At 43.8% G+C, this 55,362-nt stretch carries 69 protein-coding genes, 2 tRNA genes and 1 pseudogene (2 of these 72 running past the window's edge); 3 read left to right on the top strand and 69 right to left on the bottom strand.

The window, feature by feature from the left end; genetic code table 11:
* The 8 genes from pbp2b to A3GW_RS0106035 form a co-directional block, all read right to left on the bottom strand.
* On the bottom strand, nt 1–78 hold the 5' portion of the coding sequence (gene pbp2b, locus A3GW_RS0106070; RefSeq protein ID WP_018368411.1) for a penicillin-binding protein PBP2B. 1,983 nt of this gene lie to the left of the window's left edge; the window shows 78 of its 2,061 coding nt (coding positions 1–78); the start codon lies at nt 76–78; its stop codon lies beyond the left edge, outside the window.
* 254 nt (nt 79–332) lie between these two features.
* Nucleotides 333–1,214, bottom strand: coding sequence for a tRNA pseudouridine(55) synthase TruB (gene truB, locus A3GW_RS0106065; protein WP_026216624.1), 882 nt, complete (start codon nt 1,212–1,214; stop codon nt 333–335).
* Between the two features lie 157 nt (nt 1,215–1,371).
* Nucleotides 1,372–2,310: a sensor histidine kinase gene (locus A3GW_RS0106060; protein ID WP_018368409.1), complete on the bottom strand. Its 939-nt coding sequence runs from the start codon at nt 2,308–2,310 to the stop codon at nt 1,372–1,374.
* Nucleotides 2,304–2,966 (bottom strand): response regulator transcription factor, encoded by a 663-nt coding sequence (locus A3GW_RS0106055; RefSeq protein ID WP_026216623.1) that lies wholly within the window; start codon nt 2,964–2,966, stop codon nt 2,304–2,306. The genes A3GW_RS0106060 and A3GW_RS0106055 overlap by 7 nt, the downstream gene beginning before the upstream one ends.
* 48 nt (nt 2,967–3,014) lie before the next feature.
* On the bottom strand, nt 3,015–3,965 hold the full coding sequence (locus tag A3GW_RS0106050; RefSeq protein ID WP_026216622.1) for a S41 family peptidase: 951 nt from the start codon (nt 3,963–3,965) through the stop codon (nt 3,015–3,017).
* Between the two features lie 3 nt (nt 3,966–3,968).
* Nucleotides 3,969–5,918: an FtsX-like permease family protein gene (locus A3GW_RS0106045; RefSeq protein ID WP_018368406.1), complete on the bottom strand. Its 1,950-nt coding sequence runs from the start codon at nt 5,916–5,918 to the stop codon at nt 3,969–3,971.
* Nucleotides 5,919–5,991: 73 nt separating this feature from the next.
* Complete coding sequence (locus A3GW_RS0106040) at nt 5,992–7,950, bottom strand: ABC transporter permease (RefSeq protein ID WP_026216621.1); 1,959 nt, start codon at nt 7,948–7,950, stop codon at nt 5,992–5,994.
* A 1-nt stretch (nt 7,951) separates the two neighbouring features.
* On the bottom strand, nt 7,952–8,704 hold the full coding sequence (locus A3GW_RS0106035) for an ABC transporter ATP-binding protein (protein WP_018368404.1): 753 nt from the start codon (nt 8,702–8,704) through the stop codon (nt 7,952–7,954).
* A 200-nt stretch (nt 8,705–8,904) separates the two neighbouring features.
* Here A3GW_RS0106035 and A3GW_RS0106030 point away from each other — a divergent pair, with 200 nt between their 5' ends.
* Nucleotides 8,905–9,690 (top strand): PASTA domain-containing protein, encoded by a 786-nt coding sequence (locus A3GW_RS0106030; RefSeq protein ID WP_018368403.1) that lies wholly within the window; start codon nt 8,905–8,907, stop codon nt 9,688–9,690.
* Nucleotides 9,691–9,787: 97 nt separating this feature from the next.
* Here the strand turns inward: A3GW_RS0106030 and A3GW_RS0106025 are convergent, their stop codons facing one another.
* The 5 genes from A3GW_RS0106025 to A3GW_RS0106005 all read right to left on the bottom strand — a co-directional run bounded on the left by A3GW_RS0106025 (nt 9,788) and on the right by A3GW_RS0106005 (nt 13,362).
* Nucleotides 9,788–10,096, bottom strand: coding sequence for a hypothetical protein (locus A3GW_RS0106025; RefSeq protein WP_018368402.1), 309 nt, complete (start codon nt 10,094–10,096; stop codon nt 9,788–9,790).
* Between the two features lie 171 nt (nt 10,097–10,267).
* A complete protein-coding gene (locus A3GW_RS11480; protein WP_083907120.1) occupies nt 10,268–10,465 on the bottom strand; it encodes a hypothetical protein in 198 nt (65 codons plus the stop codon).
* 117 nt (nt 10,466–10,582) lie between these two features.
* The gene (locus A3GW_RS0106015; protein WP_018368400.1) at nt 10,583–11,101 is read right to left on the bottom strand and encodes an NUDIX domain-containing protein; all 519 of its coding nucleotides are present in this window, start codon (nt 11,099–11,101) and stop codon (nt 10,583–10,585) included.
* Between the two features lie 9 nt (nt 11,102–11,110).
* Entirely contained in the window at nt 11,111–12,445 is a 1,335-nt protein-coding gene (gene trmFO / locus A3GW_RS0106010; RefSeq protein WP_018368399.1) for a methylenetetrahydrofolate--tRNA-(uracil(54)-C(5))-methyltransferase (FADH(2)-oxidizing) TrmFO, read from the bottom strand.
* Between the two features lie 218 nt (nt 12,446–12,663).
* Nucleotides 12,664–13,362, bottom strand: coding sequence for a GntR family transcriptional regulator (locus A3GW_RS0106005; RefSeq protein WP_018368398.1), 699 nt, complete (start codon nt 13,360–13,362; stop codon nt 12,664–12,666).
* Nucleotides 13,363–13,524: 162 nt separating this feature from the next.
* On the opposite strand from A3GW_RS0106005, the gene guaA reads away from it, so the two are divergent.
* The gene (gene guaA / locus A3GW_RS0106000; RefSeq protein WP_018368397.1) at nt 13,525–15,084 is read left to right on the top strand and encodes a glutamine-hydrolyzing GMP synthase; all 1,560 of its coding nucleotides are present in this window, start codon (nt 13,525–13,527) and stop codon (nt 15,082–15,084) included.
* Between the two features lie 269 nt (nt 15,085–15,353).
* Nucleotides 15,354–16,284 (top strand): annotated as a pseudogene (locus tag A3GW_RS10890) (IS30 family transposase).
* A gap of 111 nt (nt 16,285–16,395) precedes the next feature.
* Here the strand turns inward: A3GW_RS10890 and rpsA are convergent.
* From rpsA to A3GW_RS10875, 56 genes are all read right to left on the bottom strand, one after another.
* On the bottom strand, nt 16,396–17,604 hold the full coding sequence (gene rpsA, locus A3GW_RS0105985) for a 30S ribosomal protein S1 (protein WP_018368395.1): 1,209 nt from the start codon (nt 17,602–17,604) through the stop codon (nt 16,396–16,398).
* 100 nt (nt 17,605–17,704) lie between these two features.
* A tRNA-Gln gene (locus A3GW_RS0105980) sits at nt 17,705–17,776 on the bottom strand.
* Between the two features lie 5 nt (nt 17,777–17,781).
* A tRNA-Tyr gene (locus tag A3GW_RS0105975) sits at nt 17,782–17,862 on the bottom strand.
* A gap of 60 nt (nt 17,863–17,922) precedes the next feature.
* Nucleotides 17,923–18,153, bottom strand: a complete 231-nt coding sequence (locus A3GW_RS0105970) for a DUF2969 domain-containing protein (protein WP_018368394.1) — start codon at nt 18,151–18,153, stop codon at nt 17,923–17,925.
* 95 nt (nt 18,154–18,248) lie between these two features.
* Entirely contained in the window at nt 18,249–18,698 is a 450-nt protein-coding gene (locus tag A3GW_RS0105965; RefSeq protein ID WP_018368393.1) for a rhodanese-like domain-containing protein, read from the bottom strand.
* A gap of 61 nt (nt 18,699–18,759) precedes the next feature.
* Nucleotides 18,760–19,197 carry a GNAT family N-acetyltransferase gene (locus A3GW_RS0105960; RefSeq protein WP_018368392.1) on the bottom strand — a complete coding sequence of 146 codons (438 nt, stop codon included), beginning with the start codon at nt 19,195–19,197 and terminating at the stop codon, nt 18,760–18,762.
* A gap of 8 nt (nt 19,198–19,205) precedes the next feature.
* Complete coding sequence (gene parC / locus A3GW_RS0105955) at nt 19,206–21,656, bottom strand: DNA topoisomerase IV subunit A (protein WP_018368391.1); 2,451 nt, start codon at nt 21,654–21,656, stop codon at nt 19,206–19,208.
* A gap of 54 nt (nt 21,657–21,710) precedes the next feature.
* Complete coding sequence (locus A3GW_RS0105950; protein WP_149036274.1) at nt 21,711–22,361, bottom strand: hypothetical protein; 651 nt, start codon at nt 22,359–22,361, stop codon at nt 21,711–21,713.
* A gap of 475 nt (nt 22,362–22,836) precedes the next feature.
* A complete protein-coding gene (locus A3GW_RS0105945; protein ID WP_018368389.1) occupies nt 22,837–23,586 on the bottom strand; it encodes a PlySs2 family phage lysin in 750 nt (249 codons plus the stop codon).
* Nucleotides 23,570–23,719 carry a hypothetical protein gene (locus A3GW_RS11865; protein WP_018368388.1) on the bottom strand — a complete coding sequence of 50 codons (150 nt, stop codon included), beginning with the start codon at nt 23,717–23,719 and terminating at the stop codon, nt 23,570–23,572. Before A3GW_RS11865 ends, A3GW_RS0105945 begins: the two co-directional genes overlap by 17 nt.
* Nucleotides 23,720–23,734: 15 nt before the next feature.
* Entirely contained in the window at nt 23,735–23,938 is a 204-nt protein-coding gene (locus A3GW_RS0105935; RefSeq protein WP_018368387.1) for a phage holin, read from the bottom strand.
* Nucleotides 23,935–24,354, bottom strand: a complete 420-nt coding sequence (locus A3GW_RS0105930; RefSeq protein WP_018368386.1) for a hypothetical protein — start codon at nt 24,352–24,354, stop codon at nt 23,935–23,937. The genes A3GW_RS0105935 and A3GW_RS0105930 overlap by 4 nt, the downstream gene beginning before the upstream one ends.
* Before the next feature lie 3 nt (nt 24,355–24,357).
* Nucleotides 24,358–24,624, bottom strand: a complete 267-nt coding sequence (locus A3GW_RS0105925; protein ID WP_018368385.1) for a hypothetical protein — start codon at nt 24,622–24,624, stop codon at nt 24,358–24,360.
* A gap of 56 nt (nt 24,625–24,680) precedes the next feature.
* Nucleotides 24,681–26,765: a DUF859 family phage minor structural protein gene (locus A3GW_RS0105920; RefSeq protein WP_018368384.1), complete on the bottom strand. Its 2,085-nt coding sequence runs from the start codon at nt 26,763–26,765 to the stop codon at nt 24,681–24,683.
* An 8-nt stretch (nt 26,766–26,773) separates the two neighbouring features.
* Nucleotides 26,774–30,058, bottom strand: coding sequence for a phage tail spike protein (locus A3GW_RS0105915; RefSeq protein WP_018368383.1), 3,285 nt, complete (start codon nt 30,056–30,058; stop codon nt 26,774–26,776).
* 1 nt (nt 30,059) lies between these two features.
* Nucleotides 30,060–31,562 carry a distal tail protein Dit gene (locus tag A3GW_RS0105910; protein ID WP_018368382.1) on the bottom strand — a complete coding sequence of 501 codons (1,503 nt, stop codon included), beginning with the start codon at nt 31,560–31,562 and terminating at the stop codon, nt 30,060–30,062.
* Entirely contained in the window at nt 31,559–34,693 is a 3,135-nt protein-coding gene (locus A3GW_RS10885) for a tape measure protein (RefSeq protein ID WP_018368381.1), read from the bottom strand. Before A3GW_RS10885 ends, A3GW_RS0105910 begins: the two co-directional genes overlap by 4 nt.
* Before the next feature lie 20 nt (nt 34,694–34,713).
* Nucleotides 34,714–35,301, bottom strand: a complete 588-nt coding sequence (locus A3GW_RS0105900) for a Gp15 family bacteriophage protein (protein ID WP_018368380.1) — start codon at nt 35,299–35,301, stop codon at nt 34,714–34,716.
* The gene (locus A3GW_RS0105895) at nt 35,301–35,669 is read right to left on the bottom strand and encodes a hypothetical protein (protein ID WP_018368379.1); all 369 of its coding nucleotides are present in this window, start codon (nt 35,667–35,669) and stop codon (nt 35,301–35,303) included. The genes A3GW_RS0105900 and A3GW_RS0105895 overlap by 1 nt, the downstream gene beginning before the upstream one ends.
* Before the next feature lie 2 nt (nt 35,670–35,671).
* On the bottom strand, nt 35,672–36,130 hold the full coding sequence (locus A3GW_RS0105890) for a phage tail tube protein (RefSeq protein ID WP_018368378.1): 459 nt from the start codon (nt 36,128–36,130) through the stop codon (nt 35,672–35,674).
* A 4-nt stretch (nt 36,131–36,134) separates the two neighbouring features.
* Nucleotides 36,135–36,542, bottom strand: coding sequence for a minor capsid protein (locus A3GW_RS0105885; RefSeq protein ID WP_018368377.1), 408 nt, complete (start codon nt 36,540–36,542; stop codon nt 36,135–36,137).
* Entirely contained in the window at nt 36,542–36,910 is a 369-nt protein-coding gene (locus A3GW_RS0105880; RefSeq protein WP_018368376.1) for a minor capsid protein, read from the bottom strand. Before A3GW_RS0105880 ends, A3GW_RS0105885 begins: the two co-directional genes overlap by 1 nt.
* Nucleotides 36,910–37,236, bottom strand: coding sequence for a putative minor capsid protein (locus A3GW_RS0105875; protein ID WP_018368375.1), 327 nt, complete (start codon nt 37,234–37,236; stop codon nt 36,910–36,912). Before A3GW_RS0105875 ends, A3GW_RS0105880 begins: the two co-directional genes overlap by 1 nt.
* Nucleotides 37,226–37,627 carry a hypothetical protein gene (locus A3GW_RS0105870; protein ID WP_018368374.1) on the bottom strand — a complete coding sequence of 134 codons (402 nt, stop codon included), beginning with the start codon at nt 37,625–37,627 and terminating at the stop codon, nt 37,226–37,228. Before A3GW_RS0105870 ends, A3GW_RS0105875 begins: the two co-directional genes overlap by 11 nt.
* A gap of 42 nt (nt 37,628–37,669) precedes the next feature.
* On the bottom strand, nt 37,670–37,933 hold the full coding sequence (locus A3GW_RS0105865) for a hypothetical protein (protein WP_018368373.1): 264 nt from the start codon (nt 37,931–37,933) through the stop codon (nt 37,670–37,672).
* Nucleotides 37,934–37,943: 10 nt separating this feature from the next.
* Nucleotides 37,944–38,825, bottom strand: a complete 882-nt coding sequence (locus A3GW_RS0105860) for a hypothetical protein (RefSeq protein ID WP_026216619.1) — start codon at nt 38,823–38,825, stop codon at nt 37,944–37,946.
* Between the two features lie 17 nt (nt 38,826–38,842).
* The gene (locus A3GW_RS0105855) at nt 38,843–39,406 is read right to left on the bottom strand and encodes a phage scaffolding protein (protein WP_018368372.1); all 564 of its coding nucleotides are present in this window, start codon (nt 39,404–39,406) and stop codon (nt 38,843–38,845) included.
* A 145-nt stretch (nt 39,407–39,551) separates the two neighbouring features.
* Complete coding sequence (locus tag A3GW_RS0105850) at nt 39,552–40,700, bottom strand: phage minor capsid protein (protein WP_026216618.1); 1,149 nt, start codon at nt 40,698–40,700, stop codon at nt 39,552–39,554.
* Between the two features lie 75 nt (nt 40,701–40,775).
* Complete coding sequence (locus A3GW_RS0105845) at nt 40,776–42,308, bottom strand: phage portal protein (RefSeq protein WP_018368370.1); 1,533 nt, start codon at nt 42,306–42,308, stop codon at nt 40,776–40,778.
* A 10-nt stretch (nt 42,309–42,318) separates the two neighbouring features.
* A complete protein-coding gene (locus A3GW_RS0105840; RefSeq protein WP_018368369.1) occupies nt 42,319–43,629 on the bottom strand; it encodes a PBSX family phage terminase large subunit in 1,311 nt (436 codons plus the stop codon).
* Entirely contained in the window at nt 43,619–44,077 is a 459-nt protein-coding gene (locus A3GW_RS0105835; RefSeq protein ID WP_018368368.1) for a KGG domain-containing protein, read from the bottom strand. The genes A3GW_RS0105840 and A3GW_RS0105835 overlap by 11 nt, the downstream gene beginning before the upstream one ends.
* A 331-nt stretch (nt 44,078–44,408) precedes the next feature.
* Entirely contained in the window at nt 44,409–44,807 is a 399-nt protein-coding gene (locus A3GW_RS0105830; protein WP_018368367.1) for a hypothetical protein, read from the bottom strand.
* An 11-nt stretch (nt 44,808–44,818) separates the two neighbouring features.
* Nucleotides 44,819–45,019 carry a hypothetical protein gene (locus A3GW_RS0105825; protein ID WP_018368366.1) on the bottom strand — a complete coding sequence of 67 codons (201 nt, stop codon included), beginning with the start codon at nt 45,017–45,019 and terminating at the stop codon, nt 44,819–44,821.
* Complete coding sequence (locus A3GW_RS0105820) at nt 45,019–46,116, bottom strand: DUF4417 domain-containing protein (protein ID WP_018368365.1); 1,098 nt, start codon at nt 46,114–46,116, stop codon at nt 45,019–45,021. The genes A3GW_RS0105825 and A3GW_RS0105820 overlap by 1 nt, the downstream gene beginning before the upstream one ends.
* A 60-nt stretch (nt 46,117–46,176) precedes the next feature.
* Nucleotides 46,177–46,557, bottom strand: a complete 381-nt coding sequence (locus A3GW_RS0105815) for a hypothetical protein (protein WP_018368364.1) — start codon at nt 46,555–46,557, stop codon at nt 46,177–46,179.
* Nucleotides 46,535–46,795: a hypothetical protein gene (locus A3GW_RS0105810; RefSeq protein WP_018368363.1), complete on the bottom strand. Its 261-nt coding sequence runs from the start codon at nt 46,793–46,795 to the stop codon at nt 46,535–46,537. Before A3GW_RS0105810 ends, A3GW_RS0105815 begins: the two co-directional genes overlap by 23 nt.
* Before the next feature lie 131 nt (nt 46,796–46,926).
* Complete coding sequence (locus A3GW_RS11855) at nt 46,927–47,091, bottom strand: hypothetical protein (RefSeq protein ID WP_018368362.1); 165 nt, start codon at nt 47,089–47,091, stop codon at nt 46,927–46,929.
* Nucleotides 47,084–47,437 (bottom strand): RusA family crossover junction endodeoxyribonuclease, encoded by a 354-nt coding sequence (locus A3GW_RS11935; RefSeq protein ID WP_051070799.1) that lies wholly within the window; start codon nt 47,435–47,437, stop codon nt 47,084–47,086. Before A3GW_RS11935 ends, A3GW_RS11855 begins: the two co-directional genes overlap by 8 nt.
* Before the next feature lie 139 nt (nt 47,438–47,576).
* Entirely contained in the window at nt 47,577–47,960 is a 384-nt protein-coding gene (locus A3GW_RS0105790) for a beta-sandwich lipoprotein (protein WP_018368360.1), read from the bottom strand.
* A 1-nt stretch (nt 47,961) separates the two neighbouring features.
* On the bottom strand, nt 47,962–48,264 hold the full coding sequence (locus tag A3GW_RS0105785; protein WP_018368359.1) for a DUF1372 family protein: 303 nt from the start codon (nt 48,262–48,264) through the stop codon (nt 47,962–47,964).
* 1 nt (nt 48,265) lies between these two features.
* Entirely contained in the window at nt 48,266–48,445 is a 180-nt protein-coding gene (locus A3GW_RS0105780) for a hypothetical protein (protein ID WP_018368358.1), read from the bottom strand.
* A 1-nt stretch (nt 48,446) separates the two neighbouring features.
* Complete coding sequence (locus A3GW_RS11850) at nt 48,447–48,599, bottom strand: hypothetical protein (protein ID WP_018368357.1); 153 nt, start codon at nt 48,597–48,599, stop codon at nt 48,447–48,449.
* 1 nt (nt 48,600) lies between these two features.
* On the bottom strand, nt 48,601–48,975 hold the full coding sequence (locus tag A3GW_RS0105770; RefSeq protein ID WP_018368356.1) for a hypothetical protein: 375 nt from the start codon (nt 48,973–48,975) through the stop codon (nt 48,601–48,603).
* Nucleotides 48,976–48,994: 19 nt separating this feature from the next.
* Nucleotides 48,995–49,729 (bottom strand): hypothetical protein, encoded by a 735-nt coding sequence (locus tag A3GW_RS0105765; protein WP_018368355.1) that lies wholly within the window; start codon nt 49,727–49,729, stop codon nt 48,995–48,997.
* Nucleotide 49,730: 1 nt separating this feature from the next.
* Nucleotides 49,731–50,171 (bottom strand): hypothetical protein, encoded by a 441-nt coding sequence (locus A3GW_RS0105760; protein WP_018368354.1) that lies wholly within the window; start codon nt 50,169–50,171, stop codon nt 49,731–49,733.
* Nucleotides 50,172–50,181: 10 nt separating this feature from the next.
* On the bottom strand, nt 50,182–50,610 hold the full coding sequence (locus tag A3GW_RS0105755; RefSeq protein WP_018368353.1) for a helix-turn-helix domain-containing protein: 429 nt from the start codon (nt 50,608–50,610) through the stop codon (nt 50,182–50,184).
* On the bottom strand, nt 50,607–50,807 hold the full coding sequence (locus A3GW_RS0105750; protein ID WP_018368352.1) for a hypothetical protein: 201 nt from the start codon (nt 50,805–50,807) through the stop codon (nt 50,607–50,609). The genes A3GW_RS0105755 and A3GW_RS0105750 overlap by 4 nt, the downstream gene beginning before the upstream one ends.
* Nucleotides 50,804–51,583 (bottom strand): DNA cytosine methyltransferase, encoded by a 780-nt coding sequence (locus tag A3GW_RS0105745; protein ID WP_018368351.1) that lies wholly within the window; start codon nt 51,581–51,583, stop codon nt 50,804–50,806. The genes A3GW_RS0105750 and A3GW_RS0105745 overlap by 4 nt, the downstream gene beginning before the upstream one ends.
* Nucleotides 51,580–51,840, bottom strand: coding sequence for a hypothetical protein (locus A3GW_RS10880; protein WP_018368350.1), 261 nt, complete (start codon nt 51,838–51,840; stop codon nt 51,580–51,582). Before A3GW_RS10880 ends, A3GW_RS0105745 begins: the two co-directional genes overlap by 4 nt.
* Nucleotides 51,841–52,167, bottom strand: a complete 327-nt coding sequence (locus A3GW_RS0105740) for a hypothetical protein (protein WP_018368349.1) — start codon at nt 52,165–52,167, stop codon at nt 51,841–51,843.
* A 13-nt stretch (nt 52,168–52,180) separates the two neighbouring features.
* Nucleotides 52,181–52,690 (bottom strand): single-stranded DNA-binding protein, encoded by a 510-nt coding sequence (ssb, locus tag A3GW_RS0105735; protein ID WP_018368348.1) that lies wholly within the window; start codon nt 52,688–52,690, stop codon nt 52,181–52,183.
* Nucleotides 52,680–52,910 carry a hypothetical protein gene (locus A3GW_RS0105730; RefSeq protein WP_018368347.1) on the bottom strand — a complete coding sequence of 77 codons (231 nt, stop codon included), beginning with the start codon at nt 52,908–52,910 and terminating at the stop codon, nt 52,680–52,682. Before A3GW_RS0105730 ends, ssb begins: the two co-directional genes overlap by 11 nt.
* Nucleotides 52,911–53,085: 175 nt before the next feature.
* Complete coding sequence (locus A3GW_RS0105720) at nt 53,086–53,913, bottom strand: PD-(D/E)XK nuclease-like domain-containing protein (protein WP_018368345.1); 828 nt, start codon at nt 53,911–53,913, stop codon at nt 53,086–53,088.
* Between the two features lie 6 nt (nt 53,914–53,919).
* Nucleotides 53,920–54,972, bottom strand: a complete 1,053-nt coding sequence (locus A3GW_RS0105715) for a recombinase RecT (protein WP_018368344.1) — start codon at nt 54,970–54,972, stop codon at nt 53,920–53,922.
* A gap of 112 nt (nt 54,973–55,084) precedes the next feature.
* Nucleotides 55,085–55,240 carry a hypothetical protein gene (locus tag A3GW_RS11845; protein WP_018368343.1) on the bottom strand — a complete coding sequence of 52 codons (156 nt, stop codon included), beginning with the start codon at nt 55,238–55,240 and terminating at the stop codon, nt 55,085–55,087.
* Nucleotides 55,241–55,243: 3 nt separating this feature from the next.
* A protein-coding gene (locus tag A3GW_RS10875) for a bactofilin family protein (protein ID WP_018368342.1) crosses the window boundary here: on the bottom strand, nt 55,244–55,362 show its 3' portion. It continues 658 nt past the right edge of the window; only the last 119 of its 777 coding nucleotides appear in the window; the start codon falls outside the window, past its right edge; the stop codon is at nt 55,244–55,246.

Below are 55,362 nucleotides of genomic sequence, written 5' to 3'. Positions count from 1 at the left end.
AAAAAAGAGGCTGTTCAAGCGGTTGGCAATAATCAGCCCAAGGGGTTTCGTTTTACGATGGTGTCGCTGTTTGTTCATATCATCCTCTTCTTTTTGCACTATGACTATTCTACCATAAATCAAGATGGTTTGGCATAGAAAACTGTGATTTTCTGAAAGTTATTTTCGCTTATCAACTGACAGAACAAGAGGTTGGAAAAACATACCAACCTCTTGTTCATTTATTAAATATTTCATCAAAACATGAGTGTTAATCAGGTTAAGAGAAGCCATTACTCAAAAGAATTCAGCAAGTCATCGACATGTTACACCTTAGCCCATCAGATCAGTTGTCAAAGTAGCACTTTTTTAGGTTTATAGATACCATGCCGCCGTTCAAGTATGGCCAGAACCTGGTTATCGTGAAAGGCCGCTAATAGGTCTTCTGTCCGATCTAACTGGACAAAACGACCGTGGGAGAGTTCTGTCGCTTCTTCGTCAGTGACATCATGACGTGGTAAATCTAAAACCCCGTACTCGATTGGTAACAAAAATGACCAATCTCCTCGCTCAACCAGCTCTGCTATTTCTCCAAGAGACTGCGCGGACGATAGGTCAAGACCTGCAGAAGCTTTGCGGCAAAGGGCGGACATGTGGCTCGCCAAACCTAGTTTTGCGCCTAAATCAACTGCTAGTGTGCGGACATAGGTTCCCTTGCTACAGGCGACACGAAAATTGAACCGTAGGCAGTCACCGTCACTGAGCAAGGGGCTAGTTCGCTTAAAGTCAGTAATGGTCACCTGGCGCTTGGGACGCTCAACGGCTTCACCTGCCCTAGCGTACTCATAAAGCTTGCGTCCATTGACCTTGACTGCCGAATACATAGGTGGTATCTGGGTGATTTGTCCGATGAAACTCGCCATGGCTTGGTCGATGACGACTTCAGTCACATCTATTGGAACAGGAGTTCGTTCAAGGACGCTACCACTCGCATCCTCTGTCGTGGTTGAGTAGCCCAGAGTAATCTCACCCTCGTAGACCTTGCCAGAATCCGTCATGTACTCGATAACACGGGTCGCCTTGCCAACTGCGATTGGAAGTACTCCGACCACATCTGGGTCAAGCGTTCCACCGTGACCGATTTTCTTTTCATGCAGAATCTTGCGGAGCTTAAAGACCGCGTCATGGCTGGTCATCCCAGCCTCTTTTTTTAAGTTAATAATTCCTGACAGCATAGGTTTAGTATAGCACAAGTTGACTGAAAAACCAAGATGAGGCACATCAGCCTATCAACTGAGCAACAAACTGCCTCTAACCATCACAGTTGCAGACAGTTTTTAATCACGAAAATTTACATAAATTAAATTATGTATAAAAATCATTTCTAAAATCTTAGGATTTACTAATTGTCACAACGGTTCCCTCGCCGACTTGGCTGGTAATCGTCAGCTCAAGCTCCAGCTGGGTCAGGATGGTCTTGGTCATGTAAAGTCCGAATCCTGTCGCCTTTTGGTGCTCGTGACCATTGTAGCCTGTGAAGCCCTCCTGCCCTAGGCGCGGTAGATCTTCTGGCAGAATTCCCAAGCCTGTATCGCTGATAACCAGCCCTTTTTCTGACAGGCTGATAGTAACAGCGCCGCCTGGTTTGTTGTACTTGAGGGCGTTGCTGAGGAGCTGTTCAATGGCAAAGCTGAACCATTTTTTATCCGTGTCGAGCTGCCAGTCTCCCTCGATGGCCACGCGAATACCCTGACTGAGGAACTGAACCCGATAGGCCTTAACCAAATCAACCATCACCTGTCGCACATCGACACGAGCAAAACGAAAATCTAGTTGTTGCTTGCTTAGCTTGAGGTAGTTAAGCAAGTTAGCCAGATAGGTGTCCAAGTGGTGGAGCTGAAGCTGAACATCTTGTGGGTTAAGCTGGTCAGTCTGGACCATGAGAGACAGGGCCGACAGGGGGATTTTCATCTGATGGGACCACATCTTGATGATGGCTTGTCGCTGGGTATCCCTTTGCGTCAGCTGACTCTGCTCCTCCTCATAGGTTTGAGCCTGCTCTGCTAAGAGGGTGAGAAAGGCGCGCTCACTAGGCTCTGACAAGTCCTGCAAGATTTCTCGGTCATGATGCACCAGCGCCAGCATTTTCCGCCGAAAAGACAGGAAAAGAAAGGTGCTAAGACCAGCCAAAATGAGCAGCACCAGCCACAAGCTAAAGAGAAAATAGCTCATGGGCAGGCCGTAAAGGGCGAACTGACCGAGAAAGAGAGCAATGGTGAGGCTGACGGTCAGGTAGAGCCAGCGGTACTCACGAAAAAAGTCTCTCAGCATAGGCGGTAGCCCTCCCCACGGATGGTGACGATTCGGTCAAAGTCCACGTCGCGCAACTTCTTGCGCAAGCGGGTCATATTGACACTAAGCGTATTCTGGTCGATAAAGTCGCCGCCCTCCCACAGTTTGTCTAGCAGGGCCTCTTTGGTCACGGTTTGGTGGGCTTTTTCAAATAGCAGAGCTAGGAGCTTGGTCTCGGTCGGACTGAGCTGGATCTGCCCTGTGGCACTGGTGAGGAGCCCGTCGAGGCTGAGCGTGAATCCCTCAAACTGCCGATGACCGCTGTCAAATTGCTGGACACGGCGCAGGACAGCCGCTAACTTGGCCTCCAAAACCGCTAGCGAAAAGGGCTTGCTGATAAAATCATCCGCCCCAGTCGTCATGGCGGTTACCGCACTGACCTCATCGTCCTTACTGGAGATAAAGATGATCGGTACAGTCATGGTCTGACGAATCCGCTCCGTCCAGTAGAACCCATTAAAATAAGGCAGACCGATATCCATTAAAATCAAATCAGGCGAAAAAGCTGTCAACTCCGTCAGAACATCTCGGAAATCTTGCACCTCCTGCACCTGATAAGATCGGCTAAAATGTTTTTTTAGCAGACCAACAATGGTCGCATCGTCTTCGATAATGTAAAGTTTAGGTTGTGTCATAAGTTTATTATAGCTGAAAAAGTGGCTAGAAGCCACTTTTTACTGTCCTTACTCCTTTTCTCCTTGCAGCCAAGCAATAGCTTTTTCTTGCGCCTGCTCGGTCAGGACATCGGGCTGGATAGGGGTGTTGTCATAGGTTTGCCCTTTGCGGTTGACCAATTTACTGGTCGTGATAACCAGACTAGCCCCGTCATAGAGATAGACGGGTAAATTGCCTGTGGTATAGCCAGCTGTGGCTTGACCGAAAAAGCGTGCCCTGTCCAGACCCTGAAAACTCATGGCTGTAATCTCACCAGAACTGCCTGTCTTTTCGTTTATCAGAACTGCAATGGGCACATCAAGCTTCTTGACCTGACCGAGGTCAAAGGCCTGTCCGTTGCTGAGACGATTGCCAGCTAAGTTGACCGATTGACGCTGCCCATCCCTATCTTCAAAGCTAAAGAGCTGACCGTCTGGCAAGACTGGCGACAGCCCCAACAACATAGGGCTCATGTCACCGCCACCATTGTCCTGCAAGTCAAGAATCAGTCCTTGATAGTCTTGTGCCGCTAAGGCATCTCGTACGGTTTGAGCGTACTCTTGAGAACTTTTGGGGTCAAGGCTGACCCATTCTGGTAATTTGAGGTAGAGAATGTCCCCTGACAAGACTTGACTGCTGGGCATAACAGAGCTCGACTGACTGACCTTTTCCTGTTTCAGGATAAAGCTGTGCTTGCCTCCCGCGACAGCAAGGGCAGGCTGGAGCAGAGCTAAACTCTCCTCGTAGGAGGTACTGGTTTTTAGCTGGTCCGCAGTCTCTGCTTTTATCGCCTGCCACTCCTTACCTCTAGCATAAAGCCCTAGGCGATCGATCTGCTCCAGACCTGCTAAACCATAGCTTGTTGGACTCGGTGGTAGTAGATAGATGTTGTAACGAGGTCCGAAGTAGGCTAACATGCTCAGCCCCACCGTCACAAGGATAACAAGTATTCCAAGGATTCCCAAAAAAACTTTTCTCACGGTTTACCTCTCAATCATGCCATAGTAGACCCTGCTGGTCAGCTTGTAGATGGCAAAGTAAATCACTAGAATCACAAGAATGGCTAGACCGCTAATCTGATAAACGAGCGCCGTATCAGTCACGCCAAAGAGCAAGAGCATCTGCTTAATCATGGTTAAGGCGACCAAGAAATGGATAATCGCCATCACAATCGGCATGAAAAAGACGGCTAAAACCTGCGAATTGATGGTCTTTTTGACGGCTGCTTTACTCATACCAACCTCTTGTAGGATTTTATAGGATTTCTTGTCCTCGACCCCCTCGCTGTACTGTTTGTAGTAGATAATCAAGGCTGCGCCTGCTAAGAAGGCCGTGCCAAGGAGGAAGCCTGTGAAGACAAAGCCTCCCATTTCAGCCAGCAGCACGGACAAATGCTCCTCTTTACTCTCTAAATTAAGCTCTGAGTTTGCAGCTAGGGTTGCTATTTCTTCCGCATTCAAATCCAGATGAACAGGGTAGGTCACTAGCCACTCGCCACTACCGACTTGGAAACCACCGCCGCTGTTAAAGGCATTTAGGGCATCCATCATCTCCTCATCACTGCTAAAGACCCAGACGGCAGCACTGTAGAGGTTGGCCGTCACAGGAACCGTCACGTCCTTGAAATTCTTAACATTGCGGTAGGAACGCCCGAAAAAGTCAATGGTTTCAATCTGGCTTTCTTCCCTCTGAAGCCAAAAGGCGGTTTCTCCGCTCTTGAGCTGAGGCAGCTCGTTGCCCAGAGCCCGAAAGTCATCCTGAGTCATCAGCACCACAAAGGACAACTGGGTAACGTTAACATTCTTGTTCTGAACGGTTTCGGTATCCACCTGCCAGTGTTTATCTGCCCCTACGTTGACACCGATAACGCTGATCATATAAGGGGTAGCGTTTTTGGGGGCATAGCCGAGCTGGTCGACAACCTGCGTCTGATAGGCAGCTTCAGCCTCTGCTCTGCTATTTCCCGATAGGAACACCGTCGCACTGCGTGGAAAGAGGCGGTTAGTCTGACCAGTCGCTGACCCATAGAGGGAACTGGTCGTTGCGATTGCCACAAAGGACATGACCGCTAAAAGGGTGATGTTAGCTAGCCCAACCGCATGTTGTTTAATCCGAAAGAGCATCTGGCTAGTGCTGACAAAATGCTCAGGCTGGTAGAAATAAGTCTTGTTAGCACGGCGGCGCTTGAGGAACCACGCTACAAAAGCGATGTAAAAGAGATAGGTTCCGATGATGACCAAGATTACCGCCACAAAGAAACGTAAGAGAACCGCTAGAGCCGCAACCTTGCTAGAGGTTAGGGACAGGGCGTAACCACCTCCCAGAGCGAGAAGACTCAGGAGAGCCAGCAGGATATTGCCACGAGGTTCACGCTCCCCAGCCTCGCTGGAGCGAAAGAGCACCAGAGGAGAGGTTTTGCCGACCTTGACCCAAGACAGGATGATCAAGAGCCCAAAAATCCCAAAGAATAAAAGAGCATTGATAGCCAGTCCTGCCCAGCCCGGTTGGAACTGCAACTGGTTATAGTGGGTGATGTTGGCAAATAAGAGGTAAAAAAGATTTGAAAACCCAAGGCTGACCAGAGAACCGAGACCAACCAAGGCAAAGGCGGTAAGAATCAGCTCCAAGCTAGCAATCAGGGCAACCTGCCCCTTTCGCATACCTAGCATATTGTAGAGCCCGAACTCCCGCGTCCGTTGCTTGATGAGAAAGTTGAAGCTGTAAACGGACATGATGATGGAGAACAGCATCAAGATCGTGATGGCAAGGCTCATTGCCGTTGTCCCATGCTTCATTTGCCTCACTACAGGACTAAACTGGACGAGGAGCGTTGACCCAGTCAGGGTATAGAGCACCAAACTCGCCAATAAAAAAGGGGCGTAGATGGTGAGAGAATTTTTGATATTGTTGATTGCTAATTTTAAGTAAAACACCTTAATCACCTCCTAAGAGCGAATGAGTATCGACAGTTCTGTAAACGGTCTTGAGAAGAAATGGTCATAACAGTTACCTTTCAATCATACGGTAATAGATTCTACTGGTCAGTTTATAGATGGCAAAGTAGAACACGATAACGCCTAGGATAACGAGCCCGCTGACGGTATAAATTAACACGGACGAATCAACAGCGAAAAGTGCCAACATCTGTTTCAGCATGGTCAGAGCTAGTAAGAAATGAAGCACAGCAATGACCAAGGGCATAAAGAAGACCGTCAGAACTTGAGAGTTAATGGTGCTTTTGACGGCTTGACGAGACATCCCAACTTCCTGTAAAATCCGATAAGAACGCTTATCCTCGTGCCCTTCACTATACTGTTTGTAGTAAATAATCAGGGCAGCTCCAAGCAGAAAGGCGATGCCTAAGAGAAAACCGACAAAGAGGAAACCACCTGTAAACCCGATTGACGCTTCCTCAAACTCTTTACTCGTCAAGACAATTGCGATGAGTTCGCCATCAGGGGAAAGCAGCTCAGCATTGCTCGTCTTCAGCTCTTGTAGCTCTTCTTCTGTCAGGGTCATAAAGACCTGATAACGCGAATTAATGGACATTTCCAAACTCGTATGGGCTTGATAAAGAGCATCACGCACCTGAGCATTTTCCACCACAAGCAGAACCGATGAGACGGTATTAAGCAGGTCAGGATAGCGAGCTGTTTTAAGATTATCCTTAATCGTTAGCTGATGCCCCAGAAACTCAAAACTATCCAGCTGATTGGCGCCGTTGGGCTGGTAAAAATAGGCTTGACCAGGTGCCAAGTCGGCGACCTCATTACCAAACTTGCGAAAATCTTCTAAGCTAACCACATATAGATAGGATAAACTCAAGCCATTACCGTTTGACATCGCATCCGCTGTCGCCACAAACTGCCGCTCCTGCCCTAGCTGAACAGGAAACATGATCACTTGATAGTCAATGTAGGGTTTGTGCTCAGGCAGTTTATCCAACACATACTCTTGAAAATCGGCTCGCCCTTGCTCCTCCTCTTCAGCGACGAAACGTATTTGAGTATTGGTGCCATCGATGTAGAGACGATCCAGATTGCTTATCATGCCTGTGTGGAGGGCTACTGTGGTGGCAATGGTCACAAAGGACATGATTGCCAGCATGGTGATATTGGCTAACCCTGTCGCATGTTGTTTCATGCGGAAAATCATCTGACTGGTGGTGATGAAGTGCTCGGGCTGGTAGAAATAAGCCTTATTAGCTCGGCGATGTTTCAAAAACCAAGCGATAAAAGACATGTAAAAGAGGTAGGTACCGATGATGACTAAGATCACAGCGATAAAAAAGCGACCAAGCAGCAAGAGCCCTTCCGTTTGATGAGAGGTCAAGGACAAGGCGTAACCACCACCTAGGGCTAGCAGACTGAGCAAGGCTAAAAAAGCATTGCCCTTGGGCTCACGTTCACCACTTTCTGCCGACTGGAAAAGCACTAAGGGTGAGGAGGACCTGACCCTGATCCACCCGATCAGCATCAACAAGGCAAAAATCCCTGAAAAAATCATGCCGTTGGCCAGAAAACCCAGCGGTGAAAGGCTGAAATCAAGGTGGCTTCCTCTGACTAGGCGAATAAAGATGAGGTAAAACACATGGGCAAAACCGCTGCTCAACAGGCTCCCAAGGCCTAGGACAATGAGCAGGATGACGACCAGCTCCAAACTAGCGACAAGACCAATCTGTCTCTTGTTCATGCCTAGCATGTTATAAAGGCCGAACTCACGACTACGTTGCTTGAGGAGAACATTAAAACTATAAATGGCAACAATGACGGAAAAAAAGCTAAGAACAATTGTTGCTAAAGCCAATGTGAAGGTGCCTTGATGCATGGTCTTCACGATCGGACTAAATAACACCAGTAACGTTGACCCATTAAGCAAGTAGAGGACTAGATTAGCTAGGATAAATGGACCAAAGGCTTCTTTAACATTTTTGATGTTATTGAGCGCTAATTTTAGGTAAAACACCTTAATCACCTCCTAAAAGGGCTGACATGGAGAGAGAGATGTCCTTGGCAAAGTCATCATTGCTGCGTTGCCCTCGGTAAATCTGATGGAAGATCCTGCCGTCCTTGATAAAGAGCACCCGCTTGGCGTGGCTGGCAGCCTTGGCGGAGTGGGTCACCATGAGGATGGTTTGCCCATCACGGTTGATGGCTTCAAAGAGGTTAAGCAGGTCTTCTGAATTGCGGTAGTCCAACGCCGCAGTCGGCTCGTCCGCTAAAATCAACTGCGGATGGGTAATCAAACTTCTTGCAATCGCCACCCGCTGCTTCTGCCCACCGGACAGTTCAAAGGGGCGCTTGTCCAGCAGATCTGCGATTCGGAGCTTGGGAGCAAGGGGGGCAAGTCGGCTCTCCATCTCCTTGACTGCTGTCCGACTAAGCACCAGCGGCAGATAAATGTTGTCCCGCACCGACAGGGTGTCCAAGAGGTTAAAATCTTGAAAGACAAAGCCCAGATTGTTCAAGCGAAACTCAGAGAGCTTGCTGTCCTTAATCTGCGTGATGTCCTGACCATTCAGCACCACCTGTCCCTTGGTTGGCTTGTCCAGCGTCGCTAGAATATTGAGCAAGGTCGTCTTCCCAGACCCACTCTCCCCCATGATGGCGATAAACTCACCCTCCTCAACCGCAAAATCCACATCCTGCAGGGCACGAACTTCCGTTTTTGAAAATCGGGTTTTAAAAACCTTCTCCAGATGATTAACTTGTAGTAGCATAATGACACTCCTTTGTTTCTTGATACTCTTATTATACCCCACTCCCTTAGTCCGTGCGCTTACAGGATTGTAAGGTTTATTTTTGGGAAAATGGCAGAGCTTTACACAGGATTTTCAACTCATTGAAACCGCTCTATTTTTTTTGCGAAAGCTACTAAAACATGCTATAATAAAGCGACAACTAATCAAAGGAGATGATTATGGCTATAAATCCCAAAGTAATTAAAGGAGCTATAAAGGTTGGACAATTTGCTCTAGGTGCTGCACAGGCTCTTGAATTTGCTCAACCCCATGTCGAAAAAGCCCTCGACCGCCATCATGAACATAATAAAAAACTCATCACCGTTCCTCAGTTTATCGGAACAGACCTCGACCAAGCTAAAAATGCCCTTGAGAAATTAGGCTTTAACGTGGTGATTACCCTAGCCAAACCAGACAAACGTTGGGTAGATAAACGCCCCAATGAAGTTGTTGATATGCAACCAAAAGCCGGTCGTCTTCATCCTAACACTATTATCAACCTCTATTACGTTGACGCTGATATTATTGATCAAAGCGATGGAGAGGTTGACCTCCCTGTCCTTGCTGGTATGATGTTAGACGATGCGCTCGAGTTACTGGAGAAAAAAGGCTTTACCGCTTCCAAAGTCATCGCGGAGCCTCGTAAAGACTGGGCTAATAAAACAGTTGGTCTCGTTGTTGATAACGACCCTAAGCCGAACCTTTTGACCAAGGTGGCACAACAAGGAACTGTGATCCGTGTCTTTTACCTGACCGAGGAGGTCATCGCCCAGAGCCAGGCCCTCGTCGACAAGGACAAAGCTCAGCAAGAACAGCTTCAAAAAGTCATCTCAGACGGTCTAGGACAGGCTGGTAAACTGGTCGGTGACAACATCAATCAGTTAGGCAAGGTCGCAGATGATGCTGGCAGAGTGATTGGTGATATCGGCAAAAACCTCCAAAACTTCTTTAATCAGAAAAAATAGAAATCATAAAATTCCCTCGATGTCTTGCCACTTCGAGGGAATTTCTTTCTTCTTTTAAGATGATGTATTGTGATATGCCGTCAAAATTGCCAGACAATCACCATTTGAACTCAGACAAGCGTGTTAGAGAAGACCAAAACCAGTAGTGGCCTTGTTTCTTGTTGACAAAATTTGCTAAATCAACTAATTCTTTAGGGGCAGTTTTTCCCAGCTGATAGTAACGGATTTCAGCAGTTACCAACCTAGCCAACCGCACCGCTGCTAGATCAAGATTACCATCGTTTTGAATGGTTTTAGCGGTCTCAAGCAGACCTTGCTTAAGGTCATCTGTTATCTGGTGATTCAAATGATTGTAAGCAGTAGTGACGAGCTGAAAAAAGCGATCTTTATCAAGTGTTTTCGGCATTATTTACCTCTTCTAATCTTCATAAACTTTGTAAGATCCAAAGGTTGTTCCGATTGCTTGTTCTAAACAGCGATGCAGTTTAAGGAAGAAGATTTTTTGGAACATGCTTTTTCAAAATGCCCTCGTCCCGACCTTCTTCACTATCTAGGTCAAAATCATAAGCGTAAAAAATCATGCTATCATAGTAATGTGGCTCCCCAAAGGGAATGCTTTCCATGACAGAAAACCAAGACTCTCCAAATCCCGACGGAGCTGGTCAATCTTGCGACGACGCAGGGGCAAAAAGTCAGTTTTATCTGTCACACGTTGATTTTTACCGATGAATTGCAGATGGTAGTAACGTTGTTCTAAATCAATCGCCAAATCCACGCTGCGACCGTCACTATAGTGAGTTAAGAGATAAAATAGAGTGAATCGTACGTTTTAGCCATAATTGACTTCTTATCAGTTATTTTATACTGGTGTTAGGATATTTTACATAAAAACTTAGTCTAAAAGACCTTCAGCGATGAGACAGTTCACCACTCGAGCTTCTCGTTCAAACATCGTCCTATCATAAGGTGTCTCTCCTACCGAAAAATTCTTGTCAAGAACATCCTGAGCGGTCACAAAGACCAGACTATAGCCTTCTTCAGCTTCGTAACGATCCAGTTCTTGTGCTAATGTTTGGTCTTCAGCCTCACAGAGGTAATAAAAATTGTCCTGCACAAAACAGACAGACGAATCTTGATGACTTTTCAAACGGCGGTGCACATAGCCATAGGGGGTGATGCTGTTTGGTTTGATGATAAGTCCTGCTTCTTCCCTAGTCTCTCTCACTAGGGCATCAAGTGCCGTTTCGCCAGGCTCAATACCGCCACCTGGAAATTTATAATAATCGTAGCGCAGGCTGTGTAGCATGGCTAGTTTTTTATCGCAGATAATAATGCTGCGAGCAGAGTTTCTGACAAAAGTGCTGGTACAGTCCGCCCAGTCTCCTTTGTCCATGGTAAATAGCAGTCGCATAGTCTTCTCCTAAACGGTCAAAAAATGGTCCAAATCATTCAGTGCTCGCTCCGCAATTTTCTCATAGCGGGCTTTTTTATCGCGAATACGCTCGCCCTCCAGCTCCTTGATAATGCCAAAGTTGACATTCATGGGTTGGAAATGCTTGCTGTCGGCATGGGTCACATAGTAAGGCAAACTACCGATGGCAGTCGTCTCTGGGAAGATGACGGCTTCTTCGCCCTTGAACAGGCGAGCGGCGTTGATCCCTGCGACCAAACCTGAAGCAGCTGACTCGACATAGCCCTCAACGCCTGTCATTTGCCCAGCGAAAAAGACATTTGGGCGAAGCTTAGAGCGGAAGGTCTGCTCCAAGAGGGTCGGCGAATCCATATAGGAATTGCGGTGCATGACCCCATAGCGGACAATTTCGGCATTTTCCAGCCCTGGAATCATTTGGAAGACCCGCTTTTGCTCGCCCCACTTGAGGTGGGTCTGGAAACCAACGATATTGTAGAGGCTGCCAGCTGCATTGTCCTGACGGAGCTGGACAACGGCATAAGGGGTCTTGAAGTCGCCATCTCGAGGTCCCTCGTAGTCATCAGGATACTCCAAGCCCACTGGTTTCATTGGTCCATAGAGCATGGTCTTGATGCCCCGCTTGGCCATGACTTCGATGGGCATACAGCCCTCGAAGTACTTCTCCTTCTCAAAACTGTTGAGTGGCGCCTCTTCAGCAGTGACCAATGCTTCGTGGAAGGCTAGAAACTCCTCCTTAGTCATAGGGCAGTTGAGGTAGGCTGCCTCCCCCTTGTCGTAGCGGCTCTTGAGGTAGACCTTGCTCATGTCGATGGAGTTTTTATCGATAATAGGGGCTGCCGCGTCGTAGAAGTAAAAACCAGCACCACCATTAAGATCGTGAATCTTAGCCGCTAGGCTGTCGCTGGTCAATGGACCCGTCGCAATCACCGTGATGGCATCTGTCGGAATCTCCGTAATTTCTTCGCGAATGACCTCAATGAGAGGGTGGTTGGTCACTTCTGCTGTCACAAGAGCTGAAAAGCCCTCACGGTCAACCGCTAGTGCTCCACCGGCAGGCACACGGGTCGCTTCTGCTGCTCGCAGGATAACCGAGTCCAAACGGCGCATTTCTTCCTTGAGGAGCCCCACCGCGTTGGTCAAGCTGTCCCCACGCAGAGAGTTCGAGCAGACCAGCTCAGCAAAGTTGTCTGTCTTGTGCTGGGGCGTTGCCTTGACCCCACGCATTTCATAGAGCTTGACAGGAATGCCTCGCTTGGCAATCTGATAGGCCGCTTCAGCCCCCGCCAAGCCTGCTCCGATAACATTGATGTAGGTTGCTGTCATAATATTTTTCCGTTTCTAGTTATTATTTTCCTATTTTACCATTTTACCAAATTTTGGATAAGAAAAACAGCATCAGGTATTCAACACAGGTTAAGCACAGAAAAACAGAAGGCAAAATAGCCATCTGTTTTCAAAAATTCTATAGATTAAACTAATGATTTCTTGTGCGGTCAGAGAATATCCATCCTATCCTGCGATTATTCCGTCACACGTTGCAATCATTTATTTTCCAAATAAAATTCAAACCGATCGCCAACGTACTGACTACGAACGTACTCAAAAGGCTGACCATCAGTGAAATAAGACACTTGAGTCAGTGCCAAAATCGCATGTCCTTTGGTCACATCCAGATAGCTAGCTACCCGTTCGCTAGCCGTTTTGGCATAGATAGTCTGCTGGCTCTTGCCAATGGCATAGCCGTTTGCGGTTAAGGTTTGGAAAAAATGTTCCGTGATGTCCTTGCGGTCAACCCCCTTAATCAGCTTTTCAGGAATGCTCGCCACTTCATAAACTAAAGGTAAATTATCCGCGTAGCGTACCCGCTCCATACGAATGACTTGCTCACCAGCTGATAAGCCCAACTGCTGACACTCCGTCTCACTAGCAACCTTTCGTTGATAGGAAATTAAGCGACTGGATGGTAAACGCCCTTGTGAGGTCACGATTTCAGTGAAAGAAGTCGTCCCCCTCATCTTCTCCTGTACACGTCGGCTAGCAACATAAGTCCCAGATCCGACACGGCGCTCTAAAACACCTTCATCAACGAGTAAAGTGACCGCCTGACGCAAGGTCATCCGACTCACCCCAAATGCTTCTGCCAAATCACGTTCGCTAGGCAAACGATCACCAACAGACCACTTTCTCTCATCTACCTGTTTTTTCAACTCATCTCTGATGATCATATAAGCTGGTAACATGCTATCTCCTTACTTGCTAATTGGTATAGCTAGACACCTTTCATTATAACATAAATATTCCTAGAACAAACGTTCCAACTGATTTTATATATTTTACTACAAAAAAAGTGCTGTCTATGATAAAATAGAGAGGATAATTGCTTTTTGATAGAAAGGAAGCCCATGACCACTACTTCTACCCCAGATGTGCAAAAAATCATCGTTCTCGACTACGGTAGCCAGTACAACCAGCTGATCACTCGCCGTATCCGTGAGTTCGGTGTATTTTCGGAATTGCTTAGCCACAACATTTCTGCTGATGAGGTGCGTGCTATCAAGCCTATCGGTATCATCCTATCTGGTGGTCCAAACTCCGTTTACGAGGATGGCAGTTTTACCATCGACCCTGAGATTTTCGAGTTAGGCATTCCCATTCTCGGTATCTGCTACGGCATGCAGTTGATTACCCAAACCTTGGGGGGCAAGGTCATGCCTGCTAGGCAGGCTGGTCACCGTGAGTACGGGCAAGCGCCACTCCAGCACGACAAGACGTCCGCCCTCTTTGGCAATACGCCTGAGGAGCAGCTGGTGCTGATGAGCCACGGTGATGCGGTAACGGAAATCCCAGACAGGTTCGTCCGCACAGCCGTTTCTGCCGACTGTCCCTATGCCGCTATTGAAAATGACGACATCAAGGTTTACGGTATTCAATTCCATCCAGAGGTGCGCCATTCTGTCTACGGAAATGACATCCTGAAAAACTTTGCAGTTACCATCTGTGGAGCCCGTCAGGACTGGTCTATGGACAACTTCATTGACATGGCTATCGAGAACATCCGTGCCACTGTCGGTAACAAAAAAGTCTTACTTGGACTGTCTGGCGGCGTTGACTCCTCTGTCGTCGGGGTCCTCTTGCAACGTGCCATCGGTGACCAACTGACCTGTATCTTTGTCGATCATGGTCTGCTCCGAAAAGGTGAAGCTGACCAAGTCATGGACATGCTGGGTGGCAAGTTTGGACTGAAGATTATTAAAGCTGACGCTGCCAAACGCTTCCTCGATAAGTTGGCTGGTATTTCTGACCCAGAACAAAAACGTAAGATTATCGGCAACGAATTTGTCTATGTCTTTGATGATGAAGCTAGCAAGCTCAAGGATGTCAAGTTCCTCGCCCAAGGAACCCTCTACACGGATATCATCGAGTCTGGAACTGAAACGGCTCAGACCATCAAGAGCCACCACAACGTTGGCGGTCTACCCGAAGACATGCAGTTTGAGCTGATTGAACCCCTCAACACCCTCTTCAAAGATGAAGTCCGTGCCTTGGGAACCGCTCTTGGTATGCCTGATGAGATTGTCTGGCGGCAACCTTTCCCAGGACCAGGTCTTGCCATCCGTGTCATGGGGGAAATTACCGAGGAAAAACTGGAGACCGTCCGTGAATCTGATGCTATCCTGCGTGAGGAGATTGCTAAGGCTGGACTTGACCGCGACATCTGGCAGTATTTCACTGTCAATACAGGCGTTCGCTCCGTAGGTGTCATGGGAGATGGTCGAACCTACGACTACACTATCGCCATCCGTGCCATCACTTCCATCGACGGTATGACCGCTGACTTTGCTAAAATCCCGTGGGATGTCCTGCAAAAAATCTCTGTCCGCATCGTCAACGAAGTTGACCATGTCAACCGCATCGTCTACGACATCACCAGCAAACCACCTGCGACAGTTGAGTGGGAGTAAACTAGTCCTGTGGACTAGTTTAGCCTCTAACCCTAAAAAGCTGATACTAAGCTTAACTCTTTTGAACTAACAGCATTTTAACAACTGTATAAAATATTAAAAATGAGATAAAATGGTTTGAACTGTCTCCAAATTGTCTCCAAAAAGAAGTCCTCTAGGGCTTCTTTTTTTAATACTGATAAATTGTAAAATATAGTGCAACAAAAAACTCATAGCGTTTCTTTCGTGTAAACTGTAAGTAACCACACTACCAGAGCAAGAGGAAACCTATGAGCTACTCCCATGAACCATAAAAGAGCGACTAAAGATAGAGACTTATTTAGAATTAGGGTTGAAACCTAGTTAGATTGCTGGTAAACTAGGCGTTCATAAGTCTACCATCTCAAGAGAGTTAAAGCGGTGTCCGGTTACTTATTCTGCAAGCTTCGCACAGAAACAATATGACCAAAAGGCTAAGCAAAAGGGGAGAAAATCCTGCTTGACCCCTGAGTTGAAAGCGGAGATTGAGCAAGGTTTGAGAGCTTCTTGGTCTCCCGAACAGATTCATGTCGTTATCGGCTAGAAGAAAAGCCAATGGTCGCTTTTAAGACCATCTACAACTGGTTCTATGCTGGCTTGATCGACATAGAACTCAACGTCTTACGCCGCAAAGGAAAAAGCTTACAACCCAGAGAAACCCGTGGGAAATTTAGGATTGGAACACCAATTTCCAAACGTCCTAAAGAGGTTAAAAATCGTCAGACTTTCGGTCACTGGAAGCTAGATACGGAGGTAGCCTCCCGAGGCAAAAGTAAGGGCTGTTTAGCGACCTTTGTGGAGAGGAAAACACGCTTTTACCTGGCTTTCAAGATGCCAGATAGAACAGCTAAATCCATGTTTTTAGCCATCGAACAACTGTGTACCTTATTTCCCAAAGAAGCCTTTAAGACGTTTACTTCAGATAGAGGAAAGGAATTTGCCTGTTATCCCTTGGTGGAAAACTTAGACATTTCTTTTTACTTTGCGGATTCCTATTCGTCTTGGCAAAGAGGAAGCAATGAAAACGCCAATGGTTTACTGAGGGAATATTTCCCCAAGAAAACCGATTTGGCGGCTATTTCTGATGGACAATTGGCGAAAGCCCTATTTGACATCAATAACCGACCACGAAAATGTTTGGCTTACAGAACACCTTTTGAAGCACTATTGAACGAATCATGATAAGTGTTGCACTTATTCTTGCAATTTATCGAATACTAAAAATAAACATAAAAAACTAAAGTGAGCTTCGTTGAATTGAAACTCACTTTAGTTTATTTATTTTTTTATCAATTAGAACTCAATATCGCCAAACAAGTCAGCCATTGAGAAACCAGTTTGTGTTTCTGGTAATTCAAAGTCACGTTTTTGTTCACGACGTGGACGACGTGGGCGTGACTGACGTTTTTCACCATCTTCACCAGAACGTTCTTCACGAGCTGGACGCTCTTCAAGAGCTTTGATAGACAATGATACGCGCTCTGCTTCAGCATTAACTTCAAGAACTTTAACAGTTACTTCTTGACCAACTGAAAGAACTTCTTTTGGTTTTTCGATGCGTTTGTGTGAGATTTGTGACACGTGAACCAATCCGTCAATACCTGGTAACACTTCAACAAAAGCACCGAAGTCTGTCAAACGTTTCACTTGACCTTCAATCACATCACCAGCAGCAAGTTTTTGCTCAACGCCATCCCAAGGTCCAGGGGTTGTTGCTTTAAGTGACAATGACACACGACCAGCTTCTTCATCAATCGCCAAGACTTTAACATCAACTTCTTCACCAACAGTTACAACTGATTTTGGAGAAACGTTGCGCTCGTGTGACAATTCAGTCACGTGAATCAAACCGTCAACTCCTCCGAGTTCAACGAAGGCACCAAAGCTTGTTAAACGAGCAACCTTACCAGTAACAATTGAACCAACTTCCAGTTTAGAGAAGGCTTCTTGACGAGCTGCTGCCGTTGTTTCTTCAACAACATCACGACGTGACAAGATGAAACGGTTATCTGCAGCTGAAACTTCTTTAATTTTTGCGTCAAATTCTTGACCAACAAATTTTTCAGTGTTACGGATAAAGCGGCTGTCAATCATAGACGCTGGAATAAATCCACGAAGTCCTTCAAACTCAACTGAAAGACCACCCTTAACGGCGCGTGTCACTTTAACATTAACCACTTCACCTTCACGACCAATCAATTTGTCCCAAGCCTTACGAGCTTCCAAACGTTTTTTAGAGACGAGGAAAGTCACTGTATCAGTATCTTTACCTACAACTTGACGAAGAACAAGCACTTCGAGTGTTTCGCCAGCTTTAACAAGGTCGTTGATGTCTGCATTACGGTCATTTGTCAATTCACGGAGTGTCAAAACACCTTCAACACCTGTACCGCTAATGATAAGGTTAGCTTGACCATTATCAACCGTCAATACTTCAGCAGTGACAACATCACCTGGGTTCACTTCGCTAACACTGTTTAGCAAATCTTCAAATTCATTCATTCTAAAAAATCCTCCAACAAAAGCTAGCTCGCACTAACCTTTGACAACAAAAATATTTCTCTAGGTCGCTGAAAATCAGCTGGGCGAACCATGACCAAGACTGGGGTAGCTGGATTCGAACCAACGAGTGACGGAGTCAAAGTCCGTTGCCTTACCGCTTGGCTATACCCCAAAAAATGGGAAGAGAGGGATTCGAACCCCCGAACCCGAAGGAGCGGATTTACAGTCCGCCGCGTTTAGCCTCTTCGCTATCTTCCCATACAACAAGAATCAGTTTACCACAATTTCTTGTTGATTGCAAGCCTTTTAAGCTATTTTTTAGTGATTTAAGTTGTATTCTTCAACAATGTGTGTGATCGCCAAATCCAACGTTTTGAAAAAACTATCAACCTTATCATTTTTTAAGGTAGCAAATTTATTATCCAGCTCTGCAATGCGCCCAATGACACGTTTGCCAATAACGAGCTCAAACCCTTCAACTTGCTGTCCTTCAACAGTTACTTGAGCATCTGTAACCTGAACGTCAATTTTTTTATCCTTTTTACTCATGGTTGCACTTCCTTTCTAGGTTTATTTTACAGGAAAATAGCTGAGCTGACAAGCTTGATTAGTCCCTTCAACAGCCTATCTGCTCTGCTATTTCTCTAAGGCTTAATCAGTTGCCCACCAATGGCCTCAACATGCGCCAGACCGCCCATGTCATAGACGGTTGTAAAACCAGCGTCGCGCAAGATTTTTGCTGCCTGTGCTGAGCGAATGCCTTTGAGGCAGTGGACATAAATCGGCGTGTCCTTAGGCAGTTCTGGCAGTTTTCCGGCTTCCATATCTGTAATCGGAAAGCTCTCGGTGATACCAAAATTACCTGAGTCATACTCCTCTTTAGAGCGGACATCGTAGAAAACGGCTCCATCTGCAACAGCCTGCTCGACATCGGCAAAGCTAATCTGATGTTTCTGAGCATCAGGACCAGCCTTGCTCCAATCGATACTAGTTGTTGCCCGCTCTGTCTGTGCGGGTGCTGTCTGACTGGTCTGTTGATTAGCGCAGGCCGTCAGGCTTAGCCCTACCAAGGCTAGGAGAGATAATTTTTTCATAAAATACTCCGTTCATATTTCAGTAAAAATCTTGCCTCTTACGGAAGATGGAAGAAATCAGTTAGCTTAAAGGTCGCACCATCACAATTTCTTCATCATCTCCTTCAGAAGTTACTTGGAAACCAAGCGAGTCATAAAAGCGCCTAGCGGCTGGATTGTCAGCAGTGTAGCATAGCCGAACCTGCTGGTAACGACCGTCTGCTAGCATGACGTCAAAAACCTGTAACATGGCTTCATGCCCATAACCTCGTCCCTGGTATCTTTCGTCGATGAAAAATTGGCTAAGCTCATAGGTCTGACCTTTGGGGTAATCATAGTAGAGCACCATCCCGATAGGGATATCATCATGAAAAATGATGAACGCACGGCTATGTTCTGCGCGATAGGCATAAGCTCTGGCTAAAATCCTTTCACGAGGAGCAACGAAAGATAACTGATTAGCCGAAACGGCTAGGTCTACTCGCCAATTCTCAGGGGTAATCGTCTCTAAGCGAATCATGTTTGACCTCATTTTAGCATACTAGCTCTTGCCACGCCAACCTCTGAAATCGTGTCCGAGATGAAGCTGCCGTTGCTGGTGCGTTCGGACTGACCGAGCTCCGCTAGGTTGATAGTATAAGTCGTGCCTGATTGGTCCACCACCTGCAGGACCTCTGTCTGCTGACTGGTTTCTGTGCTGAACAAATCCAGCTCTGTGGCTTCTGACTGCACACTACCTGCCGCAAAGACACGGTGAGGTTTGGTCTTGAGCTCACGGAGGACTTGAAGGCCTCGACCTGCCCGCTTGGCGGTTGGAATATCTGCGACAGCCATCCGCTTGAGACTACCTCTCTGGGTCAAGAGGTACATGCTGCTACTGGTCACGACAAAGCTTGTGGCTATTTGGTCACCGTCCTTGAGGTTGATGGCCTTGACCCCTGCGGCCTTGCTGCCGATTACTGGGACTTCTTCGACGTTGAATCGCAAAGCGTAGCCATTGGTTGTCACGACCATGATGTCATCCAAGGCAACTGGCAAGAGGGACACCACACGGTCGGTGTCATCTTTGAGCTTGGCAAATTTGACTGACTTAGACTTGTAGGTCCGCCAAGGGGTAAACTCTTTTCGCTCTACCCGCTTGATTTGCCCTGACTGCGTGGTGGCAACGTAGGTTGTCGTGTCAAACTGATCAACAATCTCAGCATAAAGCACCTGCTCCTGCTGGTCAAAATTGGTCACTGTTTGGCTCAAGTGCTCTCCGATGTCCTTCCACTTGGTGTCCGTCAACTCATGGACAGGACGGTAGATGACATTGCCAAGGTCTGTGAAGACCAGCAGGTGCTGGGTCGTCTTGGCCTGTGCCAAGAAGATCAGCTCATCGTCTTCACGCTTGCCAATTTCCTCTACCGTAGAGGCAGAGAAGGAACGTGGACTAGTGCGCTTGAGGTAGCCTGCTCTGGTCACGCTGACATAGGTCTCCTCCTCAGCGATGAGGCTAGCTGTGTCAATCTCGATAGACTGAGCCTCTGCCTGCAGCTCTGACAGACGTGGACTGGCAAACTTTTTCTTGACATCACGGAGCTCTCGCTTCATCAGGTGGTACATGGTCTTCTCGTCACCGATGATGGCGGATAAAGTCGCAATCTGCTCACGCAAGCTCCTGTCCTCTTCTTCTAGGGTGACAATGTCCGTATTGGTCAGGCGATAGAGCTGGAGGGTCACGATAGCTTCTGCCTGCTCCTCGGTAAAGTCGTAGGAGACCCTGAGGTTTTCCTTAGCGTCAGCCTTGTTATCACTAGCACGGATGAGGGCAATGACCTCATCTAGGATAGATAGGACTCGAATCAACCCCTCAACAATGTGAAGTCGGCGCTCTGCTTTTTCCTTATCAAACCGAGATCGCGCAACGATGACCTCCCGCCTGTGGGCGATGTAGCTGGTCAATATCTTGGTCAAGCCAACCTGACGAGGGGTGAAGTTGTCAATGGCGACCATGTTAAAGTTATAGTTGATTTGCAGGTCGGTGTACTTGAGCAGGTAGTTGAGAATGATCTGGCTATCGGCGTCTTTCTTGAGCTCAATGGCAATCCGTAGGCCATCTCGGTCACTCTCATCACGCACCTCGGCGATTCCTGGCACCTTAGCATTGACACGTACGTCATCAATCTTTTTGACGAGGACAGCCTTATTGACCTCATAAGGAATCTCGGTGATGACGATTTGTTCCTTACCGCCCTTGAGGCTCTCGATAGCGGTTTTTGACCGCACCACGACCCGCCCTTTTCCAGTCTCGTAGGCCTTTTTAATCTCGTCCGCCCCTTGGATAATGCCCCCTGTCGGGAAGTCAGGTCCCGGCAGGAACTCCATGAGCTTGTCAACCGTGGCATTGGGGTGGTCAATCATGTAGACCACTGCGTCAATGACTTCAGCCAGATTGTGCGGTGGGATGTCCGTGGCATAACCAGCCGAAATCCCTGTTGCTCCATTGACCAGCAAGTTTGGAAAAGCTGCTGGCAGAACTGTCGGCTCTTTTTCGGTGTCGTCAAAGTTCCAAGCAAAGGGCACGGTTTTCTTGTCAATGTCATTGAGCAAGAAGCTGGACACCTCGGACAAACGTGCCTCCGTGTACCGCATAGCCGCTGGCGGATCTCCATCCATAGAACCGTTATTCCCGTGCATCTCGACTAAAATCTCACGGTTTTTCCAGTCCTGCGACATGCGGACCATGGCCTCATAGATAGAGCTGTCCCCGTGAGGGTGGAAATTCCCCATGATGTTTCCGACAGATTTCGCCGACTTGCGATAGCCCTTATCGTAGGTGTTGCCGTCCTTGTTCATGGAGTAGAGAATCCGCCGCTGCACGGGCTTTAGTCCGTCACGAATATCAGGCAAGGCTCGCTCTTGAATGATGTATTTGGAGTAGCGCCCAAAACGCTCTCCCATGATGTCCTCTAAGGACATGTGTTGAATGTTACTCATAGAAAGGTCCTATCTTTTTTATTTTTTATGTTTTGAAAAATAGCACAGCTGAGATTAGTCTATAATTCTTCTCAATTCATCATAAGCGATTACCAATTTGGGAAATTCATAATTTATAAATTTCTTGCACATTTTTTGTCCAAAATGTTCCAAATTTTTATGACCTATACCATTAAGTGTACGAATGAAATGGTAAAATTCATCGTAACATAAAGGAGGAATGTCACTAATCTCAAGATTATTGATTTCATATTCTGGAATATCTTCAAAAAATCCAAAAATTAAATCTTGTACTTCTTCATCATTTACTGATTTCAATAACAACGTTTTTTCAATTAACCGATAATCATCATTAAATTTATCTAGGCATATAAAAAATAATTGATACGACTGGTGTAATGAAATAAGTGTATTGCGTCGTGATTCCTCTGCAAGAAAAGTCAACTGTCTTAAATTCTGCTCTGACTTTTCTTGAACCGCAACTAAATTCATCTGAATTTTTGCTAGTGTATCCAAACGTTCTTCTAATTCTTTCTGACGATTGTCTAGCTCATTCTTATCTTTTTTAGATGTCAGTAAAATATATAGTATAGGGATTATAGCTGCAAACAGATCAACAACATAGCCTAACCAATCTGTTTTCTGTAATTCTTGAAGAATTTGTCTAAGCAAATCTTCCCTCATAAACCCCTCCCCTTCTTCCACTTCCACTCCCTATACTGGTCAATGGTTACAAATGAGAATCCACTAAAGTGATGTTAGTATAGTTTGGCTTTAGACTAGATAGCACTAAACTTTTATTTTACTAATACGCCTATTAGCATTATACCAAAATATATCAAAAATAGACCTCAAAACTTTAAAAACAGGTTGAACTAATCACAATTGTACAGGCTGAGAATTACTAAAATAATAAAAACTGACTAGTTTTTACAGAAAAAAATAAAAAAATGGCAACGTTTTTTATCGCCATTTTAAAAATTTATCCTATTGGTTTCAAAAAAATCCCCTTTTCTTATTGACAAAGAAAGGGAGACGTCTCTATCCAGCCTAAGAGTTATTTCTGCATATAGACAATAGAGAATAGCTAGATAAATCTATGTTTCAAGTGTTTTTTATCATACTATTCTGCTATTTTTTCACCTCGTTTTCAAAACTTTTGGGGCGGATTTGGGGCAATTTATTTGAAAGTTCCCCACGCACCACCATAGCGTTTGCCGTTTTGGGTTGCCCCTGTCGCTACGTAATTACGTTTGCCAGAGCCGCCAATATAAGATACCCAGACAAAGCCGTTTGTGTCGATGATGACAGTATCATACTTGACTGACTGACCTTTTGTATACTGCGCCACAACCTGACCCGATGTGTTAGGCTCACGGCGAACATTGATGGCATCGACAGTCACTGTCATTGTGCCACTCTCTGAGTATCTCCTAGCACCAGATGGCGCGCTTTCTGACGATGTTACAGCCACACTGTCTACGTTTGGCGGTGTGATATAGTGCGCTACACTATTACGGTATGTGGCGGCACTATAATAGTTCCGCACTGGATAACGCCTACCCCTCATATTTTGTTCAAGGATAGTCAACTGGTCACCATCGACCGCCTCGACAATCACAACATGCCCATAAATGTTGTTTGCTGTTGGTTCTATCGTCACAATCTGACCAGCCTTAAACTCACCAGAGCTAGACACCGACCAACCATTAGCAGCCCAATCATAACTTGTGCCTATGTTGGCAGCCTTGATAGTATCACCAATAGCCCCGCTGACATAGCCTACACCTGCACCAAGCCCGACTGTTGCATCAGGACTGATTATCCGTTCATAATAACTAGCCAGCGCATAACACTCACCGTTACCTACCGATTGACCAGAGCCGACCAACGCCGCCACATTACTTAGTGCCTCATTTACTGTTGACATTTTCTTTGTCCTCCTCATTTAAGTTATCTATAACAATTTCAACAAAAGGAGCAAGCATGAGTATCAAAAGACCGACTGGGAAAAACAGCAGAGCGCCAATTATCATCAAGATAAGTCTTATTACTAATCTCATACTATACCCCTTTTTTTATTGATTATCTTCTTGATACTTCTTAGATGAAATACCTAGAACCGTACCTGCAAAAGTTGCGACAGCTGCAATCGTACCATTGATAACTGTTGTCTCAAACGAATAGAGCGCCCCTAGCGCAGAAATCAGAGTGATTGCTGCTGGTGCTACTATCGTTACAACTGTCTTAGCTACATCGTATTGAGCGTTAGATAGTTTCATTTGTCGTCCTCCTCTCTAATAGGCAATTCTTTGTACTTTTCATACAGAGCCTCGATTTCGCCATTACCCCCCAGATTTTTGTAACTCTCAAAGAGTATGCTCAACTCCCTGTAAATCTCGATGGTGGTGTATCCCCGCATGATTTCTTTTTTCAAATCATGGAATAAACGGTATCGTTGAATTTTTTTAGTACCATCTTTTATTGACGCTACTTGTCCATTTGTATCAGTTGCTGTCTCATCAATAGCCCTAACTTTAGCCGAAAGACTATTTAGGTTTTCCAAGATTTCATCCAAGATGCCTTTTTTCTTATTTTCTCGATGCTCAAAGACTTTATTAACAATGACAACAAGAATACTGCTACAAGCGGTGATAAGGGTTGTCAAGACCGCTGTGTCTTTTAACCATGAGGGCATAGGCTACTCCTGCTCCTCGCTCTCTTTAGCTTCAAGTTCATCAAGGATAGCGTCCTCGATAGCATAGCGCAACTCTCGCAACTTCTGCTCATCTTGTCGCATCTCTTTGCGGTACTTAGCATAAAGCTCTGGCTCATGCAAGGTCTCATAAACTGTTGATACCGCCTCCGCATTCGTATTGATGACAGTTGTCTTGACAAGTTTTGTCTCCTTACCCTCTGTCACATGAAATTCCGCTGTTGTTTGACGTGTTTTATTGATTTTTAGCATTGTCTGCTCCTCCTTTTTTATATGTTTTTATTATAATTTTTTTGAAATGGGATTTTTTACGCTATTCTTCTCCACATGTACACTGTGACGTAAGGTTGCATGTTGTTGTGGGGCTGATTGCCACCTGTGTTTCCAGTGTTCACGCCTTGAGGATACGCCGTTGAGCCGCCATCACTTGCCCAGTCTCGTCTGATGGCTTGATTACCACTGTTTGCCGAAACATATTGTCCGTGGCTATGCGATGGCATTTCGTCAACGGTCAAGGTATGGGTCTTAGCCCCTCCTGTCTTATTTGGCGCATTAAAATCACTATCGCTCTCATTGACACCGACCAGCACCCGACCTTGACCAAACCTTTCCCATGTTCCGCCCATGAATGTAGAGGGGTTATCAGCGTTAGTTGATTGATAGATTGAGCCTATAGGATAAAGTTGGTCAAGTGCTGGCGCTTTCCAGCTAGTCCACTGTCCCGCATTAACACGATACCGCTCATAATACCGTCCATTAGTCGCCGCATAACGTTGCCAAATCCAGTTATTAGAGCCATTGTATGTTTCGCTGGCAGTGACTATCACTTCGATATGCCCCCAATACGAAGTCCCAAAGGGCTGATTACGAGTGTTATTTGAAAATGTGTGAATGCCCGCTAAGAATAGCGTATCAAGGTCTGCGACTGCTGCACCTCGACTGTAATGTCCGATTGGAGTCTTATTTCTTCCCCAAATATTATCACCCGCATAGATTTCCCCTGCCGCATCAAGCGACCCAGCCTTTCCTTGCTCAACAACTTTGCCGATGCCGACGCGCCCGTCTTTGTCATAGCTCATCACGACACTTTCTGCCGCAACTGTCGCTGAAAACTCAACTCGGCTAAACTTATCTGACAACATGCCAATGACCACAAATGACTTGTTAGCCGCATAATTACCTGCTAGGTTTGCTGCTGAATTGGTCAGCGCACTAAGCGTTGTAAACGTGCCTGCGGCACTCCCATTGTCTGCTGTATAACTCGTGCTACCTAGTGGCGCAACCTTAAATGTTAAGCTCATGACATTCTTCTGGCTACCTGACAGCGTGATAGGCGCTATCTTAGCGTTTCGGACAATTTGAATGATGTTAGGTGTCTCTCTCGTCCTAACCGCTGTAAAGCTCAAGACAGGAGAGAAATACTCAATCACGTTGATTGTAATGTCTCTTGTATCCGACCGTCTGCCCCTGCTATCAATAACAGAGGCACGAATAGTCGCAGAGCCGTTAAAGTTCATCATGCCAAGCCTGCCGCCGTTTGATGATGTTGATTGGTTTCTATTGACAATTTCAGCATGGTAGCCTGTGATAGACGAGCCATAGCTCCCTACCGCACCATTGAACGTTACTTGAATATCAGAAATAATCTGCAAGAAATTATTCCCGCTCAGCAAACTCCTAGCAGCAGTGTTACTATCTGTCAGGGTAACACCGCTAAAGCTAGGTTTGACACTAGCTGGCACGCTAGCGGTAAAGTTGACTTGCTGTGTACCAGTCTTTGTGCTACCGCTATAAGTATCAACATATAGCGTACCTGTGCCACTTGTGGCATTTGGTATATCGTTAGCAAAATCATGAGGAATAGTCCACGAGTGACTAGTACCAACATTTGAGGCAATCGTTCCAGACTTAGACCCCCACGCATATCTTAGCGTGTGAGTAAAGCTATCACTCTGACGGCTGATGCTGATTGTCACTGCACTACCGATAATACCATCACCAACAGAAACAGAGCTAGCCCGTGGGATAGTTGTTAAACTAACATTAGCGCTAACCGTTATTGTTCCGTGGATACCGTTGTTAGGGTTAAAAGTCGCAAAAACCCCAAACGACTTTGTCCCATCTGCGTTGTGACTGACACTTGTTGACCCGCTAGCGAGAGCAAACTCCTCTCCGCTAGTCTGCCATCTCGGATTGCTAGAGTGGACTTGTCGACCGTCCAAGGTCAAAGATAGGCTACTGTCGCCTTGGTGGTTAAAAGTATAATAAGCTCCTGTCCTGCTTACTGTTAAGCGCCAATTAACTGTCGTGCTATTACTAGCAATGTTTTGTTGTCCCTGGTCTACGTAGAGATTGAGAAATAAACTATTATTTGATTGACTATACTTTGCCATTTTTCCTCCTAACCTACATATCTAATAACATTCATATCAGCGTTGAGATGATATTGCTCTGTTCTAAACCGACCAATCTGCACTGATGCGGTAAAGATACCATTATCAATGTGGATAACCCCTTGACTGATATACATGACCTCTTTACCTGCTGAAAACATAGAAATCCTGTCATGACTGACTTTGATTGTTGAGCTGGCATCATTTTTACCAATAACCAGACCCTCATTAGAGCTAGTCATGTAAGTATCGATAAAGGTTTTCAACTCTCTCAATCCGCCAAACTGCGTTGTCAGTAAATCAATCCGCCGACCAGCTTCGATAAGGTCAGCCTCTGACTTTTTGGCAGCCTCTCCGTTTGCTTTTACAAAGACATTATAGGCTTTCTCTAAATCACTAAAAGCCTCCATAGAGGCTTTAGCGGCTAGCTCTGCCTCGTGAACCTGCGCCTTTTCAGCCAAAGCGTTTAGTTGTTCTTGGGTCAATGTTTGGTCTGCTTTCGTATTGAGTGCTACAGTGACATCGTTTGGGTGAGGTGACCAGTGTTTAGGCTCGATGTTGCTTTCAACAACCATGTACCAGTCGATGTCCGCAGTACCTGAGCGGTCGCCTCCACCAGGAAACCAGTAGGTGCTAATGGCATAACGTTCCGTATAACGAGCTGTGAATTTTATGCTTTTAGTTTCATAGTTTGTTGAATTAAATTCCAAATTGTAATTTTCTTGCCAATCTGTTTTATAGAGATAAACTCTTGTACGCTTATCGCTAACACCACCCGTTTTCTTAGCACGGGCTAAAAAGTAATACGTTTTTCCAGCTACTAGCTCAACATAGCGACTTTCAAAACCATAGCCGTTACTACTTTTATCAATCTTTGAGTTCTCAACGAGATTAACATGGTCAACCTCAACCGTTCCCACCATGTCAACCCAGTTATACCTTGTTGGGTCTGCACTATCAGCCTGCGTGTAATCTGTGTATGTTCCTAAATATCGCTTGTTGCCTGTCTGGGTGGTGCTAAATCCAGTTCTGCCGTCTGCACTTTCAGCATAGGCAAAATGAATGTATGGCGTTCTGCCATCTGCACCCTTAGCACCTGGCACACCGTTAGCACCATCTGTACCTTTCCACTTAGTCCAATGATACATAGTAGGGTTTGGGCTATCAGTAGCATTAAAGTCTTGATACATGCCAATATAGGCTTTGGTTTGGTCTGTCTGGCTAAAACCACCACCAGTTGCATTGTCTGCATAAGCAATGTGTGTGTACTGGGTTCTGCCATCAGCTCCTTTTGCTCCTGGTATTCCTTGTTCACCCCTCACGCCCTGAACACCTTGAATGCCTTGTAAACCACGTTCTCCTTTTTCACCGTGTACGCCGATAATAGCAGGGTCTGTCATCTTAGTCGTGCCGTCAGTATATAACTCAACCCGATAATTCCACAAATAGCGTTTATCAGCTGTTATAGCTTGTGGGGTGGTTGTCCACCCTGCACTTGCTCTTGTGATACCTGTTGATGCTGTGGTTGCTAAATAGTAGTTAGTCACATTAGAAATGCCATTGCCTGTGTCTCCTTTTTCGCCATTATCTCCCTGTTCACCCTTAGTTTTCGTCCACTTGTACCGTGTTGGGTCTTCACTATCTGCTGGCTCAAAGTCAGTATAAATGCCGATATAGAGCTTATTGATTGAACTATCAAGACTAAATCCATCTGTACCTGTTGCATTATTCGCCCACGCCGTATGCACATAGGGAGTGCGACCATCTCGCCCTGGTGTGCCTGGTGTGCCTAGCTTGCCATCAACAACATTCACAAATGAAATCTCATCTACTGCCACCTCATCATTTCCGATGTAAGCAGCAACCGTCAACGTCACCGTATCAACCACATCACGCCCACGGACTAGATAGGTCATGCCTGTTTTCACTTGACCATCAAGCGACCAACGCCATGTGACACCAGACACAACAGGTTTGCCACCTCGATATAAAGAGGGAGTGATGAGGCTTTCTCCAATTTGATTTTTGAAAATCACACCGTTAGTTGTGGATAACTTAATTAGATAGGGCTTGCTTGCTTCAAAAAGTCGCTCAAAAGCTGTTTGAATATCATCTGATAGCCTGTTTTCAAGTGCCTTAAAATTAGCAAAAGTAGTGCTGTTGCGTGTTGGATTAGTAAAACTTATTTTTTGGTCTGATACCCTAGCCTGTACCAGCAACAAAGGGCTAAAACCATCATCATAGATGCGTACAGTATCACCAATCTCAACATCAAGGAAACCATCAACCGTATAAGTGATAGCTGGATAGGCGTGTTTTTTTAGATTGCGTAGCCCAGCCGCTCTAATCACGGTTGGATTATCACTGTCAACCTCCAAATCTTTCCTAATCCATTGGTCAGCCTGTGTTGAATGGGTAAAGGTTGATGGGTACATTTGAGCCGCGATAGGGGCATATAAAGCCTCGCCGCTTTGGTAAAACTCACGCACCCCATCTGAATTGTTTTCAGAGTATGGCGATAAGCTATTGATGGTTACAATCTCCTCGACTTCCTCACCTTTGGCGTTTTTTACTGTCCTTTTTCCGTAAGGTCTAACCATAGTATAGAGGTCTGATTTATCAATCTTTCTAGTGATTGATTTTAGGTTTTTACCATAAGTCAGTTGTATATCATTTCTGACACGTCCCACCCCTTGATGCGTATCATCGTTTTCATGATAAACATTGACTTTGAAACTCTTAATCGTGCTATCATCGTTCAAATGGGTTTCAAAGTCAATCTCTGCATCAAACTTTTTGGCAAGGCTCAAAAGGCGAGCGAGTTTGGTTTCTTGCCCCTCCCATTCAAGCGTGCGTTTTTGGTTAGAAATCTCATTGATGCCAACGGTTAGATGTGTAAAGTTCAACAAATCCATAGCGTTGCAATACTCAACAAATGACATAGCTTTAGTTGCTTTGTAAGGGTTACTGTATTCATTGATAAGCTCAAGGTTTAAGTTTTCGCAATAACAAGTAATTGTCTGCTCATCTTCTTCAACAGTCATCACGCTAAACAGAAAACTCTTGCCATTGTATTTGAAAGACACAAAGGCTTTCTCATTGAGATAGTTGTAAGTTTTCTGTGTAGCTGTGTCAGACTTGATAGCCTTTTTGTAAACTGTAAATTCAAAAGTTGATGACCCTGTTTCAAGTTGTCTAGCCCAAGTGTCATCATAATAATTCAGCGTACTTTGCTTATCATTATCAACAAACGCCACTTTTTGCAAGTTTGCATCATGGATTGTTAAAAGCATTTTATAGCCACCTCTCTTCAAATTCTATTCTTACACTAGGCTTGTTTCTAACAAAACTGGATACATAAAGCTCTAGCGTACTTCTGCCAGGTGGGATTGACAACCAACGTGACCCGTCGACCACCTCACCGATTTTTGCAATACCATCAATATAAACCGTATCATCTTCACTATTTATAACCACGTTAGACCCAGTAGAAAAACGGTTAGGAATATTTTTAGTGACTGGCACAAAATCCTTACGGTAAAAAATACTATCAAGGTACATGTGAGACACAACTGGTTTATTCCCTATACTGCCAATCGTAACATGGATTTTGGCGGATTTTTTCCCTTTTATTTCTGGGATGGTAAAGACTGGGTAAGACCCCCACCAGTAAACTTGCACCTTATCGTCATTACGTTTCAAATCAGACCAACCACGTGTACTGTTAAAGGGGTTATGGTAGTCTAGGTGTGTTCCTGTGAATGTCCAACGTTTTAGCATGTTATATCCGCCCCTACCGTCACTAGCCATAAAATTATACTCACATTCCAAACCCTGTGAGCGTTTATAGGTTTCAACACCATACAAAAACTGCCCATCGGCATCGGACACTGAAATCTTCATAAATCCGTATTGATTTGATGCCCCTAGCCAAAAAATCTGTCGCCACCAGATATAGTCATGTAATGACCCTGTACCGCCTGCGCTATCAGCTGGGATTGTCCAAGATAAGCTCCCTGCGTTGTTTCCTACTGTACCTCCAGGAGACTGTAAAAAGATATGATGCCGACCCCATACGCTAACTGTATTGAGGGTGCTATTTAACCTCTGCATATTATCGTTATTGATAGCTACATTTTTAACACCTCGACTAAACCCTGTAAGGATACTGTTATCTCGATAATCTAGCAATAATTCTGACTGCTTGACAGTCTGCGTGTCAGCCTCCTCACGGTTTCCAAGCTCAAAAGCGGAGTGCTGATTGACAAGACCAATATAGCCATTTTCTGCATTGTGTTTGACCGTAACAATTGGATATGCTGGGGCTGTGCCGTTATTTGTCAATGTAAATACCATCTTCTCGCTGTTGACAGCAGCATCAATATCGCTGTTAAAGGTGCGATAGGTTGAACTATGAGCAACCCCGTCAGGAATTAACAGGGATATCTCTGACCGTTGAAACCATCTAGCAAGATTGTCTGGTGTGATGTCATCAACTGGCAGACCCATATAGTATTTATCTGGCTCATCTCCATAAACAATCCTTACTGGCTCTGTAACATCAAGGACACCTGCCAGCTCATGCTTTAACTGCTCCATCTCCATTGCATTTGATGTTTTCATGTCAAATTTAATAGTGTGTTCTTTTGCTCCACGTTTCACTTGCTGGATATTCACGCCCAATAAAGGAGCGTTATCGGTTGATACGCTCCTTGTATTACCAATGGGGCGGATAATATCTGTAATCCTAAAGAAACGTGACATGTCAACACCGTTGAATGTCATTTCTTTTGTCATGGTCTTATCCCTCTCATTCTGTTTGTTCTTCTAATTTGCTCTGATTGATAATTAGCAAACTTATCACCAGTTTTGGCAACTAGCGTACCATCATCTAGTACCATCTCTGCTGGTCTCTGTACGGCTTTTTCAGCCACATCAAGCGCTTTTTCTAGGAGGTCGTTAGATTTCTCTTTCGCAACCTCTACACTAGCTTTTACAGCCTGCTCTAGCTCTTGCTTGACTTGCACAACCTTAGACAGTTTTGTTTTCCCAACACCGATGACATCCTCAGCTTTGAAACTAAAGGATTGAATTTGCTTGAATACATCACCCATCGCATCATCTACCTTATAGGCATCTTTGGTAATACCAACTGCCACACCCTGGGAGATGAAACGACCGACACCATCCCTAAATAGGCGTGATGGTGAGTGAATTTTAGCCTTAGCTTGTGCCGCTCTCTCTGCCTGTGCCACAAGGGCATTAGCAGCCGCTGTAACAGCTCCTAAAGCCGACAGCATACCTTGAGCCAAACCTTGTCCAATCATAGCCCCTACGGACTGCATAGCCCCCACACCAGACATCCCAGCTGACCTAGCGGCATTAGTCAAAGTCTGCATAGCACTTGACACTTGACCAGCACCAGAGCTGATACCTTTAGCTAGGTTTTGTGATGTCTGCTGCCCAATTTGACTACCTTGCGATTTCATCTGATTACCTGTGGACTTAAACGCATTAAGCATAGCATTCATCGATGATTGAACAGTGCCTTTTACAGCAACTAGAGTTGTTGCGATGCTAGTAATAGCACTAACCGCAACCCCACTATAAGTTGCTATTGAGCCAAATCCTTGCCCAATAGCCTTAATAGATGCCGCAACTGGTTTCAAAGCTAAACCTAATAAACCTATCCCTGCCGCTAGAACAGCTCCACCTGCCGCCGCCACTACTGATGATGCACCAAAGGCAATCAAACCAGCAGATAAAACGCTAAGCCCTGCACCAGCTACCATCACACCAGCACCAAAGGCAACAACTGCACCACTTAGGGCAAGAATAGCACTAGAGGCGCTCATGCCGTACATGGCAATAGTTGGTAATTGACTTGCTAACATTGCTAAACCAGCCGCCGCCATACCGATACCAGCACCGATGAGGGCAACCGCCGCACCAAAGGCGACCATCCCAACAGCCGATGCGGTAAGAGCTGGACCAAGCAAAGCAAACACACCAGCCATAGCAGCGATGCCAACACCTAGACCAACAAGGGCGATGGCTGCACCACTACCAGCAGATGCTAGCTGGATTGCGGCTTGCACCAAGACATAGATGCCAGCACTTGCTAAAGCAACACCAGCACCAACCATGAGCATAGCCGCCCCCATTGATAACCATTGGGCAGGACTTGCCATAGCCGCTGCTGTACCAAATCCCTGTGCAACAGTAGATAGAGCGGTTGCTAGCCCCTGTAAAACGGTTGAAATTCCTTGAGCAATAGAGGTTATCAACGTACCAAGCCCAGAAAAGACTTGCTCAATGATACCTTTAGACTGACTTGCTGACCCACTAGCACCATCAAAGGCATCTTTAGCATTTTTCTTAAAAACACTAAACGGGTTAAACTTACTAATGGTTTCAAAACCTTTGAATTTTGCTAGTAACAACCCTAAAACTGGCACTAACATAGCAATAAGTGAGGGGTCAACACCGCTTAGAAATTCTTTGATTTTTCCAGCAACTTTGCTAACAACAGCAACCACCTCATCAACTTTAGCCCTAAATGTTTCACTTGTTGTATAGGCATGGATAAACCAACCGACCAATGCACCAAGGGCAACAGCAGCAAGCATGAATGGATTTCCTGTTAGAGTAGCCTTTAACAAGCCAAAAGCTGTTTTAAGGCTGTTTACCGCTGATACAGCCGTCTTAATCCCTTTGAATGCGGCAACTGCACCTAGTACAGCACTAGCGATGGATTGGATTGTGCCAGGTGGTAATGATGAGATAAATTCAGCAGCTTTTGTAACTGCCTCCGCAATCCATTTGACAATCTCGCCAAAAGCTTTACCTAACCCCTCCACAAACCCTGTATTTTGACCAAGGCTTGAAAAAACATGCTCTAATGCACCCTGTATAGCTGAAAAGGCTTTAGTAAGAGCCGTGACAGCCCCTGTATTTTTGAATGCCTCCCACATACGTTTAGCAGCATCAACTACCCAAGAAAGGACATCAACGAATTTAGAAACATAAGGGATAAAACTATTAAATGCGTTATTGATGATAGGCTTTAGTTTCAGTATGTTCTCTGAAATACCTCCTAAACCTTTTGATTTAGCAGCAGCATCAAACGCTTGTATAATATTAGCAACACCCCTTGTTACAGCGGTCTTTGCAATGCTCCAGCTAGTAGCGATACCTTGACCTGCTACTTTTGCTTGCTCTGCCAATCCGCCCTGTGCTGTGTTCATTTCAATCAACTTATCTGACATATCTGCTAAAGATACTTCTCCAGATTTCAAAGCCTCATAAAAATCACCACCTACTGCTGTTGAGGTGTAACCGAATGCCTCAGCTACATCTTGTAACGTTTTAGGCATTGCAGTCGCAACAGACCGCCACGCTTGAGCATCCACCTTACCAACAGCCAGCATTTGAGAAAACTGCTCTAAACCGTTAGCAGCTAACGTAGACGATGCTCCACTAGCTATAAATGCGTTATTCATGGCTAACGCTAAATCTGTGGCTTTCCCTAAATCTCCTGTGGTTGTTGTCAATTTCTGGGTGGTTCGTACAATATCATCAAGAGTTGTTGGTAATCCGTCAATACCATCTGATAGTTTCGTCATTGATGCAGTTGTATCATCAGCTGAATAACCCCAACTTTGCATCACTTTAGGGAAATTATTCAAGGTGTCGACACGGTTAACAGCTCCTCCAACAGAGCTTGAGACCATCGCCATACCTTTTTGTACAACTGCACTAGCAACTGCCATAGCTGTACCAAATCCTAAAGCTGATTTAGAGCCTGTATTAAACCCATTTGACGAGCTTTCTCCTAGCCCTTGCAAAAGACTTTTTAGCTGTTTCACACCCTGTTGGGCGCTTGTGCCGTCTAAATCAACGGTAATCGTAACCTTACCATCTGCCATGTTTTACCTCCTTTCGCTTTCTAAATATTGGGCAATGCGTACTGTTCCTGTAACTCTTGCATTCGCCGTTTTTCTTTGGCACTCTCTCCTTTTTGAGGTTTCCATGCCCTAATCTTCATTACTTCAACTAACTTTGTTCCATCTGGCAATCCAGATAGTAAAGCGTTGAATTTCTGCCAATGTAACTGCCCCTGTGCCTCAATCAAATCAATGTGATAGGCTTGCATAAACGATGAAAAAATGTACTCACCATCATATTTGATTGAATAAAGGGGCGACTCATCGTTATCTGGGTCATCTTTAGGCTTTTTAGGTAGTAAATTACCCTCGATGTCGTAGCGGTCAACCTCATCAATAGCTCTAACAACCTGTATGTGTTTCTCAAAAACCTCAACATAGACCGCCATAGCTGTCTCTACATCTAAATCTTTGAAACTCTCATCATCAGTTAGTTTAGCTAGTGCTAATTTAGGTTTTAACTCCATTGGGATATAGTCCTTACCCCACATCTCAAAAATCCATAAGACCCTATCAAACGACAAGAAAAGCTGATACTCTTTGTTATTTAGTACCAGCTTGTCATCAATTTTCTTGGAAATATCAAACATTATTCAGCAAGATACTTCTTAAATGTTTCATCGTTTTCTTGTTTCTGCTTGGTAGTCATGACAGCATCTGCAATCTGTAAGAATACCTTGAGATAACTCCAAGTGTTCTTACCTGCTGCTTCATAGATTTTCTCTGGCGTGCCGGCATCAAACATCACACCAAAGAAATCATCTAACAGCTCTTTAATGGTGCGGCGGTCTTCCCACTCATCACCCTCTGTGACACTCTCTGCTTTCTCTTTCAGCTCAAGTGCCTTGTCTGATAGCTCTTTAGACTTCTCATCTGTTGGATGAAATTCCAACGCGAGACCGCCAAGATTAAAGACGATAACATCATCATTGCTGTTAAGATTAAAAATATTTGCCATGCTTAGCCACCAATACCTTTCTCAATAGGCTCTTTAATCCATTTGATAGTACAGCCAAATTCTTCGTAAGCTGTCGCATCACCTGCACCCGCCTTGATTTCAGACACGTTAGCAACCTGTGTATAGGTCTTTTTACCGTCAGCCGTAGTTACACGATGCCATACACGGCGTGCATCGCCTGTTTTGTACTTCATCGCAGCAATCATAGCTTGTGCCTCATCTTCTGGGTCAAAGATACCCTCAAATGAGTAACCACCGACAACAGAAAGCACCGTTTCCTCTGGCGTACCGTCTCCATCATAGTAGCCTGTGTCATCGGTATCTTCATCTGTTTCATCATCAATAGTCTCAATGTACTTGGCTATTCGTTTCCAAGCATCAGAGCCAGGCTCTGTTGTTGGGTTTTTAGGGTCGAATGGTGCAATCTCATGTTTGCGCTTGGCGTTCTTCATGCGTGCCATGTGTTTATCCTCCTGTGATTTCTAATTTTGCTGTAATGTTTAAGGTATAGACAAAATAACCTTGCTCATCTCTACCGTTTATTCCTGGTTTGTCCACTTTCAATGATAAAAATGTATAAGAGTTGTCTGTACTAGGCAGGTCAATATCTGCATCTGCTAACTCTCCGCAGATAGCCCAAATAGTGTCACTTGCTTTCTGATTGCTCTTGCACTTAATCGCAACCTCAAAAGGTAGTGAGACCTCCCTAGTACCGTCCATATACTCTTTATCAACAGTTCCGCCGTGCAAAGCGTTGATAACCAAATCATCTGCATCATCTTTGAAATAATCTAGCCTAGCTCTCAACGACAAATCTGTTATCTGATTAACGTGTGCCAGTAGCACATCTTGAAAATTTTTATTGTTCTGCATTATTTAAGCCCCATAGCCTCAACGGCTGTATCTTTCCACTGGTCAAGGTGCTTGTTTTTAGCCTTTACATACCAGTTTTTACCAGTACCTGGTGTTGTGTACTCTCTAAAAATCACAATGCCATTTGTACCGTAAAATTGTGCTCTAGCATAAACAGTATTCCAGTTGACAGTCTCACCTTGTAAGCCAATAGTCGCACTAGCTCTCAGCGTTGGGATACCTTCGCCTAAAAAAGGTACATAGTGAGTTGTATCCAACAAGATTTGATTAGCCATTGCTTGCCGGCCTCTCCTTACTGCCCCTGGTGATACTTTTTTAGTGACGCCTCCAAGGTCAACGTGGGCATGGGTAACAAATCCTTTAGCCATCAGATAACCTCCACCTCATAACTGAAAATTTTACCGTTAAGGGTATTGACCTCATAACCAGTAACAAGGTAATCACGCACCCCGTCATTGACCAACGCACCCAGCCAACTATCATCAACTGTCACATCAACAAATCTAGGGTAGATGAATACTTTTCCGACTTTCTGCCGTGTTTTAGAGTTGTTAGTACCCACAACCTGCACCGACCTATCAAACCGTACTGGTTTAATATCCAATGGGTCAGAGTAACTTTCATCTCCATAATCATTCTTGCCCGCAACCTTTCGGACAGAAATAGTATCAGTCAATAGCCGTTTATCTATCATAGTCAACTCCAACAATGAGGCTAAAGCCTGCTTGTTTCAAGACATTTTCTGCATCCAGCGAAAGGTTGAATTGCTGACCTGCCTTGCCTTGTGAGTTGGCATAAGAGATAGATGTACGACCAATAGCAACACTAGATAGAGCTTGCTTATCATCAGCTGTTGTGATGCCAGACACATCAAGATAAGCGATTTGAAACGCCATAGCCAACTTGACAGCACTTTTGCGATAGGCAATATCTCTCTCAAAGTTTGTATGACTGTAAAAACCGTTTGTGTAAAGGTCAATCGCAATCTTAGCTCGATTAGCCAACTTGTCAAAGTCAGCTACATCATCAAAGCCTAATGCTGCAAACTCATCTTTAGTGATATAGTGTTGATTGATTTGGGTCATGCATTCCCTCCTTTTCAATAAAGGGGGCTTACACCCCCTTATTTAGTCTGGTACAACCTCATCATCTTTAGATGGTTCTACCTCTGCCTTTGGTTTGCGTGTCGATGCCTTTTTAGGCTTTTCAGTCTTGATGCTCTCATCAGCATCAACTGCCACAAGCACTGCTGGGACATCTGGGAAAGTCAGCTTGAGGTCTTTGTTGACCTGTTCAGCGTAATCTGGCTCAAGCTCGATAGTCTCGTCAACAATGACGGACTTATCAAGTTTTGAAAAAACAAGGTTTTTAGTTGCTCTGTAAAGCGCCATGTTTCACCTCCTAGACAACAGTACCTGTGACTTTAACGATGGCTTTCTTATTGTCATCTAAGACATAAGTGCCACCTTTAGCGGCTGCTTGCAATTTCACACCGTCAAACTCTGTTGCCTCGATAGTACGGGCTGTTGAGATACCAACAAATGGAATGACAATGCCATCTGGTGAAAATACCGCAATAGTACCACTTGGGAAATATTGGGCTGGTGTCTCGACCAAAGCAAAGCCTTTGTAACGTGCAAGACCATTATTATCAATAGATACACTTGAGCCTTTAGCTGATGTGTTAGCTGTCATGTCGATGATAGCATTGTACAGTTCTGGGCGTAGATAGATAGCGACTGGTGCGGTCACTTCTTTGTTGATGTAATAGGCTGATACCTTGTTAAACAAGGCTTTTACCTTTTCTTCGGTAAAGTCAGCAAGTGCCTCTGTTTGCCCTGCGGCATCAGACAAGAATTTACCAATCTTGGTATTCATTTGGCGTGTCTGTGCCTCTGATTGTAATTTCAGACGGTCAGCGATAGCAGCAGCAAGGTCATTGTTTACCGTGTAACGGTCAAGACCCTCATGGATAGCAAGTGTATAGTCGTACTCGACATCGGTGTTTTCGTACTTGATTTCGGTAAGATTGCCAAAGCGTGAATTTGCACCTGAACCATCTCCAAAGCCTCCGTCATTAGCACCTGTTGCATAAGTGCCAATAACAACTGGCGTGTTATTGGTTTTTAGTGAGAATGCTTTAGCGTTCTCCTGTACGCCGTCTAGGATTTGGATTTGTGCCAAAGCACCCGCAAAGGCGGCACGTACACCAAATACCGTCGATAAAATGCCCTTGTACTCTTTTTCGTAGCGGCGGGCAGCGTTGTTTTGATTAGCTGGCATGTCTAATCTCCTTTCTCTTATTTATACCCATCAATGATTGCTTGGAATGGGTCTACTTTTCCTGCGCCACTGGCAGATGGATTGCCTGGCGGCACAATATTTGGGTTAGGTGTGCTATCTTCTTCTGCTTGGAAAAGATAAGGGTCGCTCTCCTTGAGACCATTGATGACATCATCTAGTTTTGGTTTGCCGTTTTCGTCAAGCTCAACAGCATCAACATCAATAAATTTCATCAAGGTTTCTGGATTGTGTGCCTTTGTATCTCGCAAAGCAAGACTGATAGCATTGACCTTTTGAGTTTGTGCAAGTTTAGCCTCCGCCTCTGCCTTGTGTTTGTCGTATTCAGCTTGTAACTTCTCAAGAGCCTGTTTAGTCTCAGAACTTGTGGTCTCGGCTGCTTTCAACGTTTCAAGTTGAGTGTTGGCGTGTTGCAACTGGTCCTTTAGGCTGTCACGCTCTTTGGTGATAGTGTCTAAGGCTGATTTGTCCTCGTTGAGGTCTTTACCTCTCAACGCAAAGGCTTCTTTAGCCTGTTCCTCTGTCAATCCAAGATTGAGCAAAGCCTCTGTTGTAAATGGCATGTTTTCCTCCTAGTCCTTTTTTAGGTGGCGAACCCCCACCTCAAGCAAAATATTATTTACTTTTTCAGTTTAACCTTGAATGAATGGGATTTTTTCCACATTTAGACACGCAAAAAGGGCATTACCGTAGGTAACACCCCTTTTTTTAGTTATAAATCCGCTCTCTAGTGTAATCACGATGCAAAAAGTCATAATTATCAACAAGGTTTCTAATTTTTCCTTGATACATTCTGACTGCAAGCCGTTCAGACTGCATCAAGTCAGCATCTCCCATTGTCGTTGCATAGTGCAAACGCTCTTTATGGTCTTTAATCTTACGCTCTAATGCTCTCTGCTTTGCCTCAATCCTTGCATTTTCCTCTGCCTGCTCTGGTGTCAAGTCTTTCAGATAATCTGGTAACTCTGGCAACTCATTTACTCCAATAATAAACGGTGTCAGATAATGCCCACAATGGGCACCCAAACAACCGCCAGCCGTACCTAGACCATAATCAAGCAAACTATGGACTATAATACCTTTTTCTGTTCTACCTTGCCCCTTGGTTACAATCTGACCTTGAAGAGGGCTGCACGCTGGTCTAGCACTCATTTTGATTGAGTAGTAAAAAGTATCTATCCCCATTTCTTCTGCTGGTCTAGTCCGCATTTCATTATAGACCTTGTAAGTCGTGGATTTGATGATAGCCCTAGCATAACTATCCGCTCGCCACTCACGCCCTGCTTTATCCACAAATCCTGTAAAATTCTTCTTCTGCCATTGCATGACGGTCTTTTTTAAGGCTTGGTCAGATGTCATTGTGCCAGCCACTACTTGAGCTACCGTATGCTCCACGACAGACTTGTAAACCGCCTGTATGCTGTCTGGTAGGGTTGAGTTAATCAGATTGAGGTCACTGATTGCTTGGGATGTATAAGCCTCTAGGCTGTCTGTAACACCATTCCTGACCTTGCCACTCCTAGATTGCCCCATCTCCTCCTCTAGTTGCTCCTTAGTGTCTTTATAGACCTTTAGCCCCTCGTTAGCGATGACCTCACGCAAAAGCTCCTCTGCAATACCTGCACGCTCTACAATGGTTTTTAGGTTTTCCTCATTGAGCATGTGCATCTCATTCAACTTTTCTAGTTGCCAGATATAAGGGTTGGCTTGTAAGTCAGCCGCACCCCTTTTTATCAAGCGTTTAATCATGCTGTCAAACAGCTCAATCTGCATCTTAGCATAGATGTCTGTGACAGCCTGCATCTGTAACGAAAATTGCTGGTCATTGATGGTGGGTGTTTGTCGTTTATCCCCCATTTCTACCCCCTCTATTGCTTTTTTAGGGCTATTTTTGGTGTTAATCGCCATTTTCTACTGTATTTTTACTGTTTCCTAGTGCGTTTCACTATATATAGCAAGCTCGGCATCATTCTCTGGCGGTAATTCGCCGTTGATAGCTGCCAATTCTTTCTCTGCCTCATCCTCTGTGATGTTGAGGGTCTTAGCAATAGCCCTTTTCTGACTAGCAAAGCCAGAGGCAACCATTTTAGCCCAATAGTCAAGCTCTGCATGTCGGTCAGTAAAGACCCCATCATCAAGATTAACTGAAATATCGTCAAGACTAGGAATATTACCCTTATACAGACCGACAGCCTTGCCAAGCTCACACATAGAGACACAAAGCTCTTTTATAGACTGCTCAACCAATGCCACAATGCTATTTCTCATTTGGTAGGTGTCGCTGTTCTCACTGACAATCTCGGTCGCCGTCTTGACCCCTTGACCATCAAAAGTAAACATACCACTAGATACCCCAATCTGCATCTCAAAGAGTTTTAGCCCCTCTGAAATGGCTGAAATATAGTCCGATGAGCGGATAGGAGTAGTAATATCAATGATACTGCCTTTGTCCATACCCCCTGCCTCAATCTGCATATAAACATTTTGCTCTACATCAAAGCGGCGTTTCATAGAGATTGACCCATCTTCATTTTGTATTTTTAGCTTGGTTAATTGCTCTGGCACAATTACCCTGCGTTGCCCCATCTTAATCTCCCAGAGAAATTCATCATAGGTACGATTGATAAAATCAATGGTGGTCTTGGCATTATCAAAGATAGACAGACCCAAAGGGCTGTTAATGTCCTTGTTATTCATTCCTGGGGTCTTTAGGTAAGTGAATAGAGGGCGTGATAGGTCTTTAAGCACCGTTACTGGCTCAAGGTCTGTATAAAGCTCTGACAAGCTCACACGTTCCCCTAGACGGTCAATGTTAGTGGATTTGTATAGCTCATTAGTAATGCGGTAGAGGCTCTTATCTTTGGTACTGCCCACCTCTTGCCCATCTTTAGTTACCCATTCATGGAACTCAACAAGTGTGTAATACACATTCTGTTTGCCCTCTGATTTGATGTTCTTTGTCAAGATAGCTGCACTTGATACATCTTGAGTGTTAGACTGCAACGGCAAAAATACTGGTGCTTGGACAAATGCCACACGGATTTTATCGCCATCCACATAAGGACGCATAGCCAGCCCACCAAGAGCTAGACAGCTTTCAAGGTAGCGCTCAAAATTCTTGTTAAATCGGTCGTTGCCCAACATATCATTGAGAAAGTCCTTTAATCTCTCATCATCTGACGTGATTTCTGCCTGCTCGTTATATACTAGGCTGGCAATCTTCTTAGCGGCGGTGCGTGCAATAGGCAAGTGGTTCATCTTTCTTGTCTTGCTGTCGCCGTCTGTATTGAGATAAGTGATATTATCAAAATTCGACTGGTAATAGCTCAAATTTTGCTGGATACGGTCAAATTCATCTTGTGTAACAGCAATCTTAGGGTGGTCAAGAATACTGTTTAGGCTAGCTGTTGTCATGTTATACCTCCCACGGTTGAAAAAGTCTTTTACTTTCTGAATTAGGCTCATATCGCCCTCCTTATGCGTTGCCTACTCGTAATCCAAGTATCTTTGCGTTATCCAACACAAAATACTGAGCTGTATCACAAGTATGGTCATCATCTTTAATAACATTTGGATTATCTGATTTGATAGTCTTTTCATCCCATCTATACATTTTGTGTTCTTCAATAAATACCTTATTATTTTCAGTATCAAGATAATAAAATCTCCCTTGAGCTAGTAAAGATTGGAAACTATCAACCATTGTTACTTTCTTTAATTTAGCTACTGGATGCCATCTGATACCAAAATCAAGGTACATTTGGTTTCGTAAAGCACCCTCTGCACTGTCTATGGTGTATTGCAAGACAGGTACTTTGTACTGCCCTACCACCTTAGTTGTGAAATAGTAAATCTCTGTTGATAGCTGGCTTGGTGCTTTTTTAACAACTTGCCCTGCTGGTGAATAATACCAGGTATCAAGCAAGATTACCTTTCCTTTGGCAGTGATGCCAAATGCACAACAGGCGGTGGCTGACTGCTGGTGTCCACCGTCCAGGGCAAATGATATACCAATCAATCTGTCATCGCTTGGTAGAGCCTCAATAGCATGAAAGGTGGACATATTATAAACGTTGTTACCTAGACCAACAGCCTCACCCAAATAAAGATAGCGGTAATAATCAAAGTCATTTTCTTTAATTCTCTCTATATCCTCTAGCATCTGCTCTGTAACAAAACCTAGCTCATCATCTAAGTAAGTACTAGAGTGAGCCAGATAGTTCTTATTGGTCTTTATCTTCTCAAACCACTCATTTATCCAACTGTATGGATTTCGTGGCGGGTTGTAACTCCAAAAAAATTGCACAAATTTTGCTCTAGGGTGCTTTTGCCTCATGAAAGTAACGTTAGATTGGTCAAAATCCTCTTGGTTACTAAATTCTGCCGCCTCTTCATACCAAACAGCAATGATATTGCCAATATCGTTTGATTTGAGCTTTTGAAAATCGTCTTGCCCATAGAAGTAAAACGACGACCCTGTATCTTTGTGAGTAATCTTAAACGGGCTTACTGTTTTATCAAATTCATCAGCTATCCCAAAAAGATTAATTGCCCACCAAATTTTATTAAACACGCTATCTCGGATAGTATTTGCTACTTTGCGGATAACGACCACATTTGCAGTTTCTTCCGCTCTGATGTACCTAAGCATCATATAGACTAGCTTCAACGCAATCACTGATGATTTAAAGGAGTTACGCCCGCCCTTCAAGACATTGTATGGCAACCTAGACACCCATACTGGCTTGAAATGAGGGTTGACATTTTCTTGCACATTAAAGGTCATCTGTCGCCCCCTCTAGCTCATCAGCCCATTCATCAACAATTATAATAGGGCTACTTGAGGTCTTGCCTACACTTTCACGCTCCTTGTTGTCCAACTTGAGCGATTTAATACGCTCACGCTGCTCTTGGCGGTCTAGGTCATCTTTTTCATTATCCATTAACTTACTAATCCATTCAGCAGCTCTAACATCTCCCTGAGTGGCTTTATTAGCCATTGAAAAAACAATAGCCATCTCATAAGAGTTTTCATAGCCCATATCTTCTAGCAACTTTGCTAAATTAGGTTGATGTACTTTAGAGGTCAAAACGATATTCAGAGCTTTTTTTAACTCTGCTTTTTTTCGTCTAGCTACCCCTGATGCTTTACCGCCTTTTGATGCAATTTTCCGTTGTTCATCTGTTGTTCGGTCTTTTAATGACTTCAAATTTTTAGTTCCATCTCTTGGCAATTTCAGACCCCCTTTCCAACAAAAAAATCACAAGTAAACTACTCATGATTTCAGTATAGGTTATAAAAAAGGGGTATTTTTACGGATTTTTTCCACATAAAACAAAAAAGCACCCGTTGGGGTGCTGTTCACGGTCTATCAAAATAGGAAAAGTGGGGACTCGAACCCCCTCCTCGAATACAATACACGCTTCCAACCTCAAGCAAGGGTTTTTACTCGACGCCATGCTAGGCGATTTACGATACTCGCTAACAAACCACACGCCCTGCCGCAGTTCTATCTCGGTCTTTCATCGCTTTTCTAGGTATTGTTCCGCATTCTCCCCTATAAACTACTTTTTCCTAATATAATTATACCATGACTGACTAGCTTTATCAACTAACTTTTTATCATGTTTTGATAATACACTATCTCCTTTTTCGTTATGGTTGTAACCAAAATGAATATGTGGCAACTCCATTTTGCCATTGATGAGGTGGGGAGTTCCTGAAACATCAATTTGTTTGTGCCGTCTGTTGTTTTTGTCAAAAAACACAAGACTTCTCAACTCATCTTTCTGATTAACTAAACCATAAATTCGTCCTTTTGTCATGGTTTCCATAGGAGGCTTTGCATTACCTCCAATATACCTAACAAATTTTATCTTACCGTCCGTATGCAACGTTTCGTACTCTGTACCGTATTTCTTGCCCTGTTTACTCATTCCAGAGCTCGCCCCTCTACCTCCCATAATTGCATCTCCTATCTAATATCATGCCCTCGTGCCTTTGCTTTTTTCAAAATATTCTTCCAAGTAGCAGTTTCAACTGGTATCCAAACACCATTACTAGGATTTAATTTTTCAGCAATACCACCTTTTCCTTTTCGGTAGGTTGATAATATTTTTCCTCTATTATCCTTAACTTCCACTAATCTACCTATTTTTGCGCCACGTCCACCCATTATTTCTTACCTCCTTGTTTCATTCGTTCTGTTGTTGCATTGTCAAAATAAACAACCTCTACATCTCCATAATCATAGTCAATCTTGCCACCATACACCAGCAGTCGCTTAGGTGATAGTCGTTTAATCATTTCATCAACTCCTTTTTTCCAAATTTCTAACTGTTCCTTATTCTGTTTGACTCCAATAGTGCTAATTGCAAGCGTGGCATGTTTAGGTAGTCCATCAAAGCAAAAATCAAAACTGTTTTCATAAGCCCATGATACTGTTGGGACAACTACAATCCCATAATTTTGCATGATTTGACCAATCAGTCGTGAACGATAGATATTCCAAATCTGCATAGCAACTGGCATATCAAGATACAAACTAAAATCTGGTGTTAAAACGCAAGGGAATGCTGTTAATTTCTCAATGTAAAAATCTGGGCGTTGCCAAACTCGTTCAAATTGGTAATCATCTAGGAAAAAATGCACGCCCGCCGTGTAATCTGGCTTATTGAGGATATAGTTAAAACCTTGCAAAGTGCTTGGTATATGGTCAACTGGTTCAAGTGTGGGCATATTGTATTGGCCTTCGGTGCATGTTTCATCGTAATCATATAAATTGTACTGATTAATGGTGGTCTGCCTGTGAAATTCCTTATTGCTTTCCTCGATGTCCTCATCACCGCTGGGCAATTCCTCATCAACATCATCTGTACCAAAGTCTAACCCTGCTATTTCTAGTTCAAAGCCAAACTGTGACATGTCAATAGTTTCAAACTCTCCCATCTCGATAGTCAAAAGCTCTTTATCCCATGTTGAGAACTCCGCCACCCTGTTATCAGCTAGCCTATATGCCTTTATCTGCTCCTCTGTGAGGTTTACAGCACGGGCTACTGGTATTTTATCAATCCCCAAAGAAAGTGCCGCCTTGAGCCTTGTATGACCTGTAATAATGACATTGTTCTCATCAACTAGGATTGGTTGCTGAAACCCAAAAGCCTTGATTGATGCTGCCACCTTTTCTGTTGCCTCGCCGTCATTGTGCCTAGCGTTTCGGTGATAAGGCTTAACCGTGGCAATATCCACGTACTCAATTTTTAGACCACTCATCATTTCCTCCATCAAAAAATCCTAAGTACCTCAATTATAGGCACATAGGATAGGGATTTTTTACTGATTCAAAGGAATTAGTTCAAATAGTTTATCAAAATATGCGTTAAACCAATCTGTAAGACGGTTATATGCTGCTGTTGGACTTAGATACAGTATTCTTTGGCACGCTCCTATCATGTTCATTCGTTGAAAAACAAAGACTTCTTTGATTGTCCGTATAATTGGCTCATCAGTTATCTCTAATATCGATGCAGTTATTGTCTTGATTGCAATATACCTTTTAGCATCAGAGAAATTGGATAACAGCATCGCATTCTCGATTTTGCTTTCAAGAATGGTCTTATTAGGCTGTGTCTTATCTTTCAAAAAATACCACTGCAACCATCGGATTTCTCGTCTATGAGTGACAGACAGTCTATCCACTTTCTTTTTGGTCATAACTCACCTCAAGATTTCTTGCTGGATATAGAGAAACCTCATCCCCTTTAACACTAATAGTTTTTCCTTGGTGGGGCGAATAGGAAATGGTCATCTCTGAACAACTAAAAATAATTTGTTGTCCCCAATGAGTGACTAATATCCCTGTTCCTGGCAAAATGTCGCCTTTCAATTTTTTAGAAACTTTTTTAGCGTGAATGTTGTTAATTAACCTATCAAACCAGTTTTTTAACTTCATGATTTTATACTATCCTCCTAACCTCAAGCGGTTTCTCATGGCAGCAATAGCATCTACCAGATACTTTGTATTTAGGCTGCTTAGGGCGAAACAGTGACCACATGAATTTAATAATCTTCATCTGACCCCTCCTATAAAAAGTTTTTCTGCTCAAATGCAATCATGGCTTTTCTTAGCTCGATACCAAGCCGCTTAACCCTGGTAGGACTTCGGTAGCCATTACCATATCCTAGTGGCTTTTCAGCCTCTGCACGGTAACGCTTCAGCAACTGTTCCATGTAATCAAAATCATTCATGATTTACCTCCTTGATGTCAAAAACTAGCCTGTAATGCCCCTTTTCACCACTCAAACCACCGTATCGAAAGGTCATTGCCTTAATTACATTATGGTTGTCATCTGTCCATATCCCAGCATCTGTCATACCGTCTATAATAGCTTTAACAGTTGGATATAGGTTAGGTGGGTCTAGTTTGGACTTAGTGGGGCTATAAACTGTAATAGTCACCTCACAAGGGTTAGAGGGGCTAAATCTAGCCCTCCCCTTGTCTTTTGTTGTCAACGTATGCCAGTAAGCAAAGGCTCTGAACTGTAACCATAGCCAAGCACAAATGAATAAAGTTACTGCCAATACCAGTGTCACCCAGACTGGTGATAATACCCACCACCAAGACCACTCAATAAATCCTGTTAGTTTCAAACCTATAAAGAGCAGGGTTAACAAAGAAGTAAAACCAATCCTTCCACTGCTATTATTCTGTTTCATTTTTTTCCTCCTTTGCTTAATCAGCCAATTTGGCATCTATAGGGATAACCATTTCTGGGTTAAAAATAAGCGTGTACTTCGTATTGCTGACACCTTTGCCTGTAATGTCCTCGACAACATAAGTCACGTTGTCTGATAATCCTATGAAATGCTTTTTATACTCACCTTTATCATCTTCTGCAATGATGACAAGCTGATTTTCGCCTTGCTCGATGGACATTTTACCAGTCACTTGATACAAAACTTCGCCTTTAATGGCGTTGATGATGGTGATTTTTCTGACTACGTTAAAATTGTCAGCCTCTTTCGACAGATTATAAGAAACCCGCTCACTTTCACGGCAACCAGCCAACAGAGCTGATAGGCCTAGCGCCAATGCCAATAACTTCAATTTTTTCATATTAGTTTCCTCTTTTCTTCAAAAAATCTGGGGCATCGTCACCGATATTAAGACTGTCATACTGTTCTTTGGTAACTAAAAACTCCCCATACGCTCCGATAGTTACAGTATAATGACCATCAACCCGCCGTTTACTCGTAACAGTACCTATCAATCGCCCATGCGAGTTGTCCACTTGATAGATGATAACTGGTTTTCTTGCTTCTAGTTCTTTAACTCGATTTTGTAAATCCTTGATGAAATAAGAGCTAAAGGCAAATGTGGCAACCAGCATCGGATATAAAATTTTTATGGCATCTTTCATGTTATCCTCCCATAAAAATTCTAATAGTTGTATAAATCAAACCTACTGCATAGGCATCAATGATAAGCCAAACAACCTTATCAGCCGTAGTCTCTTTGAATATGTTGCTACCAGCTAGCCAAATAAAGCCAGCCAGTAACAAACACGAACTAATTGTCATTGCTTTCAAAAATCCAACCATGTCAATACCTCCACTTAGTAACCTTATAAATTTCTGAGTAGCCCTCTAGCTGACTTCTAAACTTTTCAGCCTCTTTTTTGGTCTTGAACTCATGCCGCTTTTGAGCAATAACACCACCACGCTTTTTTACTGGTACTTGAACCACCCAACACATGCTACTTACCTCCTAATTTATCAGCTAGTTTTTGGACAACCTCGGCAAGTTCTTCTTTCAGCTTAGGGTCTGTGATGTCCTCGATGCCGTCAATCTGACCTGTTTTCACATTGACAGCGATTGAGCCACTAAAGGAGTTATCTTCATCATCATCAGGGGTTTTATCAAAAACTTCTTTGGCACTCTTCCCCTCCAAAATATCCATCAAATCATGACTGATATTGTGAATAATGTTAGCCATCTTGAATTTTTTAATATTCCCCTCTAAAAGAAAGCGCAACATAAAATCTTTGCTATCAGCATGCAATTCATTGGTAAATTCTCTTAGGTTTGCCACGATTTCATCCGCTGTCACTTGTTTCTTATCTGTTGTCATCGTCTATGTCCTCCTGTTTTTAAGCTAATACTGTAATGTTATCTTGGTCTGCCAGTTGTTCTTTTAGATAGCCAGCGATGTTGTCAACAGCATCTGTAACCCAACGCTTACCATCTGCCTCAAAAAGTGCCATTTGCCCATTACTATCCAACCTAAATACAAATTGACTAGCTGGCTGTTCAACCTCCAAGAAAGTCCGATAGGGGCGTAATAATACTGGATTTGGTGCTTTTCCTTTAGCAAAAGTTGCCACACCGCTCTTAATCGTAGTTACTTGGCTGACACCAGTATCTTCAATATCAGCCCCATTTTCGATTTTTACGGCACTAGAGAACTCAATCAATGTACCACGGTCATTGTCATCAATAAAGTTAGCTTGCAACATGGTATTGAATTGCTCCGATGACATGAAACGCCCAAAAGTTAAATCTGGTGTGCGTGCCTTAACACCGATGAGCAACGGACGATGTTCAAGCTCATCATTCTCTGGGTAAATACACACTTCGTCATTTTTCTCAACAACGACAATTAAGCGTTGTTTGTTTACTCCGTTCAAATCGGATTTAAGGTAGTCAACAAGGCTAGTCAACGTTGATAGTTGCAATGTTTTAGGATAGCGTTTAGGGTCAAGCTCTTTTAGGTTGAATTTGTTAGCATCGTAATACTCTGTGCCATCTGCTGCTGTCAAAATTTCCAAGCCATGCTCATTCAGCTCTACCGCATACTCCAACGCTGCTTTAATGTTTTCTGTCATCTTATTTTCCTCCTACTTTACGTTTGTTAAAATCAATTACTTCTGACTTTGGTTGAGCCTGCTCCTGCTCAATTTCATCGACAGTCTGCCCAATATCTGTGCGTAACTGGGCATCATCATCAAAATACATCTGACCTGGTACAGAGCTTTTAAGCTCGTTTGCGTGTACCATGCCTGTATCATAATCACGCCCAACAAGAATTGTGGTAGCTACTCCATTTTGAGGGGCTAGTTTTGATTTGACTTCCATAATGGTATCAACTACTGACCGTTCTTCATTGGCTGACATAGTGAGTGTGATAGTCACTTTGCGTTTAGCTTTAGCCTCTGTGTTGAGGTCAAGGATATTATCAAAGACTTTTTCTAGCTCTTTGTCTAATTTCTCCTGTAAGCCTCCATCTGCAATATGGGTCAAGTCTAACCCAATAAGTTTTTTATCCATGTTGTTCTCCTCATTTCAAAAGGTTTTGTAACTGTTCTAAGCGTTGCTGTTTTTCTAGCAACTCTTTATAAACTTCTGCTCTAACAAGTACATAACCCGTCAAGTCACGCCCTACTAGAGTATCATCAACAAATAGCTCTATCTGTTCTGTTGAGGTGTCAACCTTGATACCATCAAAATCTACATCTGCTCCCTTTTTCTTTTTTGTAAAGGTATTAGCAATCACCTCAATCTCTGTATCATCGCTTAAAAACGCTGATACTTGAGTTTTTAGAGCCTCCGCAAAACCGTCAATCTCCTCAACGGTAGGAGCTGTCACGTTTCTTTCGATATCACTGACTCGATTTTGGGAGATACCCACCATAGGTGCAAGGTCATACTGGGTAAGCTCTGCCTCTTTGCGAATAGCTCGCATTTTAGCTCCATCAAACACTTTCATTTGAATACCCCCGTCTGACCATTCAGGCGATTATTGAGAGTGTGTTGCGTGATTTTATCTTGAATGTCTGGTCTCTGATAATAAAGCACATGTTCCTTATGTTTTTTTACTGTTATAATAGCAACAACAGTGATGAGAATAGACCATGTTACGCAAAACAAAGCCAAGAGTATTAAAATTACGTCAAATTGTGTCATGTTTTGTTGTCCTTTTCAAATTGGTTTAGTATGGTCTGGAAAATATCCAGTAAAAGATTTTGCGGTATATTAGACCACTCATTATACGACTTTGTAAAATTAGTCAATGTGGTTTTAGCTGGTCTAACCTCGGCATTTAATCCTAAAAATACATTACCTGCAAATTTTGTTGGTTTTTGCAAAGGATAATCATAATTGTTGTATCTCGTTAAATTGAGATAAGGGAGATTAAAACCTAAAATGTTTTGGATGTACTCCCATATCTTACTACTAGATGGATTTTCTATAATCCAGTATCTAGGTTGATACCTTTTTATGATTTGTATTGTATTAAATACTGTTAGTTCACCATTGATGCGTTTCATATACAACTTTTCAAAATCGTAATCATGATAAGCATCTATAAAATCTTGCTTTGGTCTTATAGTAAAGGGGCTGGCGATTTTTTGGGGTACAAACAAACTATCAGACAAATCCTCACGTTTCCAAAATGCCGTACCGTTAGACATTGCACATGCAACTGACCAACTTTCGCATGGTGGGCTAGCGATGATTAAATCTGGCTTCGGTAGCTCATCAAGCGTAGCAAATAGCTTGTTATCCCCAAATAAGCGGGTATAATCAGCAAGATTAAGCTGTATAAAGTGATTGTTCTTGTTTTCAATGTCAATCCCTATGGGATATACTTCAATCTTCGCCCCCCCTAAACTATTTAGGGGGTTGATAGCTTTAGTATATGAGCCATTGCCGCTATCAAACAATGCCCACACAATCATCTTAGCCAATAAGGATAATCCTCCACAAATACATCTTGAAACTCTTGATTGATTTTGCGGATATTAAACGGCTCATACGCTCTGAAATAGTAACCCCTGCTGTCAAGTTGCCCCTCAATACTTGTTGCCCACGACAAGAATACAGCTTGTTTACACGATGCGCAGTTAACTGCCTTTCGGTGTGAGCCTACCTTAACTACTTTGCAATGTCCACAAAAGGGACACTGCAAGTCTGCTTTAACTTTGATTGTTTCCATCTAGTCCTCCCTTATGATTTTTTGCAATACTCGCTTTAGGTCTGAATATTCTTCTGCTTGTAGTCTAAGAGTTAGATATTCAACTCTATCAACAAGGTTTACATTAGAAAGAATTCTATGATTTTCCAATGCCTCACCAACTATAACTGCAAAAGTAATCCAGCCATCATCTGTACCACGTTTCTCCATGGCAAGAAGCATGCTACTAATAACTTTTAGGGGGTCATAGGTTGGTAATTGGGTTAAATCAATATTTCTATCAACAACTCCTTCATAGAAAAACTCTGACATTTCTTCTAAAATCAAACTATCAATATTTTGTGTCATTCTTGTCTCCTATCTAAAACGGCAAATCATCATCTGAAATATCCATAGGGTTTGTGGTTTGCCCTTGGAAAAATGAGCCTTGCTGTGAGTTTCTGCTAAAATCTGGGGTTTGTTGCTGGTTGCCAAATGGTGACTGATAACCTTGAGATTGACCATAGTTACCTTGCTCTTGGTTTTGATAACCCCCCTGGTTATTTTGTTGGTTTCTACTTTCTAGGAGCTGGAAACCACTAGCCATTACCTCTGTCACATAGACACGTTGCCCCTGCTGATTTTCATAGTTCCGTGTTTGGATGCTACCAGTAATGCCAATCAACGCACCCTTTTTAGCCCAATTAGCCAAGTTTTCTGCGGATTGTTTCCAAATCACACAACGGATAAAATCAGCCTCACGCTCCCCATTTTGATTTTTGAATAGGCGATTTACTGCTAGCGTAAAACTAGCCTTAGCCACATTAGAGGGCGTATAACGTAATTCAGCATCTGCTATCATACGCCCCACTAACACAACGTTATTTATCATTGATTTCACCTCTCTTAGTTTTTAGGTTGTCTGAAACCTCCTCGACACCCTCGATAGTCATTTTTTTCCTTTCACAGCTCAAGCTAATTGGTCCATCACCGTTAAGTAATTCAACGATTTTAGGTACAAAATCAATAGCCGCCTCCCATTGGTTGGAACTGGTCACTTCGACCCCAACATCTACACCTCTATATTTTCCGCTAACATAGAATTTAGGCATTTTCTACCTCCTCAAGGTCATCATCTTTAACAAACACACCATCAACCGTTTTATGTCCAACTAGAAATTTATCAAGCCACCAAAGTTGCCTATAATTTAGCAAGTCGCTTTTTTGAATGTCATTAGATACCTCCCAACGTTTCAAAGCTGATAAAGTTGTTTTCCAACAACTCGACTAACCAATCAACTCACTCAAATAGACCACTTGTCCCAGTTTCTTCTGGCTACGGCAATAATCGCAAAGACCGCATTCTATCGGCTTCTGCTTGCCTTGAATAACCGCCCAAACTTCAACAATTTCAGATTTCAGTTGGTTCAAACCATTTTCTAGCCACTCATCATCAATCTTCAAGATGTCCTTATCAGGCACATTCTCCTTGCTGACAGCTACAATATAAGGGCGGAACTCTTGCCCGGTCATCTTCTGCAATAGCTCACGATACAAACCAAGCTGACCGTGGTAGCCAAAACCAAGGATATTGTTGACCGCTGCTGGCACTTTCTTCCTCAGCTCCTCGCTCCACTCCTTGTTGTAAATTGATTTCATAGTCTTCAAATCTACAAAGTAGCCACGGGTCAGGTTCACACTATCCAGCTTGCCCTTAACTGGGACGCCCTCGATTTTCCCAAAGACAATCATTTCTTTTTGCACATCATCATCTGGGAAACCGTGGTAGAGATTGGCAAAGCCGTCATCATTTTTCAGGCTTTCAATCATCTTGTCGCCGATGATAAAATCTGCTTTGAGATTCCCTTTATTCTTACCAGTCTTGGCCAGCAACTTCTCTCCATGCTCTGCCAAAAACTGCTCATGGGCTTCAGGGCTTTCAAAGTAACTGTGAACGTAATTCCCCAGCAATAGTGCTATTTCGTCACGTTCTTCTACCCAACTACCGTTGTCAACCGCAAAAGCCTTGGCTTGGCATTGCTGGTATCGCTTGTAGCGTGAGTTGGTCAGATAGCTAGTGTCGCCGTAATAGTTCTCTTGTGTCAGTTGTGTCATGGTTGTTTACTCCTTGATTTGGGTTGTATTACCCTCAAAAAGGCTGATTTCTTCAATGATTTCTCCTGTTTCTTCGTCAACAAAGTCAGGGATTTCATCTGCTGGGTAGCTGGTGTCTGGGGTTGTTTCCATTTCGGAAATAGCCACATCTTCGGTTAGGGGCACATCTTTTACCCGGTCTACCACCTCAGCTTCTGGAACATCAATAATTCCAGTTGTTTCCAATTCTGCAACAGCTGCCGTTTTAGGCTGGGGCTGACCCAAAATGCTGTCCAAACTTTCAGTCTTCTCATCTATTGGCTTGGCTTCCTTGATTTGGCGGTCGCCAACGGTTGAATCTGCATTGTCCGCAATTATAGCATCCTGCATTTCAACAGAGAGAGGGGCGTACTTACTAAGCAACTCTTTCAACAATGTTTTCAAAGCCATAGCATCGAATTCAGTATCCCACGGCGTGTTTTTAGTGAACCCTCCTGTCGCTTTGTCATAGGTTTTAGAATACTTTTTAGCGTGTTCAAAAACTTTTTCTCTTGTCCAAAAAATCATCTTACGAAAGCCATTGACAAGCTCAATACTTGCGAAATAGCCTTTCACTTCACCGCTGTCAGCTTGTTCATCAGCCAGAACCAACTCACCATAAACCTTGTCGTAACGGATAAACTCTGAAACATAAACAACATCACAGTTGATATTCTTAATCTGTCCGCTTCTTTGCGCTAGTTGGATTAATCCACGGTAACCGATTTGGAATTGCGCCTCTGGAATTTTCACCCACTTATTCCCTTGTTTCTCATTTCGGTTATAGGCAACTACATAAGCCATACCTAGACTAGGCTCAATCGGTAAATTCAGAGTTGCCGCTTTCATAGCAGCCGTCATAATACTTGTATTCGTCGCTTTAGCTAGTTGTTTATTGCTATTGATAATTGACAGCAAACTCGCCACGAATTGAGTTTCACGACCTTTCAGCACTGAATGAAATTTTTTCAAAACTGCTGGACTATTAAAAGCTTGTTGCGGTGTTTGGTTGTCAAAAAATACAATTTGGTTTTGTGTCATCTTACTTTCCTTTCTGAATGCCCCAATTTCTCAAAATTTAGGGGCATAGTCGTCTTATTTTTGTGGTTATGGTATTTGTATAGCCCTAACTTAAAATCGCTTAGAAACGATTTTAGAGCCGTTCTGCGAGGTGCTTGCTCTGAGCATCTACCCAACGGTCGTAAGCTTCATCCTCATCGTAGCTCTCTTCGTGCGGACAGTAGTCTGGTTCAGTCGCTAACCAAGTGTCATAGTCAAAAGTTCCAAATAGTCCTCTGTCTTGTGCCATAATTTACTCCCCGCTCAACCGCTCTAGTCTCTCAACAAACTCAACATAGGCCTTGTAATGGTCACCAGACTTTTGGCTATCCTTGTACGCTTTTTCTATTAACTCATCACCCGTACCATAGA

It is taken from the genome of Streptococcus entericus DSM 14446 (assembly GCF_000380025.1).
In the GTDB taxonomy this organism is placed as follows: Bacteria; Bacillota; Bacilli; order Lactobacillales; family Streptococcaceae; genus Streptococcus; species Streptococcus entericus.
The sequence above is the reverse complement of the archived record's forward strand: the minus strand, read 5'-3'. Positions and strand labels throughout refer to the sequence as shown.

Excerpts from the sequence above, each read along its gene's own strand:
- A3GW_RS0105770 (WP_018368356.1), bottom strand. The coding sequence starts at position 48,975 with ATGACAACAGATAAGAAACAAGTGACAGCGGATGAAATCGTGGCAAAC.
- A3GW_RS11855 (WP_018368362.1), bottom strand. The coding sequence starts at position 47,091 with ATGAATGATTTTGATTACATGGAACAGTTGCTGAAGCGTTACCGTGCA.
- A3GW_RS0105855 (WP_018368372.1), bottom strand. The coding sequence starts at position 39,406 with ATGCCATTTACAACAGAGGCTTTGCTCAATCTTGGATTGACAGAGGAA.
- A3GW_RS0105880 (WP_018368376.1), bottom strand. The coding sequence starts at position 36,910 with ATGGCTAAAGGATTTGTTACCCATGCCCACGTTGACCTTGGAGGCGTC.
- A3GW_RS0105860 (WP_026216619.1), bottom strand. The coding sequence starts at position 38,825 with ATGCCAGCTAATCAAAACAACGCTGCCCGCCGCTACGAAAAAGAGTAC.
- A3GW_RS0105745 (WP_018368351.1), bottom strand. The coding sequence starts at position 51,583 with ATGATTGTGTGGGCATTGTTTGATAGCGGCAATGGCTCATATACTAAA.
- A3GW_RS0105815 (WP_018368364.1), bottom strand. The coding sequence starts at position 46,557 with ATGACCAAAAAGAAAGTGGATAGACTGTCTGTCACTCATAGACGAGAA.
- A3GW_RS0106055 (WP_026216623.1), bottom strand. The coding sequence starts at position 2,966 with ATGACACAACCTAAACTTTACATTATCGAAGACGATGCGACCATTGTT.
- A3GW_RS0106035 (WP_018368404.1), bottom strand. The coding sequence starts at position 8,704 with ATGCTACTACAAGTTAATCATCTGGAGAAGGTTTTTAAAACCCGATTT.
- guaA (WP_018368397.1), top strand. The coding sequence starts at position 13,525 with ATGACCACTACTTCTACCCCAGATGTGCAAAAAATCATCGTTCTCGAC.
- rpsA (WP_018368395.1), bottom strand. The coding sequence starts at position 17,604 with ATGAATGAATTTGAAGATTTGCTAAACAGTGTTAGCGAAGTGAACCCA.
- A3GW_RS0106025 (WP_018368402.1), bottom strand. The coding sequence starts at position 10,096 with ATGCCGAAAACACTTGATAAAGATCGCTTTTTTCAGCTCGTCACTACT.
- A3GW_RS0105920 (WP_018368384.1), bottom strand. The coding sequence starts at position 26,765 with ATGGCAAAGTATAGTCAATCAAATAATAGTTTATTTCTCAATCTCTAC.
- A3GW_RS0105830 (WP_018368367.1), bottom strand. The coding sequence starts at position 44,807 with ATGGGAGGTAGAGGGGCGAGCTCTGGAATGAGTAAACAGGGCAAGAAA.
- A3GW_RS0105890 (WP_018368378.1), bottom strand. The coding sequence starts at position 36,130 with ATGGCACGCATGAAGAACGCCAAGCGCAAACATGAGATTGCACCATTC.
- A3GW_RS0105885 (WP_018368377.1), bottom strand. The coding sequence starts at position 36,542 with ATGCAGAACAATAAAAATTTTCAAGATGTGCTACTGGCACACGTTAAT.
- A3GW_RS0105910 (WP_018368382.1), bottom strand. The coding sequence starts at position 31,562 with ATGACAAAAGAAATGACATTCAACGGTGTTGACATGTCACGTTTCTTT.
- A3GW_RS0105840 (WP_018368369.1), bottom strand. The coding sequence starts at position 43,629 with ATGACCTTTAATGTGCAAGAAAATGTCAACCCTCATTTCAAGCCAGTA.
- A3GW_RS0105810 (WP_018368363.1), bottom strand. The coding sequence starts at position 46,795 with ATGAAGTTAAAAAACTGGTTTGATAGGTTAATTAACAACATTCACGCT.
- truB (WP_026216624.1), bottom strand. The coding sequence starts at position 1,214 with ATGCTGTCAGGAATTATTAACTTAAAAAAAGAGGCTGGGATGACCAGC.
- A3GW_RS0105965 (WP_018368393.1), bottom strand. The coding sequence starts at position 18,698 with ATGAAAAAATTATCTCTCCTAGCCTTGGTAGGGCTAAGCCTGACGGCC.
- A3GW_RS0105730 (WP_018368347.1), bottom strand. The coding sequence starts at position 52,910 with ATGCCTAAATTCTATGTTAGCGGAAAATATAGAGGTGTAGATGTTGGG.
- A3GW_RS0105875 (WP_018368375.1), bottom strand. The coding sequence starts at position 37,236 with ATGATAGATAAACGGCTATTGACTGATACTATTTCTGTCCGAAAGGTT.
- A3GW_RS0105780 (WP_018368358.1), bottom strand. The coding sequence starts at position 48,445 with ATGGTTGGATTTTTGAAAGCAATGACAATTAGTTCGTGTTTGTTACTG.
- A3GW_RS0105720 (WP_018368345.1), bottom strand. The coding sequence starts at position 53,913 with ATGACACAACTGACACAAGAGAACTATTACGGCGACACTAGCTATCTG.
- A3GW_RS11845 (WP_018368343.1), bottom strand. The coding sequence starts at position 55,240 with ATGGCACAAGACAGAGGACTATTTGGAACTTTTGACTATGACACTTGG.
- A3GW_RS0105740 (WP_018368349.1), bottom strand. The coding sequence starts at position 52,167 with ATGACACAAAATATTGATAGTTTGATTTTAGAAGAAATGTCAGAGTTT.
- A3GW_RS0106015 (WP_018368400.1), bottom strand. The coding sequence starts at position 11,101 with ATGCGACTGCTATTTACCATGGACAAAGGAGACTGGGCGGACTGTACC.
- A3GW_RS11850 (WP_018368357.1), bottom strand. The coding sequence starts at position 48,599 with ATGTGTTGGGTGGTTCAAGTACCAGTAAAAAAGCGTGGTGGTGTTATT.
- A3GW_RS0105895 (WP_018368379.1), bottom strand. The coding sequence starts at position 35,669 with ATGGCAAATATTTTTAATCTTAACAGCAATGATGATGTTATCGTCTTT.
- A3GW_RS0105935 (WP_018368387.1), bottom strand. The coding sequence starts at position 23,938 with ATGAAACTATCTAACGCTCAATACGATGTAGCTAAGACAGTTGTAACG.
- A3GW_RS0105850 (WP_026216618.1), bottom strand. The coding sequence starts at position 40,700 with ATGGGGGATAAACGACAAACACCCACCATCAATGACCAGCAATTTTCG.
- A3GW_RS0105845 (WP_018368370.1), bottom strand. The coding sequence starts at position 42,308 with ATGAGCCTAATTCAGAAAGTAAAAGACTTTTTCAACCGTGGGAGGTAT.
- A3GW_RS0106030 (WP_018368403.1), top strand. The coding sequence starts at position 8,905 with ATGGCTATAAATCCCAAAGTAATTAAAGGAGCTATAAAGGTTGGACAA.
- A3GW_RS0105820 (WP_018368365.1), bottom strand. The coding sequence starts at position 46,116 with ATGAGTGGTCTAAAAATTGAGTACGTGGATATTGCCACGGTTAAGCCT.
- A3GW_RS0105960 (WP_018368392.1), bottom strand. The coding sequence starts at position 19,197 with ATGATTCGCTTAGAGACGATTACCCCTGAGAATTGGCGAGTAGACCTA.
- A3GW_RS0105865 (WP_018368373.1), bottom strand. The coding sequence starts at position 37,933 with ATGGCGCTTTACAGAGCAACTAAAAACCTTGTTTTTTCAAAACTTGAT.
- trmFO (WP_018368399.1), bottom strand. The coding sequence starts at position 12,445 with ATGACAGCAACCTACATCAATGTTATCGGAGCAGGCTTGGCGGGGGCT.
- A3GW_RS10885 (WP_018368381.1), bottom strand. The coding sequence starts at position 34,693 with ATGGCAGATGGTAAGGTTACGATTACCGTTGATTTAGACGGCACAAGC.
- A3GW_RS0105785 (WP_018368359.1), bottom strand. The coding sequence starts at position 48,264 with ATGAAAGATGCCATAAAAATTTTATATCCGATGCTGGTTGCCACATTT.
- A3GW_RS0106060 (WP_018368409.1), bottom strand. The coding sequence starts at position 2,310 with ATGCTGAGAGACTTTTTTCGTGAGTACCGCTGGCTCTACCTGACCGTC.
- A3GW_RS0105870 (WP_018368374.1), bottom strand. The coding sequence starts at position 37,627 with ATGACCCAAATCAATCAACACTATATCACTAAAGATGAGTTTGCAGCA.
- A3GW_RS10880 (WP_018368350.1), bottom strand. The coding sequence starts at position 51,840 with ATGGAAACAATCAAAGTTAAAGCAGACTTGCAGTGTCCCTTTTGTGGA.
- A3GW_RS0105825 (WP_018368366.1), bottom strand. The coding sequence starts at position 45,019 with ATGGGTGGACGTGGCGCAAAAATAGGTAGATTAGTGGAAGTTAAGGAT.
- A3GW_RS0105945 (WP_018368389.1), bottom strand. The coding sequence starts at position 23,586 with ATGTCAACAGTAAATGAGGCACTAAGTAATGTGGCGGCGTTGGTCGGC.
- A3GW_RS0105790 (WP_018368360.1), bottom strand. The coding sequence starts at position 47,960 with ATGAAAAAATTGAAGTTATTGGCATTGGCGCTAGGCCTATCAGCTCTG.
- ssb (WP_018368348.1), bottom strand. The coding sequence starts at position 52,690 with ATGATAAATAACGTTGTGTTAGTGGGGCGTATGATAGCAGATGCTGAA.
- A3GW_RS0105925 (WP_018368385.1), bottom strand. The coding sequence starts at position 24,624 with ATGCTAAAAATCAATAAAACACGTCAAACAACAGCGGAATTTCATGTG.
- A3GW_RS0105760 (WP_018368354.1), bottom strand. The coding sequence starts at position 50,171 with ATGGATAAAAAACTTATTGGGTTAGACTTGACCCATATTGCAGATGGA.
- A3GW_RS0105900 (WP_018368380.1), bottom strand. The coding sequence starts at position 35,301 with ATGTTTGATATTTCCAAGAAAATTGATGACAAGCTGGTACTAAATAAC.
- A3GW_RS0105970 (WP_018368394.1), bottom strand. The coding sequence starts at position 18,153 with ATGAGTAAAAAGGATAAAAAAATTGACGTTCAGGTTACAGATGCTCAA.
- A3GW_RS0105755 (WP_018368353.1), bottom strand. The coding sequence starts at position 50,610 with ATGAAAGTGTTTGATGGAGCTAAAATGCGAGCTATTCGCAAAGAGGCA.
- A3GW_RS0105765 (WP_018368355.1), bottom strand. The coding sequence starts at position 49,729 with ATGACAGAAAACATTAAAGCAGCGTTGGAGTATGCGGTAGAGCTGAAT.
- A3GW_RS0105750 (WP_018368352.1), bottom strand. The coding sequence starts at position 50,807 with ATGACACAATTTGACGTAATTTTAATACTCTTGGCTTTGTTTTGCGTA.
- A3GW_RS0105930 (WP_018368386.1), bottom strand. The coding sequence starts at position 24,354 with ATGCCCTCATGGTTAAAAGACACAGCGGTCTTGACAACCCTTATCACC.
- A3GW_RS0106005 (WP_018368398.1), bottom strand. The coding sequence starts at position 13,362 with ATGTTACCAGCTTATATGATCATCAGAGATGAGTTGAAAAAACAGGTA.
- parC (WP_018368391.1), bottom strand. The coding sequence starts at position 21,656 with ATGAGTAACATTCAACACATGTCCTTAGAGGACATCATGGGAGAGCGT.
- A3GW_RS0105915 (WP_018368383.1), bottom strand. The coding sequence starts at position 30,058 with ATGCTTTTAACAATCCATGATGCAAACTTGCAAAAAGTGGCGTTTGTT.
- A3GW_RS11865 (WP_018368388.1), bottom strand. The coding sequence starts at position 23,719 with ATGAGATTAGTAATAAGACTTATCTTGATGATAATTGGCGCTCTGCTG.
- A3GW_RS0105715 (WP_018368344.1), bottom strand. The coding sequence starts at position 54,972 with ATGACACAAAACCAAATTGTATTTTTTGACAACCAAACACCGCAACAA.